Consider the following 57385-nt stretch of genomic DNA (forward strand, 5'->3'; position numbering starts at 1 on the left):
GATCAGCATCATGAACGGCGTCCACTGCCAGACGAGCGAGGCCTCGATCGCGAGGAGCGGGGTGTTCGAGATCCAGTCCGGCTGGGGGCCTCCGACATAGTGCAACAACCCATTGAACAGTCCGTATTCGGGGTTGTAGAGCACATGCTTCCACAGCAGGGCCGCAGCGACGGGGACCAGCAGGAACGGGGCTATCAGCAGGGTGCGGACTACGCCGCGGCCCCGGAACCTCCGGTTGAGCAGCAACGCTATTGCGAGGCCCAGGACCAGGCTGACCATGACCACCGTGACCGTCAGCAGGACCGTCGTCCACACCGAGTGGCGCAGGTCCGGGTCGGTCAGGACCTGGCGGTAGTTGTCGACGCCGGCGAAGTGACGGGCCTTCGGATAGAGGGCGTTCCAGTCGAAGAACGAGATCACCACGGTCGCCACGAAGGGCAGCTGGGTCACCACGACCATGAAGACCAGCGCGGGCAGCAGAGGGGCCCGGACGGCCCACGCACGCATACGGTTCGGCCGCCGGGGCGCAGGCCGCGCAGCGGCGGCGGCGACCGGGGCGGAGGTCGTGACGGTCATGATCCCTCGTACTTCTTGGCGACGGCCTGGGCGAGCTGCTGCGACTTCTGCAGCGCACTGTCCACGGACTCCCGGCCGGCGATGGCGGAGCTGATCTCCTGGGAGACCTTGGTGCCCAGGTCGGTGAACTCGGGGATGCCGACGAACTGGATGCCGGGCGCGGGGCGGGGTTGCACACCCGGGTCGTTCGGCTTGGCACTGGCTATGGAGTTCCGGGTGACGTCCGCGAAGGCGGCCGCCTCCTTGCGGTACTCCGGGATGTCGTACGTCGACGAACGCTTGCCGGCCGGCACGTTGGCCCAGCCTGCCTTCTCGCCCACGAGCTTCTCGTAGTCCTTGCCGGACGCCCACGAGATGAACTTCCAGGCGTCGTCGGGATTCTTGGACGCCTTCTGGATGCCCCACGCCCAGGTGTAGAGCCAGCCTGAGCTGTCGGTCTTCTCGACCGGGGCCGGGACATAGCCGATCTTTCCCTTGACCGGGGAACCGGAGGCCTCCAGTGAACCCGCGCCGGACGTGGCGTCGTACCACATGGCCGTCTTGCCCTGCGTCATGTCGTTCAGGCACTCGGCGAAGCCGGACTGCGCGGCGCCGGACTCGCCGTGCCCCCGGACCAGGTCGACGTAGAACTGCGTGGCCTGCTTGAACTCCGTGGAGTCCACCTGTGCCTTCCAGTCCTTGTCGAACCAGGTGCCGCCGAAGGTGTTGACGACGGTGGTCAGTGGAGCCATCACCTCGCCCCAGCCGGGCAGCCCGCGCAGACAGATGCCCTTCATCCCGGACTCGGCCCCGTCCACCTTGGCGGCGAGGTCGGCGACCTGCTTCCAGGTGGGCTTGGCCGGCATGGCCAGGCCCTTCTTCTGGAAGACGTCCTTGCGGTACATCAGGAAGGAGGACTCGCCGTAGAAGGGCTCGCCGTAGAGCTTGCCGTCCGAAGCGGTGAGAGCCTGCTGCATCGGCTTGAGGATGTCCTGCTGGTCGAAGGCGGCGTCGTTCTTGACGTACGAGTCGATCGGGTGGAGCCAGCCGTTCTTGGCGTAGATCGGGATCTCGTAGTTGCTGAGCGTGGCGACGTCGTACTGGCCCGCCTGGTTGGCGAAGTCCTGGCTGATCTTGTCTCTGACGTCGTTCTCCGGCAGGACGGTGAAGTTCACCTTGATCCCGGTGTCCTTGGTGAAGTGGTCGGCGGTGAGTTTCTGCAACTCCACCATCTGCGGGTTGTTCACCATCAGGACGTTGATGGAGTGCGCGGAGGACCCGCCGCCGGCGCCCCCGGCGCCCGAGCAGCCGACGAGCAGTGGAGTGATCAGCGTTCCTGCGGCGGCCACGGCAAACAGTGCGCGAGGCGTTCGGCGGCTCTGGGTTTGCATGGAGTGCTCCTGGACGTATGGGTAGATAAGGGGCACCTGCGGCACGGGTGTGCCCCTGGGGGACTGTGTTCGGTTCTTCAGACCCGGATGACCTGCGGGCCCAGCAGGGAGTAGCGGTGGGCCTCGGCCGCCGGGAGCAGTGTGCTCGTCACGATCGCCTCCAGGGCGCCGACCTCGGCGAACCGGCAGAAGCTGACCGCTCCGAACTTGGTGTGCACGCCCGCGAAGACCGTCCTGCGCGCGGCGCGGATGGCCTGGGCCTTGACCTCGCTGACGGCGGGGTCGGGGGTGGTCAGACCGTGTTCGCGGGAGATGCCGTTGGCGCCGATGAAGGCGAGGTCGACCACGAAGCCGGACAGCATCCTGGTCGTCCAGTGGTCGACGGTCGCCAGGGTGCCGGAGCGGACCCGTCCGCCGAGGAGCAGGACCGACATGTTCTCGGCCTCGGCGAGGGCGCCCGCGACGGGCAGGGACGCGGTGACCACGGTCAGCGGCCGGTCCGTCGGCAGGGCCTCGGCGATGAGCTGCGGGGTGAAGCCCTCGTCGACGAAGACCGTCTCCGCGTCCCCCAGCAGCTCGGCCGCGGCGGCCGCGATCCGGCGCTTCTCGGGGACGTGGCTGGTGGCGCGGAAGGCGAGTGTCGTCTCGAAGCCGGCGCTCTCGACCGGGTAGGCGCCGCCGTGGGTGCGGCGGACCAGCCCGTGGTCCTCCAGGGCGCGCAGGTCGCGCCGGATGGTCTCCTTGGCCACGCCCAGCCGGGCGGCGAGTGCGGTGACGTCGACCGAGCCCGTGGCGCGCGCGGCCAGCACGATCTCGCGCTGGCGTTCTTCCGCCGTCCTCGTGCTCATGTCGTCACCCTCTTCCCTGTGGAGCTGCCCGTTCGGGCCCATGGGGGAAGTTCTACAGCGGGTGTGCGGCGCTGACCAGGCCTGTTGCGGGCTCGATACTGCCCGTGTGTGCCCGTTTGCGTAGCGGCGTGCCCGCCTCGGACCTGCGCGGCTGCCGGGCGAGAGGTGGGAGCGGGCGGCCCGGATGCCCGAACACGGTGGCGGGCGGGCCCGTTCGGTGCCCGCCCGCCGCGATGAGCGATCGTTTTCCGCCGCCTCGCCGGATTCCCGGTCCCGCCGGAGGCTCAGTACGGCCAGATCGGCGGATCGTTCACGAAGTGCCCGCCCAGGTGGCTGTGGGCCGGGTTCTCCGGGTCCAGCTCGCCCTGTTCGGCGATCAGCTTCTCGGCGTACGGCTCCGAGTCGTCCTGCGGCTCGTAGCCGAGTGACCGCGCGGTCGTGAGGTCCCACCAGAGGCGGGTGTTCGCCGAGGAGCCGTAGACCACGGTGTGGCCGACCTCCTCCGCGGTGAGGGCCGCGTGGAAGAGGCGGGCGCCGTCGGCCGGGCTCATCCAGACCGAGAGCATGCGCACGCCGGTCGGCTCCGGGAAGCAGGAGCCGATGCGCACCGAGACGGTCTCCAGGCCGTGCCGGTCCCAGTAGAGCTGGGCGAGGTCCTCGCCGAAGGCCTTGGACAGGCCGTAGAAGGTGTCGGGGCGGTGTGGGGTGTCGATCGGGATCAGCACTCTTGAATCAAGAGGTGTGCCCGGGCGCGGGGCCGGGGTGAAGCCGACGGCGTGGTTGGAGGAGGCGAAGACGATCCGCGGTACGCCTTCGAGGCGGGCGGCCTCGTACAGGTTGTAGGTGCCCTCGATGTTCGACTTCAGGATCTTCTCGAAGGGCGCTTCCAGGGAGATGCCCGCGAGGTGCAGGATCGCGTCCACGCCCCGCACCGCCTCGCGCAGCGCCTCCGGGTCGGTGAGGTCCGCGGTGATGGCGTCCGGCGCGCCCTCGACGGGGCGCACGTCGAACAGGCGCAGCGTGTAGCCGTACTCCGGCAGCAGGGACCGCATCAGGGTGCCGAGCCCGCCGGCGGCGCCGGTGAGCAGCACGGTGCGGGGAGCGGGCATCCTCGATCTCCTTGACGACAGCGGCCGCATGCGTGGACGTGATTCACATTCGTGGACACGCTAGGGAGCGCCGGCGGACCTAGTCAAGTGTGCCGTGGCGTGGGGAAATCCGTTGCTGTGTTGCGGGTTTGCCCGCTTGACCCGCTCCGAGACGGGCCCGTAGCGTGAAGGTGTTCAGAAATATAGACGCCGATCAGAAACGTGCACCGACTGGGAGCGCCCGTGACGCCAGCCCCTCTCGCCGCCCGGCTCCGCGACCCGAGCGGGCCGCTGTTCTTCCCCGTCACGGCCTACGGCCCGGACGGCTCCGTCGACCTCGATGTCTTCCGCACCCATGTGCGCCGGGGTGTCGCGGCCGGGGCAGCCGCCGTGTTCGCCTGCTGCGGCACCGGGGAGTTCCACGCGCTGCTGCCGGAGGAGTTCGAGGCCTGCGTGCGGGCGGCCGTCGAGGCGGCCGAGGGGCGCGTCCCGGTGATCGCGGGCGCCGGCTACGGCACCGCGCTCGCCGTCCGCTACGCGCGTCTCGCCGAGGACGCCGGCGCCGACGGGCTCCTCGCCATGCCGCCGTACCTCGTGCTGGCCGGCCAGGAGGGTCTGCTGCGGCACTACCGGGAGGTCGCCGCCGCCACCGCCCTGCCGGTGATCGTCTACCAGCGGGACAACGCCGTCTTCACCCCGCACACCGTGGTCGAGCTGGCCCGCACCGACGGCGTCGTCGGTCTCAAGGACGGCCTCGGCGACCTGGACCTGATGCAGCGGATCGTCAGCGCCGTCCGCACCGAGGTCCCCGGCGACTTCCTGTACTTCAACGGCCTGCCCACCGCCGAGCAGACCCAGCTCGCCTACCGGGCCCTCGGCATCACCTTGTACTCCTCGGCCGTCTTCTGCTTCGCCCCCGAGATCGCCCTCGCCTTCCACCGGGCCCTTCGGACGGGCGACCAGGACACCGTGCGCCGCCTCCTGGACGGCTTCTACCGCCCGTTCGTGGAACTGCGCGCCCAGGGCCGCGGCTACGCCGTCTCGCTCGTCAAGGCGGGCGTACGGCTGCGCGGCCTGGACGTCGGCGAGGTCCGGCCCCCGCTGCACGAGCCCGGCGAGGACCACGTCAAGCAGCTCGCTCAGCTGATCGAGCGCGGCCACGCGCTGCTGGAGGAGGACGCGTGAAGGCGTCGGCGTTCGTCTACCCCTGGGACGTCAACGGGGACCCCGAGGCCCCCGCCCGTATCGCCGCACTCGGCGTGGGGCAGGTGACCCTCGCGTCCGCCTACCACTCCACCCGCGCCCTGACCCCCCGCCACCCGCGCCACCGCATCGTCACCGCCGAGTACGCGGCCGTCCTGTACCCGGTCGGCAACCGCTGGGCCGGCCGCGGCCTGCGGCCGTACGCCGCCGGGCGCTGGGCCCCCGCGGACGCCTACGGAGAGGCCGCCGAGGCGCTCGCCGCGGCCGGGCTCGAGGTGCACACCTGGGTCGTCCTCGCGCACAACTCCCGCCTGGGCGCCGAACATCCGGACACCTCGGTCGTCAACGCCTACGGCGACCGCTACCCGTGGGCCCCCTGCATCGCCCAGCACGCCACGCGCGCGTACCTGGTCGACCTGGCCGCCGAGGCCGCCGTACGCCCCGGCGCGCACGGCACCGAACTGGAGTCCCTCGGCTGGTACGGGCTGCAGCATCTGCACGCCCACGACAAGACCTCCGGGGTCGGTCTCGGGGACGCCGGGCAGTACCTGATGTCGCTCTGCTTCTGTCCCGCCTGCCGCGCCGGGTACGCCGAACAGGGCCTGGACGCCGACGGGTTGGCGACCGCCGTACGCGACGCCCTGGAGCCGCTGTGGCGGGGCGCGACCGACGACGGGGGCTGGCCGACGGTCGAGAAGCTCCTCGGCCAGGACACCGCGGCCGCCACGCGCGCGTGGCGCGACGCCACCGCCCGCACCCTCCAGGAGCAGGCCGTCACCGCCGTACGCGCCGCCGCACCCGACGGCTTCCAGGTCCTGCTGCACGCGGACCCGGTGCCGTACCACTGCGGCGCCAACGTCGGCGTCGACCCGGCCCACGTCCTCTCCGTCGCGGACGGCGTGGTGGTGCCGTGCACGGGCGGTACGGACCTGCTGGCGCCCTTCGCCGAGCAGGCGCGCGAGGGGACGGTACTGGCCGCCAACTTCACGGTGGTCTCCGGGATGGGCGGCAGCCCCGGCACACTCGCGGCCGACGCGGCACGCGCGCGTGCCCGGGGCGCGACGGAACTGCGGCTGTATCACGCCGGGTTGGCGTCGGACGGGGACCTCACGGCGGTGCGCGAGGCGCTCGGCGCGCGCTGAGCCGCGAGCGCGGCGGCCGTCAGCAGCAGCGCCAGGCCGTAGAGGGGCAGCAGCAGCCCGGGGCCGGCCAGTTCGACCAGGCCGGCCCCGACGGCCAGCCCGACCACGTTCGGCGTGAACATCAGCGTGTGGGCGGTGGCGGTCGCCCGGCCCAGCAGCGGACCCGGGGTCTCCCGCTGCACGGCGGTGAGCGCGGCGATCAGCACGCAGGGCAGACCGAGGCCGACGGCGGCGCCGGCCAGCAGAGCCACCGGATCCGACGGCACGGCCCGCGCGGCCACTCCGGCCGCCGTCAGGGCGATCCCGGCCGCCGCGAACCGGCGCCCGCCCAGCCGCCGCAGCGCCGGCCCGGAGACCAGCCCGACCGCCACCGAGCCCGCCCCCTGGACGGCGTACAGCACACCCGCATAGGCGGGGGAGTGCCCGAGGCGGTCCACGACGGCGTACAGCGTGGTGCTGCCCAGCGAGGCGAGGAGCATCGTCGTACCGCCCGCCCGGACCAGCGGACGCAGCCCCGGGTGCCCCCACAGACGGCGGACGCCCTCGGTGGTCCGGCCCCACCAGCCGTCACCCGGCCGGGCGGGCCGTTCCTCGGGTACGCGCAGGAGGGCGCACAGCCCGGAGGCGAGCACGAAGGTGACCGCGTCGAGACAGGCGACGGCCGGACCGCCGTAGACCGCGTAGAGGCCCGCGCCGGTCAGCGGGGCGACGAGCTTCATGCCCTCCGTGACGGTCAACCGCAGTCCGTTCAAGTCGCCGAGCAGGCCCGGGGCGACGACGGCGGCGACCAGGGCCGACTCGGCGGCCTCACTGACGACGCCGGCGGCGCCGTACAGGAACAGCACGGCGAACAGCAGCCACAGGCCGCCGGGCGAGTCGACGGTGAGGAGGGTGAGGAGGGGGGCTGCCAGGCCCAGGTTCAGGGTGATGAGCAGGGTCTTTCGGTGGAAGCGGTCGGCGAGGGTGCCGAGTGCCGGGCCGGCCAGGGTGGGTGCCCACATCGCGAGCGTGCACAGGGCGGCCAGACCATTGGAACCGGTGAGGTCCTTGACCCATACGCCGGAGGCCAGCCACAGCGAGGAGGTTCCGAAGGCGGACACCAGCAAGCCCGTGAGATACAGCCCGGCGTTGCGGTCCCGCAGCACCCGCGTCACGGGCCACGAAGTCGTCATGCCTGCTCATCGTGGCCCTAAGGGGGGTGCACACGGATCGGTCACCTGCCTTATCCGCGCGCGTGACCGTCGCGGCGACAATCCGTCGGAACCTGTCACTCACCCCCCTGGGGCGGCCGCGGCCCCGTCCCTACCGTCGACCGCATGCGCTACATCGCCCCGATCCTCATCGGCCTGCTCTACGTCCTGCTCATGTCCCTCGTTCCCGAGCCGCACCGGCGCCGCACCGGCGCGGTGATGATCGCCGGCGCGGGTGCCGCCTACCTCAGCGGCGGGGGCCTCGGCGGCTGGGAGTTCGCGTTCACCGCGGTGGCCACCTACGTCGCCTACCGGGGTCTGGACTCCTGGACCTTCATCGGCGTCGGCTGGCTGCTGCACACCGCGTGGGACGTCGTGCACCATCTCAAGGGTCACCCGATCATCCCGTTCGCCCACGACTCGTCGTTCGGGTGCGCGCTCTGCGATCCGGTGATCGCGCTGTGGTGCTTCGCGGGCGGTCGGTCACCCTGGCAGTGGCTGCGCCGACGCAGGACACCGATGAGTTTCGCCGAGCCGGCCGGTCACCCCTCCGTACGGGCAGCGCAACCCCCAAGGAGCAGGACATGACCGACCCGATTCTCGACCTCGGACCACAGACCCGGATCCTGGCACGGCTCGCGGAATCCGTGACCGACGCCCAGCTGTCGGGCCCCACCCCGTGCCCCGACCTGGCGGTACGCAATCTGCTCGGCCACCTGCTGGGCCTGTCCGTCGCCTTCCGTGACGCCGCCCGCAAGGACCTGGGGACGAACACCGACACCCCTTCGAACACCGTCGTCCCGGACATCGGCCCCGGCTGGCGCGAGGAACTGCCCAAGGTGCTGGACGATCTCGCCGACGCCTGGCGCGACCCGGCCGCCTGGACCGGCATGACCCGCGCGGGCGGGGTGGACCTGCCCGGCGCGGTCGCGGGTGCGGTCGTCGCCGACGAGCTGGTGATCCACGGCTGGGACCTGGCCCGCGCCACCGGCATCCCCTACGCCCCCGACCCCGCGGCCCTCACCTCGGCCCACGGCTTCCTCGTCGCGGCGACCGACGACCCGAACCGCGGCAACGGCCCCTTCGGCCCGGTCGTCCCGGTCCCGGCCGAGGCGCCGCTGCTGGACCGGGCGGTGGGGCTGAGCGGGCGGGATCCGGGGTGGTGCCCGTAGGCGCACCGGCGATCTCCGGGCGGCGGAAGCGGCGCATCGGCCCTACGGTGACCTGAGAGGGGGGTCAGGCCGTACACGTACTACAGAGGACGCCGCCATGCAGGAGCACTACGTGTGGGTGACGACGCGCCGCCTTCAGCCGGGCACGTTGGAGGAGTTCGAGCGGGCATGGCGCCCGGCCCCCGCCCCGCCGGGCCTGCACCGCGCCTACGCGTACTGGTCCGAGGACGGGCAGGAGATCACCGGCGTGTCGTTCTGGGACACCCAGGAGTCGTGCGACGCGTGGCGGACCTCCGACCCGGAGGCGCAGCGGCGGGCGGCCATGGCCCCGTACGTCGTCTCGGAGAGCGAGGGCTTCTACCGCGGCCGTGAACTCACCCTCCCCGGTGGCGGCCATGGGTGAGCGCGGCTGACATGAGCGAGATCGTCGTCGTGTACGAGCTCGACCGTCCGGCGGCCGCCCACACCTCCCCGCCCGGCGCGGAATGCCTTCCGCGCCGGGTGCACGCGGTGCCCACCGCCCCCGGCAGGCCGGACGCCGCCGGCCCGCGGACACTGTGCGGCAAGGACACCTTCGCCATGGAACCGGCACAGTGGAAGCCTGCCGAGCACCCCGGGGCGCCGTGGTACCCCGCCGAGTACGCGTCCGTGGTCTGCCCCGACTGCGACGCCGTGATGGAGATCTGAGCAGGACCCCTGGTCCGGACGGGGAACGGAGGCGCCATGGCGGGAACGGAGGCGCCACGGCGGGTCCCCGCCGACGCCGGGTTCCGCGCCGCCCGGCTCCGCGCCGCCCGGCTCCGCGCCGCCCGGCTCCGCGCCGCCCGGCTCCGCCACCGGGTTCCACTTGGCGAAATGAGCCGGAGCCGGGCGAAAGGCGTCGTACTCTCCTGCCATGCCGCTCACCCTCACCGTCCTCGGTACCGCCTCGCCGCACCCGGGCCCCGACCGGCCCTGCTCCGGCTATCTGGTGTCCGGCGGCGGCGCCGAGGTGTGGGTGGACGCGGGGCCCGGTACGTTCGCCGCATTGCAGCGGCACACGGATCCCGCCCGGCTCACCGCGATCTGGATCTCGCATCTGCACGCCGACCACAGCGCCGACCTGCTCGCCGCCGCCTACGCCTTCGCGTTCGGCGGCATGGCCCCGCACGCGCCGATCCCGGTGTACGCGCCCCAGGACTGCGCGCGCCGGCTGGCCGGCTTCTTCGGCCGTCCCGACACCGAGTTCCTGAAGGGCGTCTTCGACTTCCGGGACCTGTACGACGGCCACGACGTCCGGCACTGGAACCTCCGTCTGACCGCCCGCGCCGTCGCCCACGACACCGAGGCGTACGGACTGCGCGCCGAGTCCCAGGGCAGCGTCCTGGCCTACTCGGGAGACAGCGGACCCTGCCCCGCGCTCACCGAACTCGCCTCCCGCGCCGATCTGTTCCTGTGCGAGGCGGACATCGACGAGCATCGCGAAGGCGAACATCCCCGACAGGTGCATCTGACGCCCGAGGACGCCGGCCGCATCGCCCGGGACGCACATGTACGCGAGCTGCTCGTCACCCACGTCGGCCCCACGCTCACCCGCGAGGCGGCCACCGGGCGAGCCGCCGCGGCCTTCGGCCGGCCCACGTCCACCGCCGTGGAGGGCGGCAGGCACACCGTCTGAGCCGCCCCGTGCCGCCGGGAGCCGGGGCGGCGATTCCGACCGGTTGACCGGGGGCATGCGCACGGGCATCGGCCAGGTGTCGTGCGGGGACAGGTGTGCCTTGCCGCTCTCAGAGCCGTCACAAGCCGCGATCCCGGGCACGGGGGGTGCTGTCGCGGGTACGGGCGAGGTGTTGTCGGGCTGCTCCGGGGGGCGTCGTGTCGAGTGCCGGAATCGCGGCGGGCCGCATGTTCGCGTGGGCGGTGCGCGAACCCGGGCGGGCGGGAGGGCGGGACGGCGGAGAGGTGGGCCGGACCCCGCGGTCCTGGCGGGACCGGGCCGGGCGGGACCTGTTCCACGGCCCGGCCACCGGCGAGGGAGCCCGGACCGTCGCCCACGGCCCCCGGCCGACATGAGTGGGCGACTTCCGCACCCGGGGGCCGAAGCCGGGGGAGACTCGGTCGACTTCGGCGGCTGCACTTTCCACGGTCCGGTCCTCGCCCGGGGCACCCAGGACATCCACTACGCGGCGCCGCGACGGCGGGCCGCGGGCGGGAATGCCGGCTGACCGCCGTGCGTCGGGCGCACCGACGCGTCGACGCCGAGTTCTTTTGTCAGAAGCATTGACGAAACCCGGGTCCCCTCCTACCTTCAACGCGTCGTACTTCGTACGTCATATATGAGACGCGATATGTGAGATCCGAGAGGGCCGCATGACCTCTGTGCCCACCCCGATCCCGTCCCGTACGCAATACGTGCTCGACGCGATCAAACACCGCATTCTGACCGGGCAGTTGACGCCCGGTCAGGCCCTGGTCGAAACGGAGCTGGCCGCGCAGTACGGAGTGTCCAAGACCCCCGTGCGGGAGGCGCTGAAGACGCTCGCCGGGACCGGTCTCGTCGTGATGAGCCAGTACAAGGGCGTCACGGTGCGCATGGTGGACGCGGACATGGCGCGCGAGGTCTACGACGTGCGGCTGCTGCTGGAGCCCGAGGCGCTGCGCCGCGCGGTGCACCGGGGCGCGCCCCTCGACGCGGCCCGGGACGCGCTCACCCGAGCCGACACCGCCGCGGACACCGCCGAACGCTCCCTGGCCAACCGGGAGTTCCACCGCGCCCTCTATCTGCCGTGCGGCAACCCGCTGCTCGGCCGGATGCTGGACGAGGTCCGCGACCAGGCCGCCCTCGTCTCGGCCGTGGCCTGGGCGACCGATCCCTCCTGGGAGCGGGAGGCCGCCGAGCACCGGGAGATCCTGCGGCTCGCGCTGGACGGCGACGCGGACGGCGCCGCGAGCGCCCTGCACGCCCACATCGCGTCGTTCGTGCAGCGGGCTTTCCCCGAGCCGCACCCGGAGGAAGGGCAGGAATGAGCAGCGTGACGTTCGAGACCCAACGGGCGGCCCTGGCCGACGTGGTGGCCATCCCGGTGACCCCCTTCGCCGAGGACGGCTCCGTCGCGCAGGACACCCACCGGGCCCTGCTGCGTCGCCTGCTCGACGGCGGGATCCGCACCCTCACCCCGAACGGCAACACCGGCGAGTTCTACGCCCTCACCCCCGAAGAGCGCCGCCTGGTCACCGAGATGACCGTCGACGAGGCCGGCGACCGCGCCGTGATCCTGGTCGGCGTCGGCCACGACCTGCCCACCGCGACCGCCTCCGCCCGGCACGCCCGCGCACTCGGCGCGCAGATGGTGATGGTCCACCAGCCCGTCCACCCGTACGTCTCGGCGGCCGGCTGGGTCGACTACCACCGCGCCATCGCCGAGTCCGTGCCCGAATTGGGCGTGGTCCCCTACATCCGCAACGCCCAGCTCCCCGGCGCCCGCCTCGCCGAACTCGCCGACCACTGCCCGAACGTCATCGGCGTGAAGTACGCCGTCCCGGACGCCGCACGCTTCGCGGCCTTCGCACGGGACGCGGGCCTGGACCGTTTCGTCTGGGTGGCGGGCCTCGCCGAACCGTACGCACCCTCCTACTTCTCCGCGGGCGCCACCGGCTTCACCTCGGGGCTCGTGAACGTCGCCCCGGCCGTTTCGCTGAACATGATCGAAGCGCTTCGATCCGGCGACTACCCGGCCGCCATGAAGGTCTGGGAGCAGATCCGCCGCTTCGAGGAACTGCGCGCCGCCCACGGCTCCGCCAACAACGTCACCGTCGTCAAGGAGGCGCTCGCCGCGCTCGGCCTGTGCCGCCGGGACGTCCGCCCGCCGAGCAGGCAACTGCCCGAGGACGAGCGCGCCGAGGTCACCGCCATCGCCGCCGGATGGTCGATATGAAGCAGCCGCACGAGCTGAGAAGCCACCAGTGGTACGGCGCCGACGGCCTGCGCTCCTTCAGCCACCGCGCCCGTACCCGCCAGCTCGGCTACCTGCCCGAGGAACACCTGGGCAAGCCGGTCATCGCGATCCTCAACACCTGGTCGGACATCAACCCCTGCCATGTGCACCTGCGGGACCGGGCGCAGGCCGTGAAGCGCGGGGTCTGGCAGGCCGGGGGCTTCCCGCTCGAGTTCCCGGTCTCCACGCTCAGCGAGACCTTCCAGAAGCCGACCCCCATGCTCTACCGCAACCTGCTCGCGATGGAGACCGAGGAACTGCTGCGGTCGTACCCGGTCGACGGCGCCGTCCTGATGGGCGGCTGCGACAAGTCCACGCCCGCCCTGCTGATGGGCGCCGCCTCGGTGGACCTGCCCGCCGTCTTCGTACCGGCCGGGCCCATGCTCCCGGGCCACTGGCGGGGCGAGGTGCTCGGCTCCGGCACCGACATGTGGAAGTACTGGGACGACAAGCGGGCCGGCCTCATCGGGGACTGCGAGATGGCCGAGCTGGAGAGCGGCCTGGCCCGTTCGCCGGGCCACTGCATGACCATGGGGACGGCGTCCACGCTGACCGCGGCCGCCGAGGCGCTCGGCGTCACCGTGCCCGGCGCGTCCAGCATCCCGGCGGTGGACTCCGGACACGACCGGATGGCCGCCAGGGCGGGCCTGACGATCGTCGAACTGGTCCACAAGGACCGCAGGTTGAGCGAGATCCTCACCCGGGAGGCCTTCGCGGACGCGGTCACCACCGTGCTCGGCCTCGGCGGCTCCACCAACGCCGTGATCCATCTGATCGCCATGGCGGGCCGGGCCGGAGTGAGGCTGACGCTGGACGACTTCGACCGCATCGCCTGCACGGTCCCGGTCCTCGCCGACGTCCGCCCCGGCGGACAGCGCTACCTCATGGAGGACTTCCACTTCGCCGGCGGCCTGCCCGGCTTCCTCTCCCGGATCCCGGACCTGCTCCACCTCGACCGGCCGACGGTCGCGCACGACACCCTGCGCCAGCAGCTGGACGGCGCGCAGGTGCACGACGACGACGTCATCCGCCGCCGCGACAACCCGGTCGCGAGCGAGGGCGGGGTCGCGGTGCTGCGCGGCAACCTCTGCCCCGACGGAGCCGTCATCAAGCACATCGCCGCCGAGCCCCACCTGCTCAAGCACACCGGCCCCGCCGTCGTCTTCGACGACTACCGGACCATGCAGCGCACCATCAACGACGCGTCCCTCGGCATCACCGCCGACAGCGTGCTCGTACTGCGCAACGCCGGCCCCAAGGGCGGCCCGGGCATGCCCGAGTACGGCATGCTCCCCATCCCGGACCACCTGCTCAGGCAGGGCGTGCGGGACATGGTGCGGATCTCCGACGCCCGGATGAGCGGAACGAGTTACGGCGCCTGCGTGCTGCACGTGGCACCGGAGTCGTACGTCGGCGGCCCGCTGGCGCTGGTGCGCACCGGGGACCCCATCACCCTGGACGTCGAGGCACGCACACTCCATCTCCACGTGGACGACGAGGAGCTGGAGCGCAGGCGGGCCGAGTGGACAGCGCCGCCCGCCCGTTACGAGCGCGGCTACGGCGCCCTCTACAACGAACAGATCACCCAGGCCGACACCGGCTGCGACTTCGAGTTCCTGGCCCGCCCGGGCAAGGTGCCGGACCCGTACGCCGGCTGAGCCCCCGCACCGCCCCTGGTGAAGCGCTTCACCCATGTGTATGTAGCAAGCGCTTCCTGTACGCGCTGTACCAGTCCCACTGCGAAACGGAGAACAGTCATGGCCCAAGCCGCAGCCGTGGCGAAACCGCCCGCGCCACCCCGGCGGCGCCGTGCCTCCGCGACCCCGCGCAGGCTGCCGTACCTGCTGATCGCCCCGGCGGCCCTGCTCATGCTGGGCTTCATCGCCTACCCGGTGCTCAGCGTCTTCTACTACAGCCTGCAGAACTACAACCCCACCAAGCCGTGGCGGAACGGCTTCGCGGGCTTCGACAACTTCACCCAGGCCTTCGCGCACGACCCGCAGTTCTGGGACACGCTGACCTTCAGCGCCAAGTGGGTCGTGGTCGAAGTCGGGCTGCAGCTGCTGTTCGGACTCGCGCTGGCGCTCATCGTCAACCAGACCTTCGTGGGACGGGCGGTGGGCCGGGCGCTGGTGTTCTCGCCCTGGGCCGTCTCCGGCGTGCTGACCTCCGCGATCTGGGTGCTGCTCTACAACTCCCAGACGGGTATCACGCGTTATCTCGCCGACGCCGGTGTCGGGTCGTACGGCACCAGCTGGCTGTCCGACACCTCGACCGTCTTCCCGGCCGCGGTCGTCGCCGACCTCTGGCGGGGCGTCCCCTTCTTCGCGATCCTCATCCTCGCCGACCTCCAGTCCGTCTCGAAGGACCTGTACGAGGCCGCCGAGGTCGACGGGGCGAGCCGCCTCAAGCAGTTCTGGCACATCACGCTGCCCCATCTGAAGGACGCGATCGTCCTGTCCACGCTGCTGCGCGCGGTGTGGGAGTTCAACAACGTCGACCTGCTCTACACCCTCACCGGCGGCGGACCCGCGGGGGAGACCACCACCCTCCCGCTCTACATCGCCAACACCAGCGTCGACGCCCACAACTTCGGCTACGCCTCCGCGCTGACCACGGTGGCGTTCGTGATCCTGCTCTTCTGCTCGATCGTCTATCTGCGGCTGAGCAAGTTCGGAGGTGAGACCAAGTGATCACCGAGATCGCTCCCGCACCCGAGCGCGTGGCGTCCGAGCCCGCCCGGCCGCGCGGCAGGCGCCGCGCCTGGGACGAGGTCCCGCGCCGGCAGATCTACGTCCCTCTCGCGATCTACCTCCTCTTCACCCTGATCCCCTTCTACTGGATCCTGCTCTTCGCGCTCCGCCCGGCCGGCTCCACCTCCCTGGTCCCCTGGCCGATGACCTTCGAGCACTTCCAGAAGGTGTGGACCGAGCGCAGCTTCGCCACCTACTTCGCCAACAGCGTCTACGTCGGCCTCGCCACGCTCGTGCTGACCACCGTGGTCGCCCTGGCCGGCGGTTACGCCCTCGCCCGCTTCGACTTCCGGATCAAGCGCGGCTTCATGCTCGCCCTGCTCTGCTCCCAGTTCGTGCCGGGCGCCCTGCTGCTGGTCCCGCTGTTCCAGATCTTCGCCAAGCTCCAGATGATCAACTCGCTGGGCAGCGTCGTCATCGCCGAGACGGTCTTCCAGCTGCCGCTGTCGATGATCCTGATCAGCGGGTTCATCCGGAACGTGCCGTACTCCCTGGAGGAGGCCGCGTGGGTGGACGGCTGCGACCGGCTGGCCGCCTTCCGGATCGTCGTCCTGCCGCTGCTGCGGCCCGGGCTGATCGCCGTCGGCTCCTTCGCCTTCGTGCACGCCTGGAACCACTTCCTGTTCGCCCTGATGTTCCTCTCCGATCAGAGCAAGCAGACCATCCCGGTCGGCCTCAGCACCCTGATGAGCGCGGACAGCGTCGACCTGGGCGCTCTGGCTGCGGGCGGCATCATCGCGGCCGTACCGGTCGTGATCGTGTTCGCCTTCATCCAGAAGTGGCTGATCACCGGCTTCAGCGCGGGGGCGGTGAAGGGATGAGACTCCGTCGGATCACGGTGAGCACCGCCCTGTTGGGACTCCTCCGCGTCCCGGACGGCGAGCGAGACCTCACGGCCGACGTCGGCTGGACACCTACCCTGCACGGAAAGATCGACAGCGCCGCGGTGGCCGGCCGAGAGGTGGCGCGCGGTGCGGGCGCAGGGAGGATCCCATGACCGTACCCATCGTCCTGGCGGGCGCGCGCGGCCACGGCCGCTGGCACCTGGACAACATCCGCCGGCTCCAGGCGAACGGCCTCGTCCGGCTGGCCGGGATCTGCGAACTGACCCCGCTGAGCCAGGAGGAGATCCCCGACGGCCTGGGCACGCCGGAGCAGTCCGCCGATTTCGGGGCGCTCCTCGACGCCACCGGAGCGAGGATCGCCGTCGTCTGCACGCCCATCCCCACCCACACCGACCTCGCGTTGCGGGCCGCCGAGCGGGGCGTGCACCTCCTGCTGGAGAAGCCGCCCGCGCCCTCCTACGCCGAGTACCGGCGGATGGCCGACGGGATCGCCGAAGCCGGTGCGGCATGCCAGATCGGGTTCCAGTCGCTGGGCTCGCACGCCCTGCCCGCGATCCGGCGGCTCGTCGCCGAGGGCGCGATCGGCGAGATCCTCGGAGTCGGCGGCGCCGGGGCCTGGGCCCGCGACGAGGCCTACTACCGGCGGGCGCCCTGGGCGGGCCGGCGGCGCCTGAACGGCGTCGACGTGGTGGACGGGGTGCTCACCAACCCCCTCGCCCACGCCGTCGCCACCGGCCTCGCCCTGCTCGGCACCACCCGCGCCGAGGACATCACCGGCATCGAGACCGAGCTGCTGCGCGCCAACGACATCGAGTCCGACGACACCTCCTGCGTCCGCGTACGCACCCCGCGCGGCCCGGTCACGGTCGCCGCGACCCTGTGCGCCGAGGAACCGGGGGAGCCGTACGTCCTGGTGCACGGCGACAGCGGCCGGATCACCTTCTGGTACAAGCAGGACCGAGTGCTGCTCCAGCGGGCCGGCCACGGCCCCGAGGAGTCCGCGTACGGCCGCACGGACCTGCTGGAGAACCTGGTCGAACACCTCACCACCGGCGCGCCGCTGCTGGTGACCCCGGACGAGACCGGCGCCTTCATGCAGGTGGTCGAGGCCATCAGGAGCGCCCCCGACCCCGCCCCGCTGCCCGAGTCCGCCTGGCGTCTGCTGCCCGCCGAGCGGCGCCGGGTCGTGTCCGGCATCGACGGCCTGGTCGCGGCCTCGGCCGACACCCTCGCCCTCTACTCCGAGCTGGGCGCCCCCTGGGCCCTACCGAAAGAGGTGAGCACGTGATGACGCAACACGACACCCCGGTCCTGCGGGTCGCCGGCCGCCCGGTCGGCCGGTACGTCACCCGGCCCGAGCTGCCGGACCGGCTCGCCCCGCGCCCCTATCTGCATCCCGTCACCACCCTGGCCGGCACGGCGGTCACCGAGCTGAGCCCCGCGGACCACGCACACCACCTCGGCGTCGGTGTCGCCGTTCCCGACGTCGAGGGGCACAACTTCTGGGGCGGGCGCACCTTCGTGCGCGACCACGGGCCGACCGAGCTGGACAACCACGGCTCCCAGCGGCACACCGCCTTCCAGCTGCGCGACCCCGACGGCTTCGTGGCCGAGCTGCGCTGGGTCGCCGCCGGAGCCGAGCTGCTGCGCGAGCGCCGTACCGTCGCCGCCACCGAACTCACCGACACCGCCTGGGCGCTGGACTTCACCTTCTCCCTCACCAACGTCACATCGGGCCCGCTGTCCATCGGGAGCCCCGCCACCAACGGGCGGCCCGGCGCGGCCTACGGCGGCTTCTTCTGGCGGGCCCGCAAGGAGGAGTCGGCGCCGGACGTCTTCACCGCCGACCGCGAGGGCGAGGCCGAGGTGCACGGCACCCGCGCCGACTGGCTCGCGCTGGCCGGATGGGGGTCCCCCCGCTCATGGGGGTCCCCCCGCTCGAGCGAAGCCGAGAGTGGGGGAGGAGCCGAGAGTGGGGGAGGCTGGACGCTGGTCTTCGCCGGGGCCACCGAGGACACCCGGCGCGACCCGTGGTTCGTGCGCGCCGCCGAGTACCCGGGCGTGGGCTCCTCGCTGGCGCACACGGAACGGCTGCCGGTACCGCCCGGCGAGACCCTCGTACGCCGGGTCGTCACCGTCGTCGCCGACGGCCGCCTGGAGCGCGGTGAGGCGGCCGCGCTGGTCCGCAAGGCGGTGGGCCGGTGACGAGCCGGACCTACCGGAACCCGGTCCTGAACGCCGACTGGTCCGACCCGGACGTCGTCCGCGTCGGCGACGACTTCTACCTCACCGCCTCCAGTTTCGGCCGCGTACCCGGCCTGCCCCTGCTGCACTCGCGCGACCTCGTCAACTGGACCCTCGTCGGCCACGCCCTCGAACGCCTGCAACCGGAGGCGGAGTTCGCGGCCCCCCGGCACGACCGCGGGGTCTGGGCACCGGCGATCCGGCACCACGACGAACGCTTCTGGATCTTCTGGGGCGACCCCGACCAGGGCATCTACCAGATCAACGCCCCCGAGGTCCGCGGCCCCTGGACCCGCCCGCACCTCCTCAAGCCGGGCAAGGGCCTGATCGACCCGTGTCCGCTGTGGGACGACGAGACCGGCGACGCCTACCTCGTGCACGCCTGGGCCAGGTCCCGCTCCGGCATCAAGAACCGGCTCACCGGCCACCGCATGCACCCCGACGGCACCTCCCTCCTCGACGAGGGCAAGGTGATCGTCGACGGCGACCGCATCCCCGGCTGGTTCACTCTGGAGGGCCCCAAGCTCTACCGGCACGACGGCTGGTTCTGGATCCTCGCGCCCGCCGGGGGAGTGGAGACCGGCTGGCAGGGCGCCTTCCGCTCACGCGGCTTCTTCGGGCCGTACGAGGAGCGGATCGTCCTGGAACAGCGGGACACCGAGGTCAACGGGCCGCACCAGGGCGGCTGGGTGCGCACCGCGGCCGGCGAGGACTGGTTCCTGCACTTCCAGCAGCGGGGCGCCTACGGCAGGGTCGTGCACCTCCAGCCGATGCGCTGGGCCGAGGAAGGCTGGCCCGTGCTCGGCGACGACGGTGCCCCCGTCGTCGTACACCGCCGCCCCGATCTCCCGCCGCAGCCCCCCGCCGCTCCCGCCACCGACGACGACTTCCCCGGCGGACGGTTCGGCCGCCAGTGGCAGTGGCCGGCCAACCCGGGCGACGGCTGGGCCACCCACCACTGCGGGGACGGCCTGCGACTGACCTGCGTCCGCTCTGCCGACGCCCACGACCTGCGGAAGCTGCCGCACGTCCTCACCCAGCGCCTGCCCGGCCCGCCGAGCGCGATCGAGGTCGAGCTACGCCTGGACGGCACCGAGCCGGGCGCCCGGGCGGGGCTCGCGATGCTCGGGGACGCCTTCGGGTGGATCGGGCTCGAGCGAGGGGCCGACGGGACGGTCCGGCTCGTGCACCGATTCGCCGAGGCAGTGGCAGAGCGCGAGCGGGACGCCGGTGTGCCGTGCGTCGCGCCCGAGGGACGGGCCCGCCTGCGGATCGAGGTGGCGGCGGGGGCGCGCTGCCACTTCTCGTACGACGTCGGAGACGGCCCGCGCCCCTCCGGGCCCGTCTTCGCGGCCACCCCCTGGCGCTGGGTCGGCGCCCTGCTCGGCCTGTTCGCCGCCGCACCCGAGGGTCCGGGGCATGCGGGGGCGGCGACCTTCGCGGAGTTCCGGATCAGCCCCTTGTAGTGCCCCGCACGACAGCTCCACAGCTCCACCACTCCATTGGATCCAGAAGAAGAGAGCCGACCGATGAAGAGCAGCATCCACAGAAGCAGGCGCGCCGCCACGGCCGTCGCCCTGGGCTCCGTGCTCGCGCTGACCGCCACCGCCTGCGGCGACGACGGCAGCGGCGGCGCGGGGGACAAGGGGGGCGAGGGCCCCGGCAAGGGCACGATCACCTTCTGGGACAACAACGGCGGTGTGCGCACCGACATCTGGAAGCAGGTCATCGCCGACTTCGAGAAGAAGTACCCGGAAATCGAGGTCAAGTACGTCGGCATCCCGGCGGCGAGCGCACAGTCCAAGTACGACACCGCCATCCAGGGCGGCGGCCTGCCGGACGTCGGCGGGGTGGGCACCGCGATGCTCGCCGAGGTCGCGGTCCAGGGCGCGCTGGAACCGCTGGACGGCCGGCTCTCGAAGAGTCCGCTGAACGGCAGGCTGAGCCAGAACCTCATCGACGTCAGCAAGGCGGCGGGCGGCGGGGACACGCTGTACCAGGTGCCGACCTCCGCCAACAACGGCACGCTGTGGTACCGGACGGACCTGTTCAAGAAGGCCGGTCTGGATGCGCCGACCACCTGGTCGAAGTTCTACGCGGCCGCCGACAAGCTCACGGAAAAGGGCAAGAACGCGTTCGGCTTCACCATCCGCGGCGGCGAGGGCGCCATCGCCCCGGCCCTCGACGCGGTGTACGGCCAGACCGGCATCACCTCGTTCTGGAACGGCGACAAGACCACGGTCAACGACCCCAAGAACGTGGCCGCGCTGGAGAAGTACGTCGCGCTGTACAAGAAGGACACCCCGTCCGCCGACGTCAACAACGACTTCACGAAGATGGTCGCCCAGTGGGACAGCGGCACGATCGGCATGCTGAGCCACAACCTGGGGTCGTACCAGGACCATCTGAAGGCGCTCGGCAAGGACAAGTTCCGGGGCATTCCGAACCCCACGCTGGACGACGGCAGCCGGGTGCAGGTGTCCAACCCGGTGGACGGGCTGAGCCTGTTCAGGTCGAGCAAGAACAAGGCCGCCGCGTGGAAGTTCATCGAGTTCGCCGTGTCCGCCGAGGAGAACTCCAAGTTCAACGAGTCGGCGGGGCAGGTGCCGGCGAACACGGACGCCGCGAAGGACACGTGGATTCAGCGGGCCGAGCCCACGAAGCTGGCGGCGGAGGCGTTGAACGGGAGCGGCACGAAGATCGTGCAGTTGCCGTACTACCTGCCCGACTGGAACACGATCTCCAAGGCTGACAACGAGCCGAACTTCCAGAAGCTGCTGCTCGGGAAGATGAGCGCGAAGGAGTTCCTGGACACGCTCGCCGATCAGCTCAATGCTGCGCAGGCCGATTGGAAGAAGAACCACTGAGAGCTCGGGTGGTTCCGGTTGTGCGGGGGCTGCCGGCCGGTGGGGGCCGGTCGCGCCCGCGCGACGGAGTCGCACATTGATGCAGACCCGCGCCCCTGAATGTCCAACTCCCTGTTGGAAAGGCACCCTTGTGTCTCTTACCCGCAGACAGGTCACCTCTGCCGCCCTCGCCGCCGTACCTCTCGTCGGCCGATGCCCGAAGGGGCGTCGCACGGTCTACATCGCCGGCGACTCCACCGCCGCCCAGAAATACGCCGACGCCGCTCCCGAGACCGGGTGGGGAATGGCGTTCCCCTTCTTTCTCCGGAAGGAGTTGGAGGTCGCCAACCATGCCGTGAACGGGCGGAGTTCGAAGAGCTTCGTGGACGAGGGGCGGCTCGACGCCATCCTGTCCGTGATCCGGCCCGGGGACCTCCTGATCGTCCAGTTCGCGCACAACGACGAGAAGGCCACCGACCCGGCCCGGTACACCGAGCCCTGGACGACGTACCAGGAGTATCTGCGGCTGTACCTCGACGGTGCCCGGTCCCGTGGCGCCCGGCCCGTGCTCGCCACCCCGGTCGAGCGCCGCAGGTTCGACGCCGAGGGCAACGCCGTGCCGACCCACGGCGACTACCCGGCTGCCATGCGCGTGCTCGCCGTAGCGGAGCGTGTCGCGCTGCTCGACATCGAGGCGCTGTCGCTCGCGCTGTGGCAGGAGCTGGGTGTCGAGGAGACGAAGAAGTACTTCAACTGGACGGACACCGAGCAGGACAACACGCACTTCAATCCGCCGGGCGCCATCGCCGTGGCCCGGCTGGTGGCGCAGGAGCTGCTGCGCACCCGGGTGTCGGCCCGGCACGACGTGGTCCGGCTGCACGCGGACATCCCCACGTCCTGGATCACCTGGCCGCCCGCATCACCGTCGTCACCTTCGTGAAAGAGGAGACCCGCACAGTGCGTACACAGAAATGTCATGGACGCGTCATTGCCGCGGTCGTGGGCTGCACGGCTCTCGTGCTCGCCGTCACCGGCACCGGATCCGCGCAGGCCGCCCACCGGGCCGGACTCGACCGGCAGGTGCTGCCCGCCGACGACGGCTGGGCCGCCCACGGCACCGGGACGACCGGCGGTGCCGCCGCCGACGCCGCGCACGTCTACACCGTCACCACCTGGGAGCAGTTCAAGGCCGCCCTCGCGGACGGCGGCAGCGCTCCGAAGATCATCAGAGTGAAGGGCACGATCGACGCGGACGGGCCGAGCTGCGCCTCGTTCGCCGTGCCCGGGTACGACTTCGACGCCTACCTGAAGACCTACGACCCGGCGGTGTGGGGTCGCACCGAGAACCTCGACAACGAGCCCGACGGCAGCCCCGAGGGCCTGCGCCGCGCCTCCGCCGCCCAGCAGGACGCCTACATCAAGGCGAACATCCCCGCCGACACCACCATCGTCGGTGTCGGCAGGGACGCCGGCTTCAAGGGCGCCGGCCTCCAGATCAAGGGCGTCGACAACGTCATCGTCCGCAACCTGAGTTTCGAGAGCCCACTCGACTGCTTCCCGCAGTGGGACCCGACCGACACCGCCGACGGCAACTGGAACTCCGAGTACGACAGCGCGGTGATCTACGGGTCCACGCACGTGTGGATGGATCACGACACCTTCACCGACGGGGACCACCCGGACAGCACGCTGCCCTACTACTTCGGCCGGATCTACGAGCAGCACGACGGCGAGCTCGACATCGTCAAGGGCGCCGACTACGTCACCGCCTCCTGGAACGTCTTCGAGGACCACGACAAGACGATCCTCATCGGCAACAGCGACAGCGCGTCCACGGCCGCGGTCGACCGCGGGCACCTGAAGGTCACCTTCCACCACAACCTGTTCTCGAACCTGGTCGAGCGTGCACCCCGCGTCCGCTTCGGGCAGGTGGACTCCTACAACAACCACTTCGTCGCCGGTGACGGCTACTCCTACAGCTACGGCATCGGCATGGAGTCCCAACTCGTCGCCGAGCACAACGCGTTCACCCTGCCGACGGGCGTGCGCACCGGTTCGATCCTGAAGAAGTGGAAGGAGTCGCCGCTCACGGCCGACGACAACTACGTCAACGGCGTGCCGACGGATCTGATCGCCGTCCACAACACCGAGGTCCCGGGCGAGATCCTGCAGTCCGGGGCCGGCTGGACGCCGACCCTGCGCACCAGGGTCGACCCCGCCGAGGCCGTGCCGGGCCTGGTCGACCACTGCGCGGGCGCGGGACGTCCGGGCTGACGCCACCGGGGCCGGACGTCCGGCCCCGCCCCTTCTCTTTCTCACGAGCCCCACCGCGAAGGAGCGAGCGCTCCCATGCCCTCGCCCCAACTCCCCCTGCCCAGACGGCGACTCCTGGTCGCGAGCGCCGCGGCCGCCGCCGCGCTCGGCCTCACCGTCGTCCCCGCGCGGGCCGACGGGGGATCGCGCCCGTTCGGCCGGTACGGGTCACCGGCCCGCCGCCTCACCCCGCAGACCCTGTACGTCGACCCGCACGGCGGCGGTGACTTCACCTCCGTGCAGGCCGCGGTGACCGCCGCCACCGGCAGCGGCCGCACGCTGGTCCTCGCACCCGGCACCTACCGGGAGACGGTCGCCGTCGACGTCAGCCGTACGGAGATGACCTGGATCGGCGCCTCCGAGGACCCCCGGGACGTCGTCATCGTGTACGACCGCGCGGCCGGCACCCCCAAGCCCGGCGGCGGCACCTACGGCACCACCGGGTCGGCCACCACCACCGTGCAGGCCGACGGCTTCACCGCCCGCTGGATCACCTTCGCCAACGACTGGCTGTGCACCGACCACCCGGACATCAGCGGCACCCAGGCCGTCGCCATCAAGGTGCAGGGCGACCGCAGCGCCTTCCTGCACTGCCGTTTCCTCGGCCACCAGGACACCCTGTACGCCGACTCGACGGCCCTCGGCACCTTCGCCCGCCAGTACTACGCCCACTGCTACGTCGAGGGCGACGTCGACTTCGTCTTCGGGCGGGCCACCGCCGTCTACGAGCACTGCCACTTCCGCACCCTGGACCGCACGGACCTGGCCGGGGCGCCCTACGGCTTCGTCTTCGCGCCCTCCACGGCCGTCGCCAACCCGCGCGGCTACCTCGTCAGCCGCAGCCGCGTCAGCAGCGAGGCCCCGGACGCCTACTACAAGCTGGCCCGCCCCTGGGTGCCCGGCTCCGACCCCACCGCCCGCCCCATGCTCACCGTCCGCGACACCTGGCTCGGCCCCGGCATCGACGCGGCCGCGCCCTACACCGACATGTCGGCCGCCCACCCGTGGCAGAACCAGCGGTTCGCCGAGTACCGCAACTCGGGGCCGGGCGCGGTGATCACCGTCCCCGCCGAACGGCCCCAGCTCACCGACGCCGAGGCCACGCTGCACACCCCGGCGGCCTACCTCGGCGACTGGCGTCCCCGACCGACCCGCTCACTCTGATCGACGAAAGGACCCGCACGTCATGCGTCGCATCAGCACACTCACCGCGTTCTCCGTCGCCGCCGCGTCCCTCGGACTCGGCCTCCTCACAACCCGGCCCACGCCGCGACCGTGGTCGTCAGCAACTCCACCGACCTGACGAACGCCATCAAGAGCGCCACCGCACCGTCATCCAGGTGCGCGGCGGCACCTACTACCCGACCGCGACCCTGCAGTCGACGGCCGACGGCACCTCGTCCTCCCCGATCACCCTCACCGCGTACGGCTCCGGGACCGTGAAGATCGACGGGTCCTCGCTGCCCTCCGGCTCCTGGATCTTCAAGCTGACCGCCGACTACTGGAACGTCTCCGACATCACCTTCCAGAACTCCCCGGACAGCGCGGTCGTCTGCCAGTCGTGCACCGGCACCGACTGGAACAACATCAAGACCATCGACGGCGGCGACTCCGGCTTCACGCTCACCGGGGACGGGACCGTGAACAACACGGTCAAGAACCTGGACTCGTACGGCAACTACGACGCCGCCACCCACGGCCAGAACGCCGACGGCGTCGCCGCCAAGTTCGGCTCGGGCACCGGCAGGAACCGCTGGGGCGACTCCGCCTTCGAGGGCAACGGCAACGGCAACGGCGTGACGGTCGCCCACGTCGTCAACAACTCCGCCGCCTGGGACAACGCCGGCAACGGCTTTCGGACGGCTCCCTGCCGTCGACCACGTTCCTGACGACGGGCAGCACGACGATCGGGGCGACCATGAACTAGAAGGCGTGTGCGAGGTGAACCAGAGGGGGGACCAGTGACCGGAATTCTCGGGTCAGGTTCCACCCGATCGCCCTACCCTGTTGCCTGACGGACCGTTGGGACAGGATGCAGGATCGGGGGAGCCTGTGGACGTACACGTGGATGTCCATCTCGCACAGGGTGCGGAGGGTGCCGACGAGGGCACCGCCGCAGATGAGACGCGGTCACTGCTCGCCTGGCTCACCGAGGCGGACGAACTGCGCGGCAGAGTCACTCCACGGGAGGGACCACCGGTGCCCGGCACACTGGGCCCGGTCCTGGACGGCCTGGTGGTCGCGCTCGGCTCCGGCGGCGCGGCCACCGGACTCACCACCGCCCTGGTGGCCTGGATCCGCAGCCGGCACAGCAACGTCACCGTCAAGGCGACCCGGCCCGACGGCGCCTCGCTGGAGATCTCCACGAAGCTCGTCGGGCCGATGACCCCGCAGGAACTGCGCACCTTCGTGACCGACACCTCCCGGCTCCTGGAGCGCGGCCGGGAAGCGGACGGCGGCGCCTTATGACCACCAGGTCCACCGAGTCACCGACCGCCCCCACGCCCGGCACCGCCCTGGGGTCCTCCGGCGCCCGGGTGCTGCTCATCGGCACCGGCACCCACCACGGCCCCACGCTGACCTCCGTACCGGCGGTGCCGCGCAGCGTGGAAGCCCTGGCGGCCACCCTGACCGAACGCTGCGGGGTGAGCCCCGACCGGCTGCGCACGCTCATCGACCCCGCGGACGCCCGCACGATGGCCCTGGCCGTCGCCGACGCGGCGCAGGAGGCCGAGAGCACCCTGCTCGTGTACTACGTGGGACACGGCCTCATCGGCCCCGGCGACGAGCTGTACCTCGCCGCGAGCGCCACCGACCGGCTGACCCCGGGCCTCGCCGCACACCAGGCGCTCTCGTTCTCGGCCCTGCGCGAGGCACTCACCCTGTGCCGCGCCGCGTCCGTGATCGTCATCCTGGACTGCTGCTTCTCCGGCCGCGCCCGGCTGGGCAACGGCACGCCCCAGCCCGCGGCCTTCAGCCTGCCCGCCGGACACGGGATGTACCTGCTCGGATCCGCCGAGCAGTTGGCGCTGGCCCCCGACGACGCCGAACACACCGCCCTCACCGGCGAGTTGATCACGCTTCTGCGGGACGGCGATCCACGCGCACCGCGCCTGCTCACCCTGGACGACGTCTACGACCACCTGTTCCGCGCGTTACGGGCCCGCGGCGGACCGCTGCCGCGCCGCCAGGCGGGCGACCGCTCGGGCGGACTGGTCGTCGCCGTCAACGCGGCCGCACCGGCCACCGACGAGCCGGACGGCACCGCGACCGAGGAGCCCGCACCGGGCCCCTGCCCGTACCCGGGCCTCGACGCGTTCACCGTGGACGACGCCGAGTTCTTCCACGGCCGGGAGAAGCTGGCCGACGAACTGCTCCGCGGCTGCCTCCAGGCCGTCGAGCAGGGCCGGCCGCTGGCGGTGGTCGGGCCGTCCGGCGCCGGCAAGACCTCCCTGCTGCACGCCGGACTCCTCGCCGCGTTACGGGCCGGAACCCCGCTGCTGCCCGGCTCGGCCGCCTGGCCCGGCCTTGTCCTGACCCCCGGCGAACACCCCCTCCGCAGCCTGACCACCGCTCTGCGGGGTGACACCGTCCTGGCGGCAGAGGACCCGAAAGCCGCCGTCGGCTGGGTCCACGACCTCGTTCCGGACCGGCGGCGCCTGGTGCTGGTGGTGGACCAGCTGGAGGAGCTGTTCACCCTCTGCCGCAGCCGAACCGAACGCACCGCGTTCCTCGCCGCGTTGACGGCCCTGGCCGAGGCCGGGACGCTCGTCGTCGCCGCCCTGCGCGCCGACTTCTACGGCCACGCGCAGGCTCTGCCCGAGCTGGACGCGGTGCTGCGGTCCAACCAAGTACTCGTCAGCCCGATGCAGCAGGAGGAGCTGAGGGCCGCGATCGAGCGCCCGGCCGCTGCCGTCGGCCTGGAACTCGACGAGGGCCTCGCCGACCTGCTCATCCACGAACTGGGCGCCGCCCGGCTGACCCGGTCCCAGACCGGCACCCTGCCCCTGCTCTCCCACGCACTCTGGTCGACCTGGCGACACCGTCAGGGCAGACGGCTGACCGTCGCCGGCTACCGCGAGAGCGGAGGCATCGACGAAGCCATCAAACAGACCGCCGACGACACCTACGACCACCTGGACGTCGCGGGCCGCGCCGCCGCGCGCCGCATGCTGCCGCGTCTCGTGCACATCGACGACGACGCCCCGGACACCAGCCGCCCCGTCGACCGGACCGTACTGCTGGACGGCCTGCCGGACCCGCAGGCCGCCGAGCGGGCCCTGAACCGGCTGGCCGCGGCACGGCTGCTGGTCCTCGACGAGCGGACGGTCCGCATCAGCCACAACGCCCTGCTGCACGCCTGGCCCCGGCTGCGTGAGTGGATCGACGCGGACCGGGAGTGGCTGCGTGCGCGGCAGCAGGTGGCTGTCGATGCTGCTGCCTGGTGGGAGGCGGACCGGCATCCCTCGCTGCTCTATCGGGGGCCGCGGCTTGCTGCCACCCGGGAGCGTCTGGAGGGTGCGGGTCTGACCGCTGCCGCGCGTGGCTCCCGGGAGGAGTACGCCGGTGAACTCGAACCGCGGCTCGCGGAGTTCCTGAACCAGTCGTGGCGTCAGGAGCGCCGCGGGGTGCACATCCGCAGGGCCGTGATCGCCTGTATGTGCGTGCTGACCCTGCTGGCCGGGGCGGGCGGGGGACTGGCCTGGTGGTCGGGGCAGAAGGAGGCGGCTCAGCGTCGGCAGGCTGTCGCGCGGCTGGTGACGGCGGAGGCGGAGAAACTGCTGCAGAGCCGGCCCGGGCTGGCCAAGCAGCTCAGCGTCGTCGCGAACAGGCTGGATCCGGGGGCCGGCACGGCTTCCATGATCGCCGCCATGGAGGAGCCGGGCGTCTTCATGGCCGACGCCCCCGCCGACGACATCTCCCTGGACGCCCGAGGCGACCGGATGGCCATCTCGACCGGCTCTGATGTCGTCCTGTGGGACACGGCGCACGGTAAGAAGTTGGGGAACCTGGGCCAGATGCGGACCGGTGCGGTGGCACTCAGCCGGGACGGCCGGCTCGTGGCCGCCGTGCGTGCGGGCAGCACGGCAAGCGGGTCGCTGGGGCTGTGGGATGTCACCAGGCCGGACCGACCGCGCCGCATTGCCGTCCCCGAGCAACGGACCAACGCTCTGTCGCTGGCGATCAGCCCCGACGGCCGCACGCTCGCCCTCGGCCGCGTCGACGGAACCATCCAACTGTGGGACATCGCCCACCGGTCCGCCCCACACCCGCTGCGCACCCTGCGTGGCCACACCGGGGATGTCGACTCGCTCGCCTTCGCGCCGTCCGGGCGTCTCCTGGCCAGCGCCGGCAGTGACGGCAAGGTAGGACTGTGGGACACGACGGACCAGAAGCGCACCTCTGCTTCGGCGGTCCTCCCCGGTCTCAAGCTGGGCAACGACACCTACACCCTGACCGGAAGGCCGCTGCACCGGGTGGCGTTCAGCCCGGACGGCCGGCTGCTGGCCGGGCCGGGGGATGGGAAGGAGATCTCCGTCCGGCTGTGGCAGTTGCGGGATCGGGGGCAGCCGGCATCGGCGGGTACCGCGGAGGACAAGTGGTCGACCGACTGCGAGTCGACCTTGGCCTCCGCCGCGTTCAGCCCGGACGGAAAGGTCCTGGCGACCGCCTGTAGAGGCACCACCTATCTTTGGGGCGTCACCGCACATCCGCACCTGCGACAAGCCGCTCAGCTGCGAGGCATCGCAGACCGCGACGGGATGGCCGGTCCGGCTCTCTTCACGCCACGTGGCCACCGGTTGCTGCGGGCCACGAGCCGCGGAGTCCTGCTGTGGTACGTGGAGAACACCGACCACCCCACCGCTGCGGCCAGCTTCGGCCAAGCCCCGTCCGGCTTCCAGACGACCGCGAAGTTCAGCGGCGGCTCCAAGCGGCTGCTGGTCATTCACGGTGCCAACGGCGGTGCCCTGTGGGACCTGACCGGTGCGGCCACGCTCCACAAGAGTCTGGCCCTGCTGCCGGGCAGCGGCGACATAGGAGCAGAGGGAGCCGCCTTCAGCCCGGACGGGAAGATCCTCGCCCTCAGCGAGCTGAGTGGAAACAAGCATGTCGTCCGATTGCGGGACACCCGTCGGTCCGGCGCACCGGTCATCGCCACCATCAAGGACATCGCCTATGGCGTCGAGGACATCTCCTTCAGTGCGGACGGACACCTGTTGGCCGTGGTCGACAACAACGACTATCACTCCTCCCGGAGCCTGACCCCCGCGGTCAGGATGTTCGACGTCACCACCGTTTCGCGCCCCCGGCAGACCGCTTCCATGAAGGGTGACGTCTTCCGCGCCACCTTCGCCCCGAAGGGACGGCTCCTGGTCGCCAACACCGCCGACACGCTGCTCTCCTGGACCGTGGACAACCCACGGCATCCGGTGTCCCAGTCGACCCGGTGGCTCACGCGAGGCGCCGGTGTGTCGGAGTCCGCCTTCCGCCCCGACGGCAAACTGCTCGCCGTAACCGACTCCGCGGACACCACGCGCCTGTGGGCGGTCGAGGACGGCCGGATCACGAACGACCACAAGCACTACCCGGTCGTGATGCGCACAGTCGGCTCGACAGGAGGCCTCGCCTTCAGCCCCGACGGCCGGACCCTCGCCTGGGGAAGCGCCGGCAACCTGGACGCCATCAGCGGGGAGGTCAATGCTCACATCGAGCTGTGGGACGTCAGCCACCCACGGACTCCGTTCTACAAGGGTGCGTTCGCCTACCAAGCCGGGGGCCTAGGGGGCTTCGGGAGCCTGTCGTACAGCACTCAGGGGAAGCCCCTGCTGGTCGCCACCGGATCGACCGTCGACGTCTGGTCCACCAACCCCCAGGACCTGAAGTACCTGATCTGCAAGAGCTACGGCGACCGGATCACCGAGCCCGAATGGAAGGCATACGTCCCCGGCGAGCCCTACGACCCGCCCTGCCACTGACTGCCCCTACCTTCAACCAAATTGGTGTGTATCGATCAGGCAACGAATCTCGCATTGGACTGGGTGACGCGCGTAGAAACCTGTCATGCATAAATCACAGCGGATCGCGGCGATCACTGCCGCCTGCGCGCTCGCCGGTGGCGCCCTGTACGGCGCCGGCGCGGCCACGGCCGGTCAGTCGACGGCGAACTCGACCCACGAGCCCTACAACATCGGGCTCCTGGTGAAGGACATCGACACCTACTACGGCACCACCGCCGACAGCAACGGCGTCTACCAGGCGTCCCCGGACAGCCCGTACGCCCAGGACCTGGCGCGCATCGACGCCAGCGCCAAGCGCTACATCGACAAGGCGGCCCGCAAGGCGCACCGCCACGGCGAGAAGCCGGCCGTCGTCTTCGACATCGACGACACGCTGCTGCTCAGCCTCGACTACGAGAAGCGCTACAACTACACGTACAACCCCACCACCTGGGCCGACTACGTGAACAAGGCCGACCGTCCGGCCGTGTTCGGCAGCCCCGAGCTGGTCCAGTACGCCGAGTCCAAGGGCGTCGAGGTCTTCTACAACTCCGGTCTCAGCGAGGCGCAGCGCACCGCCGCCGTGGAGAACCTGAAGAAGATCGGCGCCGATGTGAACCTCGACGCCGACCACATGTTCCTCAAGGACAAGGCCAACCCGCCGGCCTACCTGGGCGACTGCGCCACCCCGGGCACCTGGACCTGCACGACGGTGCAGTACAAGTCCGGTACCCGCAAGCACATCGAGGACGACCTGGGGTACGAGGTCATCGCCAACTTCGGCGACCAGTACTCGGACCTGGACGGCGGCTACGCCGACCGTACCTACAAGCTGCCGAACCCGACGTACTTCGTGTCCTGACCCGTCCGGTCAGCCGTACGTCCTGAGCAGCCGCTCGTACTCGGCCCCCGTCACCGGCAGAACCGTGCCGTGGCGGGGGCTGGCGGGCAGTGCGTAGTCCGTCGACAGGGTCCACCTGCCCGAGGAGAGGTCGGTGGTCTCGAAGGGCACGTAGCCGCGCAGGCCGTACTCGTCGATGAACAGGTACCACTTCTTCTCGGTGTTGGACCTGAACACGGTCGGCCCCTCGCCCCGCTGGACCGAGCCGCTGCCGATGCAGTCGGAGACGAAGTCGTACGACGTGTCGGTCAGGTTCCGTGACTTCTGCGCCGTGATGAACTTCGAGCAGGGTGAGCTGGAGCTCGGGTCCCGCTCGTCCTTGGTGAAGCGGTAGTACGTCCCCTTGTCCTTGATCACCGTCGAGTCGATGACCGAGTAGCCCGGGTCGTCCCAGACCCTGGGTTCGCTGAAGCTGCGGAAGTCCCTGGTCGTCGCGTAGAGCATCCGGTTGTACGTCGAGCCGGTGTGGTCGGGGTCGTCGGCGGCGTACAGCTTCGACGCCCAGAAGACCACGTACTCGTGCAGCCGGTCGTCCCAGTAGGCCTCCGGGGCCCAGGTGTTGCCCGCGTTGTCCGGAGCCACCTTCACCAGCCGCTGGTCGGTCCAGTGCACCAGGTCGGTGGACTCCCAGACCATGATCGACTTGCTGCCGTGCCGCTGGACGTAGTCCCAGCTGCCGCTGCTGTTCTGGTACATCCGCAGGTCGGTGGCGATCAGATAGAACTTGTCGCCCTCGGGGGAGCGGATCACGAACGGGTCGCGCAGGCCCTTCTCGCCGATGGTCGAGGTCAGCACCGGCTTGCCCGCGTTCATCTCCCGCCAGTGCAGCGGGTCGTTGCCCTGACTGAGGGCGTAGCGGATCTGCTCGCCGTCGGCTGTGCCCTCGCCGGTGAAGTAGGCGAAGAGATAGCCCGCGTACTTCGGGTGCCGCGACTGCGCGGAGCCCGGCGGGGCGGTCAGCAGGGTGAGGAAGAGGGCGGCCAGGAGGGGGACCAGCAGGGTTCTGGTTCTGGGGCGCATGACAGTCCTGTGTGAGTTTGGGGATTTCTGTTGATCGGTGCGCGCTCTCGGAGTGTGGCCAGTGGGGAACGGTGCGTCAATCGGTGTGAGGGCTCCCCGGACAGCCGAAAGTTTCGGTTGTTTTCGCGTGGGCGCGGCAACCTGTTCCGGCCACGGCGGCGACTGGATTGCGTCTCAACTCCCTAGGAAAGGAACGGCCAGTGCGGCAGAGCACCGGACGTCACCGCAGGACGCGCACCCTCTCGATCGCCGCCGCGGTGGCCGTGGCCGCGGGGGCCGGCGGCGTCTACCTCGGCCTGTCGAACGGCGGCGCCCAGGCCGCCACGACCGCGGTCACCGTCTCCACCACCGCCCAGCTGGAGTCGGCCGTCAGGAACGCCACCGCCGGTACCGTCATCCAGGTGCGGGGCGGCACCTACTACCCGACCGCCACCCTCAAGTCCACGGCCGGCGGCACCGGTTCGAACCGCATCACGCTCCAGGCGTACGGCACCGAGACGGTGAAGATCGACGGCTCCAAGCTGCCCGCCGGCTCCTGGCTCGCCGGGATCTACGGCAGCTACTGGACCGTGCAGAACCTCACCTTCCAGAAGTCCCCGGCCCAGGGCTTCGTCGTCACCTCCTCGACCGGAGGCGTCTTCAAGAACCTCGTCACCGCGAACAACGGCGACTCCGGGTTCACCCTGCGCGGCGACAACACCGTGAACAACCTCGTCCAGAACCTGGACAGTTACGGCAACTACGACGCCTCGGGGCACGGCCAGAACGCCGACGGCATCGCCATCAAGTTCGGCTCCGGCACCGGCAACAAGGTCACCGGCGCCCGCCTGTACAACAACTCCGACGACGGCCTCGACCTGTGGCAGTTCTCCTCGCCGGTCACCATCGAGCACTCCTGGGCCTTCGGCAACGGCAAGAACCGCTGGAACGACTCCGCCTTCGAGGGCAACGGCAACGGCTTCAAGCTGGGCGGCGGGGGAGCCTCGGTCGCACACGTCGTCAACAACAACGCGGCCTGGGACAACAGCCTCAACGGCTTCACCGAGAACTCCAACACCGGGGCGATCGCGCTGAACCGCAACACCGCGTACGTGAACGCGCAGGCGGGCTTCTTCTTCGAGACGGGCAAGGCCCGGCTGGCCCGCAATCTCGCCGTGAGCAACAAGGGCGGCCTGTCCAAGCTGAGTTCGCACACCGTCTCCGCCGCCAACAACTGGGACAGCGGGGTGAGTACGCCTGTCTTCAAGTCCACGGATGCCACGACGGCGTACGGCGCCCGCAAGTCGGACGGCTCCCTGCCGGCGACGACTTTCCTCACCACAGGCTCTGCCGCGATCGGATCGACGATGAACTAGCTGCTCCAAGCGATGGAAGGCGGTCCGGCATACGGCGCACGTGTGTGGGCACCACAAGGGCCAGCACGCCGAGTTCTGAGCGAGCCGCACGTCGCGGCACGAACGCCCCCGCCGGTCGTCACCGGCGGGGGCGTTCCGCTGCCGGCCGAGGGGGGCTCAGGCCGGCAGGCACTAGAGGGGACGTCGAATACGAACGTGTGGTTGTTTCCCCGGTACGAACCCGTGGTGAGGGAGCGGGTGTCGGAGCGTGTGCGCGGCGGACGCGGACGAGGGGAGGAACTTCTACGAGTCGCCCGCGCCGTCCGTGTGCGCCGCGAAGTCGCCGCCCACCGCGCGCTGCGTGCCGTCCGCCGTGGCCTTGACCGTGTAGCTGTCGTCCTTCGCGTCCCGGCCGCCGCGCTGGTGGTCGTACTGCCCGGCGAACACCCACTCGCCCTTGGGGACCGTACGGTCCTCCTTGAGCACCCAGGTGTAGACCAGGAAGCCGTCCTGCTCGCCGACGGTCAGGGTGAAGTCCTGCTCCGGCAGCGAGCGCCAGACGCCGGCCGAGCCGACCCCGCCGGTCTGTGCGACCTTCAGCTGCACGGTGAGGGAGGTGAGCTGCTCGCTCGTCTTGAGCGTGACGTTGCTCTGCGCCCAGAAGTCGTTGCTGTGCGGGTCCACCGAGCCGTCCGACCACAGCGGGCCGTCCGTCTCGCCATCGGCCGACGGCACCACGGGGGCCGGGGCGGAGGGCTTCGAGGAGGGGGAGCTGCTCGGCTCGTGTGTCTCCGGCGCCCTGCTCGGCACCGGCTTCACCGGCGGAACCGGGGCCCGGCTCGTCGCGTCCGGCGAGGGCGTGGGCGTCGGTGAGACCGCGACCGTCTGCTGCGGGGGAGTGGTGTTGTCCTTGACCGCGGACGCCACCGCGTACCCGCCGACCGCGAGGACTCCGGCGACCGCCGCGGTGGCGCTGACCACGCGCACCCAGCCGAACACCGGTGGGAGCGTGGCCCGGTGGTCGGGGCTGATCCTCGCGGCCATGCCCCGCTCGACCCGGGCCAGGATGCGCGCGCGGTCGGGTTCGTGGGCCTCGGCCGCCTCGTGCAGCCGGGCGCGCAGCTCGTCGTGCACGTCCTGCTGCCTCATCGGTTCCTTCCTCCGCTCCCGCCGCCGCGCGCCATCGCCGCGTGCACCCTCTGCGGAATGCCCTGGGCGCCGAGCAGGCGTTGCAGTTCGGCCATGCCCTTGGATGTCTGGCTCTTAACCGTACCCACCGACACCCCGAGGGCGAGCGCGGTGTCCTTTTCCGACAGGTCGAACGCGTGCCGAAGTACCACACATGCGCGTTTGCGAAAGGGCAGGCGACGCAGCGCCGACTGCACGTCCACCACGCCCGCGACGTCCGGGTTCTCGGTCTTCTCCGCGCGGTGCGACCAGAACAGCGCGATCCGGCGCCGCTCGCGCACCGCGCTGCGGATCCGGGTGCGGGCCAGGTTGGCGACCACGCCCCGCGCGTACGCCACCGGATGGTCGGCCGCGCGCACCCGGTCCCAGCGGTGCCACAGCGCCAGCAGCGCGTCCGCGGCCAGGTCGTCGGCGGCGTCGGCCTCGCCGGTCAACAGGTGGGCGAGGCGGGAGAGTTCGGCGTAGTGCTGTTCGAAGAAGGCATGGAACTCCACGGAGGCGGCGTCGTCGACGACTGAGCCCACGGGTGACCTCTTCCCAGTGCAACTCTGTGAGTGTCATGTGAATGACATGCGAACGCCCGGTGGAGCCCCGGACGGGGATCCGGAAGCGTAGCAGTGATCGCTTTCTGTCAGCCGTGCGGGGGGTCGGACAACGTATGGCACACCGAACCGGATTCCGTAACACGTTGAAAACCTGAAACGGGTTCGACGCGGGAACAATCCAGCCAGCATCCGCACACGCTCATCAGGCAACGAGGAGTAGGACCATGTCCGAGACGCAGAAGGTGGACCAGCGGCCGGATGCCGCGCCACCTGCCGGGAACAGCGTCGACCGGTACTTCAGAATCTCCGAGCGGGGATCGACCTTCGGCCGGGAGATACGCGGCGGCTTCGCCACGTTCTTCACCATGGCCTACATTCTTGTCCTGAATCCGATCATCCTGGGCAGCGCCAAGGACAAGTTCGGCCACTCCCTCGACACCGGTCAACTCGTCACCGCCACCGCGCTGGTGGCCTGTGTGATGACGATCATCATGGGTGTCGGCGGCAACCTCCCGCTCGCCATCGCCGCCGGTCTCGGCCTCAACGCCGTCGTCGCCTTCCAACTCGCCCCGCTGATGAGCTGGTCCGACGCGATGGGCCTGGTCGTCCTCGAAGGCCTCGTGATCTGCCTGCTGGTCCTCACCGGGCTCCGGGAGGCGATCATGAACGCGATCCCGCAGCAGCTGAAGCAGGCCATCGGCGTCGGCATCGGCCTGTTCATCGCCTTCATCGGCTTCGTCGACGCCGGGTTCGTCAGCCGCATCCCGGACGTCGCGCACACCACCGTCCCGGTGCAGCTCGGCGCCGTCGGCCGCCTCACCGGCTGGCCCGTCCTGGTCTTCTGTCTCGGCGTCCTGCTGACCATCGCGCTGCTCGCCCGCAAGGTGAAGGGCGCGATCCTCATCAGCATCGTGACGATGACCGTCGTCGCGATCGTCATCGACGCCGTCGCCGACATCAAGAGCTGGGGCCTGACCACCCCGAAGGTCCCGGACAAGATCGTCGCCGCCCCGGACTTCGGCCTGGTCGGTCACTTCAGCCTGTTCGGCGGCTTCGCCAAGGCCGGCGTCCTCACCGCCGTCCTGCTGGTCTTCACCCTCATCCTGTCCGACTTCTTCGACGCCATGGGCACCATCGTCGGCATCAGCGCGGAGGCCGGACTGCTGGACGAGAAGGGCCAGGTGCCCGGCATCGGCCGCGTGCTGTTCATCGACGGCGCCGCCGCCGTCGCCGGCGGTGTCGGCTCCGCCTCCTCCAACACCGCCTACATCGAGTCCGCGGCCGGTGTCGGCGAGGGTGCCCGCACCGGCTTCGCCAACCTGGTCACCGGCGGCCTCTTCGGTCTCGCGCTCTTCCTCACCCCGCTGCTGACGATCGTCCCGCTGCAGGCCGCGGCGCCCGCGCTGATCGCGGTGGGCTTCCTGATGATGACCCACGTCAAGCACATCGACTGGGACAAGTACGAGATCGCCATCCCGGCGTTCCTCACCATCGCCGCGATGCCGTTCACCTACTCGATAACCGACGGCATCGGCGCGGGCTTCCTGTCCTACGTGGTCATCAAGACGGTCCTCGGCAAGGCGAAGGAGGTCAACTGGCTGCTGTGGGGCGTGTCCGTCCTCTTCCTGGTCTACTTCGCGATCGATCCGGTGGAGCAGATCCTGGGCGTGAAGTAGGGCCGACGGGGCGGTTCTGCCGAACCGCCCCCTTCCCCTCGGCTACTTGAGTGCTGCCTGCATCATCGCCTTCGCCACCGGCGCCGCGAGCCCGTTGCCGCTCACCTCGGACCGGGCCGCATCCGACTGCTCCACCATCACCGCGACAGCGACCTCCTTGCCGCTGCTGTCCGACTTGCCGTACGACGTGAACCAGGCGTACGGCGTCTTGCTGTTGTTCTCGCCGTGCTGGGCGGTACCGGTCTTGCCGCCGACGGTCACCCCGTCGATCAACGCGTTCGTACCGGTGCCGTCCTTCACCACCGTCTCCATCGCCGACTGCAACTGCTCGGCGGTGGAGGAGCTCACGATCTCCTTGGTGTCCGCGCTGTCGGCATAGTCCTTCAACACATCGCCGCTGCTGTCGGTGATCTGCGAGACCATGTGCGGCGAGACCAGCTTGCCGCCGTTGGCTATGGTCGCCGACACCATGGCCATCTGGAGCGGGGTGGCGGTGACGTCGAACTGGCCGATGCCCGACAGGGCCGTCTGCGCCTTGTCCATGTTCGAGGGGTAGACGCTGGCGTAGGCCCGCACCGGCACGTCCAGCTCGTCGTCGTTGAAGCCGAACTTCTCGGCCATCGCCTTCACCTTGTCCTGGCCGAGGTCGACGGCCATCTTGCCGAAGACGTTGTTGCAGGAGTAGCGCAGGGCGACCCGGATCGACGCGTCCTCGCACGGGGCCGACTTGTTCTCGTTCGGCAGTTCCCGTGTGGTGCCCGGCAGGGTGTACGGGTCGGGGCTGTCGGTGCGGTCGTCCACGTTCTTGTACAGCCCGTTCTCCAGCGCGGCGGCCGCCACGACCAGCTTGAACGTCGAGCCCGGCGGCAGCGGCTGGCGCAGCGCCCGGTTGGTGAGCGGCTTGTCCTTGTCCGCGTTGAGCTTCTTCCAGGCCACCCCCGCCGTGTTCGCGTCGGTGAGCTGCGCGGGGTCGTAGGAGGGGGTCGACACCACGGCGAGGATCTTGCCGGTCTTCGGGTCGACGGCGACGGCCGCGCCCTTGTTGTCGCCGAGCGCGTCGTACGCCGCCTTCTGCACGGCCGGGTCGATCGTGGTGAGCACGTCACCCGGGTCGGCACGCTTACCGGTGACCGTGTCCATCACGGTCTTGAGCCGGTTGTCCGTGCCGTTGAGGAGGTCCTGGTAGATGCCCTCCAGCTGGGTCGGTGCGTAGGCCTGCGAGGCGTAGCCCGTCACCGCCGCGTACAGCTTGCCGTTCTTGTACGTCCGTTTGTACGCGAGGTCGCTGCCCTTCGTCCGCGCCGAGCCGGTGATCGCGTCCCCGGCCACGATGATGTTCCCGAGCGGGTGTGAGTACGTCTCGATGACGTTCCGCCGGTTGTCGTTGTCGTCCGCGAGGGCCTTGCCGTCGTAGAACTGCACCCAGGTCGCCCTGACCAGCAGGGCGAGCACGAGCAGCAGCGCGAAGACGGACGCCCGCCTGATCGTCTTGTTCATCCCGCTCGTGAAGACGATCGAGACGGGGGCGATCGTTCCCGTACGTCCTGTTTTCTCATCGCACGTTCAGGAAACCCGCCTCGTACGCGGCGATCACCGCCTGCGTCCGGTCCCGGGCACCCGTCTTGGCGAGCACCGCCGCGACGTGCGACTTGACGGTGGCCGGTCCGACGTCCATCCGCCGGGCGATCTCCGCGTTGGTCAGCCCGGCGGCCATGTGCCGCAGCACCTCGCTCTCCCGTCCGGTGAGCCTGCTCACCCACGCCGGGGGTGCGGGCGCCGTGCGCGCGTGCTCGGCCGCGAGGGCGCGTACGGCCGACGGGAACAGCAGGCTGTCGGTGCGCGCGACCAGTCGTACCGCCTGGACGAGCGCGTCGGCGTCCGCCCGCTTCAGCAGGAACCCGACGGCTCCGGCGCGCAGCGCGTCGTACACATAGGAGTCGTTCTCGAAGGTGGTCACGACCACGACCCGGGGCGGCTCGTCGAGGGTGGCGAGGATCTGCTCGGTGGCCCGTATGCCGTCCACCTCCGGCATACGGACGTCCATGAGGACGACGTCGGGGCGCAGCTCCCGGACCACGGACACCGCCTCGGCGCCGGTCGCCGCCTCGCCGACCACCTCGAGGCCGGGCTCGGCGGAGAGGATGGCGCGCAGGGCGGTGCGGACCATGCGCTCGTCGTCGGCGAGGACGATCCGGATGGCGGGCCGGGTGATGGCCGCCCTTTCGTCGGTCACGTGGATCCCTTCAGTGGCAGTCGGACGTGCAGGCGCCAGGTGCCCTTCTCGGCCCCCGCCCGGGAAGTGCCGCCGAGCAGCCGTACCCGGTCGGCGACGCCGCGCAGGCCGTGGCCGCCGCCGGGACGGGGAGCGGTGCAGGCGCCGAGGGGGTTCTCGACGGTGATGTCGAGGTGGCCGTCGACGGTGGCGATGCGGAGGACGACCGGCTCACCGGCGTGCTTGAGGGCGTTGTTCAGGCCCTCCTGGACGATCCGGTACGCCTCCCGGGAAACCAGCGGGGGCAGGGCGGCGGGGCCGGTGTCGACGGTGGCCGTCACCCGCTGCCCGGCCGCCCGGGTCCGGCGCAGCAGCCCGTCCAGGTCGGCCGCCAGGGTCGGGGCGGGGGTGGTGCCCGGTGCGTCGCCGTCCCGCAACACGCCCAGTACGGCGTCGAGTTCGCCGACCGTGCGCCGGGTGGTGTCCTCGATGGCGGCCAGGGCCTCGCGGACGAAGTCCGGGTCGGTGTCGAGGACGCGGCGGGCGGCGCTCGCCTGCAGGGTGACGGCGCTCAGCGCGTGTCCGACGGAGTCGTGCAGCTCGCGGGCGAGCCGGTTGCGTACGGCGAGGTCGGCGGCCCGGGCCTCGGCCGCGGCGAGCCGGTCCGCGGGGCTGGGCCCGAGCAGGGCGGGCGCCCAGTGGGCGAGCAGCGCCCCGCACGCGGCGACGCAGGCGGCCAGGGCGATCAGCATGGCGAGGCCGGCGACCGGACAGAGCGCCAACCCCCAGCCGTGCCATAGGACTTCGGGCGTGCCGATCCGGGTGTCGCGCAGTCCCTGGAACAGGGGCAGCAGCATGAGGAACACCGCGAACGGCGGTACGGCCAGCGACATCCCGGAGATGATCCCGCCGAGGCCCAGGTGCAGGGTGAACCAGGCGGCCGTACGCCCCCGTTCGGACCGCGTCCGGGCCGGGGCGTGGGCGAGGGCGTCCCCCTCGATCCCGCACAGGGCGCGGGCGGCGCCGGCCTCCAGCGGGCGGGTCAGCGGAAACAGCGAGGTCACGGTGGCGAGCGGCAACCCGAACGCGAACGAGCCGAGTTGCAGGGGCAGGGACCCGAACACGTCGTCCACACCGGCGAGCGGGCCGACGATCACCGAGCCGACGAGGACGTACGGCATGGCGAGCGCGCCGCCGAGGATCAGATGGATCCAGCGGCGCCGGGCTCGCCCGCCGAAGAGGAGTCCCAACGCCCGGGTCACCGTGGGGTCCTGGCCGACCGGTCCGCGAAGTGGTGGGCGGCGACGGTTGCCACGAGCAGGCCGACGATCATGTGCACAGCGTAGGTGAGGCTCATCGCCGGTGTCGGGCGGTGGGCGAGATCGTGGGAGGTCACCAGGGCGCCGAGCGCCATCCAGCCGCCCCAGCAGGCGACCGCCCCGGAGCCGACCCAGGCCAGGGCGAGCGGCACGGTGACCGGCAGGGTGCGGGCGCGGCGGAAGGCGAGCTGCCAGGCCCCGGTGACGGCGGCGGCGAGGAATCCGGCGTAGACGACCTCCATGAGCCGGCCGCCGCTGAGGTTCCGCCCGGCCGTGAACCCGCAGGCCCACAGCAGCCGCAGCGTGCCCGGGAAGAGCGCGAGCAGCGCCGCCGTCACGGCGGTCGTCCGCTGCGCGGCCGCCGTGCCGTGCGCGGGCAGCTCCCGCACCCGCCCCCGCCACAGGTGGCCCCACCGCTCGCGGGCGTACCCGACGAACAGCACCCCCAGAGCGAGCCCCTGCACGATGAACCCCCCGTACACGACCCCGAACACCCACCCGTCGAGGAACGGCCGGTCGTCACCGCTGTCCGAACCCGCGTGCACGACCATCTGCAGCGGAAAGCCCACCATGATCGGCGCGAGCAGGCCCGTGGCGACCCACATCGGCACCGCGAGCACCGAGGCGGGCACCCGCCGCCCCCATGCCTGGGTCAGCAACAGCGCCAGCACGATGACAGCGGCGTCCATGAGTACGGTGAGCCCGTTGGCCAGTGCCATGACCATCCGGTGCTCCAGCAACGGACTCCCGTCCGGGATGCCGAGATGACTCCCGGAGATCCAGGCGAGCTTGAGGGACAGGTAGGGCAGACAGGAGACGATGGCCACGAGCCGCAGCACGGGGCGGAGCCGCGGGCTGGTGGCGTCGGCGGCGGTTGAGGAAGTCATGCCTCAACGCTCCCGTGCCCACGGGGCTGCCCACTTCCTGCGTGACGACGATCCGTCTCCGCCGCTCGGCGGAGACGCCGTCCTCCTCACAGCCTCCGCGTGGCCAGCGTCAGGCGGTCCCGCGCGTCGAACAGGGCGTCCTTGATCATCTGTTCGTGGGCGGGGGTCAGGCGGGCCACCGGGACCGAGCAGCTGATGGCGTCGCGGGCGGGGGTCCGGTACGGGATGGCCACGCCGAAGCAGCGCAGGCCCAGCGTGTTCTCCTCGCGGTCCACGGCGAAGCCCTGCTCACGGACCTGGTGGAGTTCCTCGATCAGCTTCTCGCGGTCGGTGATGGTGTGCTCGGTCAGGGCGGGGAGGGTCTCCGGCAGGAGCTTGCGGACCTGTTCGTCGGTGTGGGTGGCGAGCAGCGCCTTGCCGAGGGACGTGGAGTGGGCGGGCAGGCGGCGGCCGACGCGGGTGAAGGGGCGCAGGTAGTGCTGGGACTGGCGGGTCGCCAGGTAGACGACGTTCGTGCCGTCCAGGCGGGCCAGGTGGATGGTCTCCGTGGTGTCGTCGGAGAGGCGGTCCAGGGTCGGGCGGGCCGCCGCCACCACCTCGTCGCCGTCGATGTAGGAGGTGCCCACGAGCAGTGCCCGCACCCCGATGCCGTACCGCGTCCCCGTCGCGTCCGTCTCCACCCAGCCCAGCTCCACGAGCGTGCGCAGCAGCATGTACAGGCTGGACTTGGGGTAGCCCACGGCCTCCTGGACGGCCGCGAGGGAGTGCATACCGGGCTTGCCGGCGAAGTACTCGAGCAATTCAACGGTCCGCACCGCGGACTTGACCTGCGCCCCGCCTGTCTCGCCTGCCGACATCGCCGTTGACCCCTTCGTTCGACGAGGACCTGGATATATAGTCTCCGAGCAGCGTATTCATCATCAGAGACAGCGTTCAGTATATCGAACGCGGCTGATGGTTGACCCAGGAAGTGCGGCCTTACTTGGAGGGACCCGCGGTGGCAGCAGCACCAGTCTGGAGTGTCGACCCGCGCACCGGGAAGCAGCGTGAACAGGTTGCGGTGGAGGCCACAGCCCAGGAGGTGGACGCGGCCGTCAGGGCGGCACACGCCCTGCGTGGTGCCCTCGCCGACCGCACCGTCCGCTCCGCCTTCCTGCGCTCGGCCGCGGCAGGCCTGAACGCGGCCAAGGACGGTCTGATCGAGACCGCCGACGCCGAGACCGCCCTCGGCCCGGTCCGGCTGACCGGCGAACTCGCTCGCACGGCGTACCAGTTGCGGGCCTTCGCCGACATCGTCGACGAGGGCGCCTTCCTGGACGTCATCATCAACCACCCCGACGACACCGCCACTCCGCCCATACCGGACCTGCGCCGTTACAAGGTCCCGCTGGGCGTCGTGGCCGTCTACTCCGCCTCCAACTTCCCCTTCGCCTTCTCCGTGGCGGGCGGCGACACCGCGAGCGCGCTGGCCGCGGGCTGCCCGGTGGTCGTCAAGGCCCACCCGGACCACCCGGCCCTGTCCGAGCTGGTCGCCAAGGTGCTGCGCCGGGCCGCCGCCGAGCACGGCATCCCGGAGGGTGTCGTCGGCCTCGTGCACGGCTTCGAGGCGGGCGTCGAGCTGATCGAGCACCCGCTGGTCGCGGCGGCGGGCTTCACCGGATCCGTACGCGGTGGGCGTGCCCTGTTCGACGCGGCCGCCGCGCGCCCGGTGCCGATCCCGTTCCACGGTGAGCTGGGCTCGCTGAACCCGGTCCTGGTGACCGAGGCGGCGGCGGCCGAGCGGGCGGAGGCGATCGGGTCCGGCCTCGCCGGGTCCATGACGCTGGGCGTCGGCCAGTTCTGCGTCAAGCCGGGCCTGGTGCTGGTGCCGTCCGGCGCGGCGGGCGACGGCCTGGTCAAGGCGCTCACCGACGCCGTCAGCGACACCGACGCGGGTGTCCTCCTCGACCACCGCATGCGGGACAACTTCGTCGCGGGCGTCGCCGAGCGGGCGCAGCTGCCCGAGGTGGACACGCCGGTCACGCCGGGCGCGGGTGGCGAGCACACGGTCAGCGCGGGGTTCCTCACGGTGCCGGCGAGCAGGCTGGCCGAGCAGGGCGCGTACGACCTGCTGCTGGAGGAGTGCTTCGGGCCGGTGACCGTGGTGGTCCGGTACGAGGACGAGGGCGAGGCGACGGCGGTGCTGTCGCGGCTGCCGGGCAACCTCACGGCGACCGTCCAGCTGTCGGCCGAGGAGGCCGCCGGCGAGGGCCGGGGCGCCGAGCTGCTCGCCGAGCTGACTCCGCTGGCCGGTCGCGTGCTGGTGAACGGATGGCCGACGGGCGTGGCCGTGGCTCCGGCCCAGCACCACGGCGGTCCGTACCCGGCGACCACCTCCACGTCCACGTCCGTGGGCGGCACGGCCATCGAGCGGTGGCTGCGGCCCGTCACCTACCAGGGCGCACCGGAGGCCCTGCTGCCGCCGGAGCTGCGGGACGACAACCCGCTGGGCCTCCCTCGGCGGTTCAACGGCGGCCTCGAACGCTGAACCGGTTCACGAGACGGAGGCAAGGCAACCTGCGAGACTCGCGCCATGGACGTGGAACTTCCCGAACTCCCTTTCCCTCTTCGGACCTACGGGCCCGACGGCAACTGGTCCTACGAGGGGGGCGTGCTCACCGGGTGGGCCGGGCCCCGGCAGGACCGGTTCGTCACGCCCACCGGTGAGGCCCTGGAGCCCGCCTCCGACGCGCCCCGGCTGCTCGGGGCGCCCGAGGGCGACTTCCAGCTGATAGCGCGGGTCACCGTCGGGTTCGGCGCCGCCTTCGACGCCGGAGTGCTCTACGTCCACGTCGGCGAGCGCGCCTGGGCCAAGCTCTGTCTGGAGTACTCCCCGGACGTGCCCACCGTCTGCACGGTGGTCACCCGGGGACACTCCGACGACGCGAACTCCTTCACCGTGGAGGGGAGTTCGGTGTGGCTGCGGGTCAGCCGGACCGGACGGGCCTTCGCCTTCCACGCCTCCCGGGACGGCGAGCGCTGGACCTTCGTCCGGCTCTTCACCCTCGGCGAGGAGAAGGAGACCGGCGCGGCGCTGATCGGCTTCATGACCCAGTCGCCGATGGGCGAGGGCTGTGTGGTGACCTACGACCACATCGAGTTCCGGCCCGGCTGGCCGGACGATCTGCGGGACGGCAGCTGAGGGTGAAGGGCGCGGCGGGCGTGGAACCGGGGCCGGTGCCCGCACGTCCTCCGTTGCATGATCAGTGAACGCGTGAGCGGCGCCCTGGTGATCCGCACCGCCCTGCCCGTGGAGGCCGAGACCATCGCCGATCTGCACTTCCGGGCCAGGTCCACGTACTACCCGGACGGCGTCCCCCAGGCCGACGTCGACTGGGCCGAGGCCTGGCGCGGCTCCATCCGGCGGCTCGACGGCCATGTGCTGTGTGCCGTCGAACAGGGCCGGATCGTCGGTGTCGCCTCCTTCCGCACCCCGGACGGCGCACCCGCGGAAACGGTCAAGCTGTTCCAGTTCCACGTCGACCCCGGCCACTGGCGCGCCGGTATCGGCACGGCCCTGCACGCGGCCTGCGTGGAGGAGTGGCGGGCCGACGGCCGGCTGACGGCCGTGCTCGACGTCCATGTGGACAACGCCCGGGCCCAGGGCTTCTACGCCCGCCAGGGCTGGGTCCCCGACCCGGAGAATCCGCCCGCCGAGGACGATCACCACCTCTTCCTGCGCTTCTCGGTGCCCGGGGAATGAACGTCGCTGTTTGAACGTTCACGTACCGGGTGGAGAGAGCCTCCGCGCCCGTACGACCTGGAGAGAGCCGAAGACATGCGCGTCGAGATCTGGAGCGACATCGCCTGCCCCTGGTGCTACGTGGGCAAGGCCCGCTTCGAGAAGGCGCTGGCTGCCTTCCCGCACCGTGACGACGTCGAGGTGGTGCACCGCTCCTTCGAGCTGGACCCGGGCCGCGCCAAGGGCGACGTCCAGCCGGTGATCACCATGCTCACCAGGAAGTACGGCATGAGCGAGGCGCAGGCCCAGGCCGGCGAGGACAACCTGGGTGCCCAGGCCGCCGCCGAGGGTCTGGACTACCGCACCCGGGACCGCGACCACGGCAACACCTTCGACATGCACCGTCTGCTGCACTTCGCCAAGGAGCAGGGCAGGCAGGACGAGCTGATCCAGATCCTGTACCGGGCGAACTTCGCCGAGGAGCGGTCCGTGTTCACCGAGGGCGACGAGCGCCTGGTGGAGCTGGCCGCCGAGGCCGGACTGGACGCCGCGGCCGTCCGCGCGGTGCTCGCCGACCCGGACGCGTACGCCGACGAGGTCCGCGCCGACGAGCGCGAAGCCGCCCAGCTCGGTGCGAACGGCGTGCCCTTCTTCGTCCTGGACCGTACGTACGGCGTCTCCGGTGCCCAGCCCGCCGAGGTCTTCACCCAGGCGCTCACCCAGGCCTGGGGTGAGCGGTCCCCGTTGAAGCTGGTCGATCAGGGCGACCAAGGGGACGGGGCGGCCTGCGGCCCGGACGGGTGCGCGGTGCCGCAGCACTGAGAAACCGCAGGTCGGCGCGGACGTATAAGCGTCTCTAAGCGGATCCACGTAAAAATCGGCAATGGACTACGACTTCATCCGGCCGCAGAGTGGACCCATGGAGACCACGGAGACGTTCGAGAGCCTCGTCCGCGCCGAGTTCACCCCGAAGACCACGTACCTCAACACCGCGAGCAACAGCCTGCTGCCGGCCCGTACCGTCGCCGCCCTGCACGAGGCGGCGCTGCTGCGGGCCGAGGGCCGTCCGCTGACCCCGCTGTTCGAGGACGTCGAGGCCTGCCGGGCCGCATACGCCCGGCTCGCCGGAGTCCCTGCCACCCGGGTCGCGGCGGGCGCCTCGGTCGCCGCGCACTCCGGCGTGATCGCCGCCTCGCTGCCCGCCGGAGCCGAAGTCCTCACTGCCGAGGACGACTTCACCTCCGTGCTGAACCCCTTCCACGTCCGCGGCGACCTCAAGGTCCGCGCGGTGCCGCTGGAGCGGATCGCCGAGTCCGTCCGCCCGGACACCGCGCTGGTCGCGGTCAGCGCCGCCCAGTCCGCCGACGGCCGCGTCGCCGACCTGGCCGCCCTGCGGGAGGCCGCCCGCGCGCACGGCGCGCGCACCTACGTCGACTTCTCCCAGGCCGCCGGCTGGCTGCCGATGGACGCGGACGCCTACGACTTCACCGCCACGGTCTCCTTCAAGTGGCTGCTCGGCCCGCACGGCGCGGCCTTCCTCACGGTCCCCGAGGACCTCGGCGGGCTCACCCCGCTGCTCGCGGGCTGGGTCGCGGCCGAGCAGCCGTGGGACAGCTGCTACGGCCCGGTCGACGAACTCGCCCACTCCGCACGGCGGTTCGACCTCACCCACGCCCTGTTCACCTACGCCGGACTGCGCCGCTCCCTCGAACTGATCGAGGAACTCGGCATGGCCGCCGTCCACGCCCACGACGTGGCCCTCGCCGACCGGTTCCGGGACGGGCTCGCGACCCTCGGCCACACGCCCGTGCCCGCCCCCGGCTCGGCGATCGTCTCGGTCCCCGGGCTCGGCGGCCGCCAGCCCGAGCTGAGCCGCGCCGGCATCGAGGTCTCCGACCGCGCGGGCAACCTGCGTGCGTCCTTCCACCTGTTCAACACGCCCGCGGACGTGGATCGCCTGCTGGACGCGCTGTCCGGCTGACACGACCGGACCGGGACCTCCCGTCCCACACGAGGAGGCCCCGGCCCGGTGCTCTCGGGGGTTACTTCACCGGGGTGAAATCCCTTGCTCCGACGAACGCGGGCCGGCGCACCGGCGCGGCGAACGGCTCGACGGCCGCGTTCTCCACGCTGTTGAACACGATGAAGACGTTGCTGCGCGGGAACGGCGTGATGTTGTCGCCGGACCCGTGCATGCAGTTGCAGTCGAACCAGGTCGCCGAGCCGGCCCTGCCGGTGAACAGCCGGATGCCGTACTCGCTCGCCATCTTGGTGAGCGCCTCGTCGGACGGGGTGCCCGCGTCCTGCATCTGCAGCGACTTCTTGTAGTTGTCCTCGGGCGTGGCCCCGGCGCAGCCCAGGAACGTCCGGTGCGAGCCCGGCATGATCATCAGGCCGCCGTTGGTGTCGTAGTTCTCGGTCAGCGCGATCGAGACGGACACCGTGCGCATGTTCGGCAGGCCGTCCTCGGCGTGCCAGGTCTCGAAGTCCGAGTGCCAGTAGAAGCCGCTCGCCCCGAAGCCCGGCTTGACGTTGATCCGGGACTGGTGGACGTAGACGTCGGAGCCGAGGATCTGCCGGGCCCGGCCGACCACCCGCTCGTCCCGCACCAGGTTCGCGAACACCTGGCTGATCCGGTGCACCTCGAAGACGGAGCGGATCTCCTGCGACTTCGGTTCGACGATCGAGCGCTCGTCGGCCCGGACCGCCGGGTCCGCGATCAACCGGTCCAGCTCGGCCTTGTAGACCTCGACCTCGCTGGGGGAGATCAACTGGTCGATGGCGAGGAACCCGTCACGCTCGTACGACTGGAGGTCGGCGGTCGCGATCGGGCCGGGCGTCTGCGGGGAGCCCCAGACCACCGGGTCCTGGCGGGGGAGGATCACCTCGGCGGGGCCGCGGCTGGGATACAGGTCGGTGACGGTGGTCATCGGTGTCACACCTCCTCGGGCTCGGTGAGCAGGGGATAGACGCCGTTCTCGTCGTGGTCCTCCCGTCCGGTGACGGGCGGGTTGAACACGCAGATGCAGCGGAAGTCCTCCTTGACGCGCAGCGTGTGCCGCTCGTGCCCGTCGAGGAGGTACATGGTGCCGGGAGTGATCGTGTAGGTCTTCCCGGTCTCGTGGTCGGTGAGTTCGGCCTCGCCCTCGACGCAGACGACGGCCTCGATGTGGTTGGCGTACCACATCGACGTCTCGGTCCCGGCGTACAGGACGGTCTCGTGCAGGGAGAAGCCGACGCGCTCCTTGGCGAGGACGATCCGCTTGCTCTCCCAGGTGCCGGACTTCGCCCGCACGTGCCGGTCGGTGCCTTCGATGTCCTTGAAAGATCGGACGATCACGGTGGTGCACAGCCTCCTTGCTAGATGGTTTCCCGGACGGCACGGGCGAGGGTGCTCAGCCCCTCGTCCAGTTCGTCGGCGGTGACGGTGAGGGCGGGCAGCAGCTTGACGACCTCACTCTCCGGGCCGGACGTCTCGATGAGCAGCCCGAGTTCGAAGGCCCGCCGGGCGACCCGCTCGGCCCGGTTCTTCTCGTGGAACTCCAGGCCCCAGACGAGACCGCGCCCGCGGTACTCCTTCACGTCGGCGAGGTTCTCCTCGGTGATGGAGATCAGCGCCTGTTCGATCTGCTCGCCGCGGGTGCGGGTCTGCTTCTCCATGGCGGAGCCGTCGGTCCAGTACGTCTCCAGGGCCGCGGTGGCGGTGACGAACGCGGGGTTGTTGCCGCGGAAGGTGCCGTTGTGCTCGCCCGGCTCCCAGATGTCGAGTTCGGGCTTGAACAGGCACAGCGACATGGGCAGGCCGTACCCGCTGATCGACTTGGACACCGTGACGATGTCGGGCGTGATGCCCGCCTCCTCGAAGGAGAAGAACGCGCCCGTACGGCCGCAGCCCATCTGGATGTCGTCGACGATGAGCAGCATGTCCTGCCGCTCGCACAGGTCGGCGAGCGCCCGCAGCCACTCCGGGCGGGCGACGTTGATGCCGCCCTCGCCCTGCACGGTCTCCACGATCACGGCGGCGGGCTTGTTGAGACCGGACCCCTGGTCCTCGAGGAGCCGCTCGAACCAGAGAAAGTCCGGGACCGTGCCGTCGAAGTAGTTGTCGAACGGCATGGGCGTGCCGTGCACCAGCGGGATGCCGGCGCCGGCCCGCTTGAAGGCGTTGCCGGTGACGGCGAGGGAGCCCAGCGACATGCCGTGGAAGGCGTTCGTGAACGACACGATCGCCTCCCGTCCCTTCACCTTCCGGGCGAGCTTCAGCGCGGACTCGACGGCGTTGGTGCCGGTCGGGCCCGGGAACATGACCTTGTACGGCAGGTCGCGCGGGCGCAGCACCAGGTCCTGGAAGGTCTGCAGGAAGGTCCGCTTGGCGGTGGTCGACATGTCCAGGCCGTGGGTGACGCCGTCCCGGGACAGATAGTCGATCAACGCCCGTTTCAGGACCGGGTTGTTGTGGCCGTAGTTGAGTGAACCGGCCCCGGCGAAGAAGTCGAGGTACGCGTGGCCGTCCTCGTCGTACATCCGGCTGCCCTGCGCACGGTCGAACACGGTGGGCCAGCCGCGGCAGTAGCTGCGCACCTCGGACTCGACTGTCTCGAAGACGCTGAGGTCGGGCTGGGTGATGGTCACGGTGAATCGCTCCTCAGTGCGCGGTGGGGGTCAACGGGCCGATGCGGTACAGCACTTCGGGGTCGTGCGGGCCGTCCGGGAACACGTCGGCGGGGAACAGCACCTCGCGGGCCAGGTCCGCGCCGTGACGGGTGGCGAACGAGGTGAACAGGCGCTCGGAGGCGGTGTTCCCGGGGGTGATGGTGGTCTCGACGCGGGTGACGCCGCGCTCGGCGGTGAGCCGGGCGGTCAGCCCGTCCAGCAGGGCGGCGGCGATGCCCAGACCCCGGTGGGCGGAGTCGACAGCGACCTGCCAGACGAGCAGGGTGCCGGGGCGGTCGGGCCGCACGTACCCGGTGACGAAACCGACGGGCTCGCCGTCCGCGCCGCGCGCCACCGCCGAGGTGCCGGCGAAGTCCCGGCACCACAGCAGATAGCTGTACGAGGAGTTCAGGTCGAGGGTTTCCGAGTCCTTGGCGAGACGCCAGAGCGCGGCTCCGTCGGACATGGTCGGTCGGTCGATGAGTAGGTCTGCTGGTCGGGCAGTCATGCGGCAGGAATTTAGCGAGGCAAATTCAGAAATGCACGGGAGGGCCGACCGAGGTGAGCGCCAGGGGTGGCGAAATGTCTGAGTTGACCCATGTCAAATGATGACAAAACACCCTCGATGTGGAGTGTGTCACAGCCTGGAAATCCCTACGAAATCTTGTTGTTTAGCCTCGCGAAAAGCGGGCAGAAGAAGACGGGAAGCTGCTCTCGAATGAATTCTGGAAATAGCGGCCGGAATTCATGTGGGTCGTGTGAATTGAGGGGGAATCGCATGACCGATGACCGGATCGAACCGGCCGGCGCGGACGGCGGCGGGGGCGCGACGGGCGCACCCCTGCCGCACGCCGAGGGTTCACGCAGCGGGCTCGGTCCGCTCGGCCGCCCGCAGGGCACCCGGCACGTCCACGTCCAGCCCTCGCTCGGCCAGCGCGGCGCCCAGTGCCGTGAGGCAGCTGCGCACCGCGCCCGGCGTGGCATCCGCCCCGTAGTGGTTGACTCGGATCATCTCCTTGGCCAGAGCCTCACCACCCGCGGCCAGCGGAAGCGCGGGGTCGGCCGCCAGCGCCCGTGCCACCAGCTCCGACGCCACCACACCCGCGGGCGTCCGCAGCGTCGTCGCCACCGGCGCCGCGTCCTTCGACTCGTACACGTACGGCTCCAGGCCTCCGCCGAGGGCGGTCGCGCCGGCGCGCACGGCCAGCGCGGCGTCGCGGTGCCGGGCCATCACCGTCCGCAGGCCCGCCGACTCGATCCGCTCCAGGCACGCCTCCAGCGCCAGCATCTCCAGCTGGGCGGGCGCGTGCAGCAGCGCCTTGCGGCCACCGTCGATCCAGCGCTCCTTCCAGTCGAGGAGGGAGAGGTAGGAGCGGCGTGGCGCGTTCGGGTTGGCCGCCATGCGGGCCCACGCCCGCTCGCTCACCGAGATCGCCGACACACCCGCCGGGCCGCCCATCGCCTTCTGTGCGCCGATCACGCACAGGTCCACGCCCCACGCGTCCGGCAGCACCGGCTCCGCCCCGACGGAGGCGACCGCGTCCAGGTAGAACAGCGCGCCGTGCTCCCGTACCACCTCGCCGATCTCCGCGACCGGGTTGGTGTTGCCGGTCGCCGCCTCCGCGTGGACGAGGGACACGAAGTCGATCTCCGGGTGGGCGGCGAAGGCCTCCCGGACCAACTCGGCCGTCACCGCGGTGTGGAAGGGCACCGAGAGGTCGTACACCGTCGCACCGGCGTCCCGGAGCCAGTTGCCGAACGTCTGGCCGTACGGGCCCGTGATCACGTTCAGCGCCGTCGTGCCGGGACCGGCGGTCGCGCGGATCGCGCCCTCCAGCGGCAGCAGTGCCTCACCCTGGGTGATCACGACGTCCTGTCGGGTGTCCAGCAGCCGGGCCACCCGGTCCTCGATGGCGGCGAACCGCTCGGCGCTCAGCGGGGGCAGATCGAGGAAGGGGTGGCTCACGGCGCTGCTCTCTTCGTTCAGGGGGGTGTCAAAGGGTGCGACTCCATCGATCTTAAGTCGAAAGGCTCCGTAACCATCGGTTTGATTTGAGAGACTCAAACTCTTCCTTATAATCGGAACCCACAGTTCCCCCACAGGGAGATCCCCTCATGAAAACGCTCCTCGGACGCCGGACCCGCATCCTGGCCGCCACCACCGCGACGGCCGGGCTCGTGCTCGTGGCCGGCTGCTCCTCCGGCGGCTCGGAGAGCGGCAAGACCACCGTCAAGGGCGTCCACCTCGTCAAGGCCGGTCAGCTGACCACCTGCACCCACCTGCCGTACCCGCCGTTCCAGTCGGAGATCAACGGCAAGGTGCAGGGCTTCGACGTCTCCCTGATCGACCTCGTCGCCAAGGACCTGGGCGTCAAGCAGCAGATCCTCGACACGCCGTTCGAGAACTTCAAGACCGGCGCCTTCCTCAACTCCGGGCAGTGCGACCTCGCCGCCGCCGGCATGACCATCACCGCCGAGCGCAAGAAGAACGTCGACTTCTCCGACCCGTACTTCGAGGCCACCCAGGCCGTCCTCGTCGACAAGAAGGCCGGCGTGAACTCGCTCGCCGACGTCAAGGCCAAGGGCAAGAAGCTCGGCGCCCAGGCGCAGACCACCGGCGAGGACTACGCCAAGAGCAAGGGCTTCGACCCGGTCTCCTTCCACTCCTCCGACGCGGTCCTCAACGGTCTGCGCACCGGCCAGGTCCAGGCCGTCATCATCGACTACCCGGTCGTCCAGGGCTGGCTGAAGGACAAGGCCAACGCCGACGCCTTCAAGGTCGTCGACAACCTCAACACCGGTGAGCAGTACGGCTTCACGGTGAAGAAGGGCAACACCGCGCTGCTCGCCGCCGTCAACAAGGTCCTCAAGGACGCCAAGGCCGACGGCACCTACAAGAAGATCTACGAGCAGTGGATCGGTCCGTACGACACCTCCGCCGCCTCGCCGTCCGCCTCCTGACCCCATGACCGAGACGGACACACACATCCAGCCGAGGAAGACGGGCCTGACGCGCCGCCAGAAGCGCAGGCTGTCGCGCGCGGCGCAGTACGCGGTCTTCGTCGCCGCCGTGGTCGCGTTCGCGGCCGCGGCGGACTGGGGACGGCTGAAGAACCAGTTCGCGCAGGCCCACATCGCCGAGCAGATGTTCCCGGACGTCATCACGGTGGCGCTCAAGAACACCGTGCTGTACACCCTGTCCGGCTTCGTCGTGGGCCTCGCCCTCGGCATGGTCGTCGCCCTGATGCGGCTGTCCTCCGTGGGGCCGTACCGCTGGGTCGCCGGTGTCTACATCGAGATCTTCCGCGGCCTGCCGGCCCTGCTGATCTTCATCTTCGTCGGCGTCGGAGTGCCGCTGGCCTTCCCGGACATCCAGTACCCCGGCGGCACCTACGGCAAGGTCGCGGTCGCCCTCGGCCTGGTCTCCGCCGCGTACATGGCGGAGACCATCCGCGCCGGTATCCAGGCGGTGCCCAAGGGGCAGATGGAGGCGGCCCGTTCCCTGGGCTTCTCGCCCGCCCGGGCCATGATCTCCATCATCATCCCGCAGGCCTTCCGGATCATTCTGCCGCCGCTGACCAACGAGCTGGTCCTGCTCTTCAAGGACTCCTCGCTGGTGCTGTTCCTCGGCGTCACCCTGGAGGAGCGCGAGCTGTCCAAGTTCGGCAACGACCTGGCCAGTACGACCGCCAACTCCACCCCGATCCTGGTCGCGGGCCTCTGCTACCTGCTCATCACCATCCCGCTCGGCTTCGTCGTCCGCCGCATGGAGTCCGGTTCCAAGGAGGCGATCCGATGAGCCGCCCGGAGATCCGCGTCCAGGACCTGCACAAGTCCTTCGGCGACAACCACGTGCTGCGCGGCATCGACCTGGAGATCGACCAGGGCGAGGTCGTCTGTGTCATCGGCCCCTCCGGGTCCGGCAAGTCGACCCTGCTGCGGTGCGTGAACCTCCTGGAGGAGCCCACCCGGGGCCAGGTCTTCGTCGGCGGCACCGAGATCACCGACCCGGACGTCGACATCGACGCCGCACGCCGCCGTATCGGCATGGTCTTCCAGCAGTTCAACCTCTTCCCGCACCTGACCGTGACCGAGAACCTCACGCTCCCGCAGCGCCGGGTCCTCAAGCGGGACAAGGCCACGGCCGCGAAGACCGCCGCCGAGAACCTCGCCCGGGTCGGCCTGTCCGAGAAGGCGGACGCCTACCCGTCCTCCCTCTCCGGCGGCCAGCAGCAGCGCGTGGCCATCGCCCGCGCGCTGGCGATGGGCCCCGAGGTGATGCTCTTCGACGAGCCGACCTCGGCGCTCGACCCGGAGCTGGTCGGCGACGTCCTCGCCGTCATGCGCATGCTCGCCACCGAGGGCATGACCATGATGGTCGTCACCCACGAGATGACCTTCGCCCGCGAGGTCGCCGACCGGGTCGTCTTCATGGACGGCGGCGTGATCGTCGAGGACGGCAGTCCTGACCAGGTCATCGCAAGCCCCCGTCACGAGCGCACCCGCCACTTCCTCTCCCGCCTGCTCGACCCGGCGATGGCCGAGGTGGAGGAGGTGGAGGAGGTGGAGGATGCGGTCTCGGACCAGGCGGGCAAGACCGAGTCGTAGGTCACTGACAGGACCGGGTCCCGGCTCACTAAGGTGCGATGCATGAGCGATCACGCGGTGCTGCACGTGAAGGGCCGGGTCCTGGTGGGCCCCGAGGACGTCCGCGACGAACTGTGGGTCGTCGACGGCCGGATCACCTACGACCGCCCCGCCGGGGCCCGGGACGTCCGGACCGTCGAGGGCTGGGCGCTGCCCGGCCTGGTCGACGCGCACTGCCACGTCGGGCTCGGCGCGGACGGTCCGGTGGACGCGGACACCGCCGAGAAGCAGGCGCTGACCGACCGGGAGACCGGCACCCTGCTGATCCGCGACGCGGGTTCGCCCTCCGACACCCGGTGGGTCGACGACCGCGACGACCTCCCGAAGATCATCCGGGCCGGCCGGCACATCGCCCGCACCCGCCGCTACATGAGGAACTACGCCCACGAGATCGAGCCGGACGAACTCGTCGCGTACGTCGCGCAGGAGGCCCGGCGCGGCGACGGCTGGGTCAAGCTGGTCGGCGACTGGATCGACCGAGACCTCGGCGACCTGTCCGCCTGCTGGCCGCGCGAGGCGGTGGAGGCGGCCATCGCCGAGGCCCACCGGCTCGGCGCCCGCGTCACCGCGCACTGCTTCGCCGAGAGCTCGCTGCGCGACCTGGTCGAGGCGGGCATCGACTGCATCGAGCACGCCACGGGCCTCACCGAGGACCTGATCCCGCTCTTCGCCGAGCGCGGGGTGGCGATCGTCCCGACCCTCGTCAACATCGCCACCTTCCCGCAGCTCGCGGCGGGCGGCGAGAGCAAGTACCCGCGCTGGTCGGCCCATATGCGCCGGCTGCACGAGCGCCGCTACGACACCGTGCGCGGCGCCTACGACGCCGGCATCCCGGTGTACGTCGGTACGGACGCGGGCGGCTCACTGGCCCACGGCCTGGTGGCGGGCGAGGTCGCCGAACTCGTCACCGCGGGCATCCCGCCGGTCGCGGCGCTGTCGGCCACCAGCTGGGGGGCCCGGGCCTGGCTCGGCCGCCCCGGTCTGGAGGAGGGCGCACCGGCCGACCTGGTGGTGTACGAGTCCGACCCGCGGGCGGACGTGCGGGTGCTGGCGGCGCCGCGCCGGGTGGTGCTCAACGGGGCCGTGGTCGAGTAAGGGAACGCGTGTGCCCGGTGATTCGAAGAGGCATGCGGAATATCCACGTTGGAGTGAAGTAACCCAGGATAGCTGACCGTTCACCCACAGTGCGTACAAGGTTGACGGGTCCCAAGCAAGTTCCGTCTGGGGGTCCCACCGCCTTGAACAGCAACAACTTCCGTATGCCCGCACGCCGTCTCGCCACGGTCGCGACGGTCACCGCCCTGGCCGCAGGTCCCGCGGTCCTGGGCGCGGGCGCCGCGCACGCGACCACCGACCACGGTCGCGCCTCCGCCGTCGTGCTCCGCACCGGACTCGACGTGTCCCTGCTCAACAAGACCGTGAACGTCCCGCTCGCGGTCACCCTCAACGAGGTCCAGGCGCCCCGGAGCGCCGACAGAACCGCGCTCTCCGCCCGGCTCGACGGCGTGAACGGCGGCAAGCCGTTCACGGTCCTCGGCGCGGACGTCGCCACGGCCAGGGCCACGGCGGACAAGAAGCTCGCCGAGGGCTCGGTCCGCCTCGTCCACGCCAAGGTGCACGTCCCGGGCCTGCCCCTGCTCTCCCTCGTGGAGGTCGACACGGTCACCGCGAAGGCGACCTGCGCGGTCGGCAAGCGGCCCGTCGCCTCCGCGAACGTCCTCGGCGCCGTCACGGTCCTCGGCAAGCGCGTCACGCTGACCGCGGGCGGCCCCACCGAGGTGAAGGTGCCCGGCGTCGGCGAGGTCCGCCTCGACCTCTCCCAGCACGCGACCACGACCCGCACGGCGGCCGCGACGGCCCTCGAACTCAAGGTCTCCGTCAACCCGCTGAAGCTCAACGTGGCCGACGTGGCAGGAACGATCACCCTGGCCAAGGCCACCTGCGAGTCCCCGATGCACCCGCCCACCGGACACTCGGCCCCGAACCACGACCCGGCGGCCGACGTGCAGCCCCAGGGCGCCCGCGCCGACCTGGCCGAGACGGGCGGCAACTCGACGACGCCGTACCTCGCGGGCGGCGCGCTGGCGCTGCTGCTGGTGGGCGGGGGAGCGGTGACGGTGGCCCGACGCCGGAAGAGCTGACGGACCCCTGGCGGGGTCAGCCCAGTGCTCGCTCCAGCCCCGCCAGGAATCCGTTCACCGTGGCCCTGTCCCGTACGGCCATGCGTATCCAGTCGGCGTCCAGCCCGGGAAACGTGTCCCCACGCCGCACCGCGTAGCCCAGTTCACGCAGTCGCCGTCGTACCGCGGCGGCGTCCGGCATGCGCACCAGCACGAACGGTCCTTCGGCGGGACCGGCCACCCGCACACCCCGGTCGGCGAAGGCGGACAGCCCCGCCACCAGATGAGCCCGGTCCGCCGAGATCCGGTGGGCCGCGTGTGCCGCCTCCGCCAGGGCCCGCGGCGCCACGCACGCCTGAGCCGCGGCCAGTGCCGGCGTCGACACCGGCCACAGCGGCTGGGCCCGCTCCAGCTCGGTGATCGTCTCCGGTGCGGCCAGCACGTAGCCGATGCGCAGCCCGGCCAGGCCCCATGTCTTGGTCAGGCTGCGCAGGACGACCAGGCCGGGGACGTCGGTTCGCCCCGCCAGGGCCTCGCGCTCGCCGGGCACCGCGTCCATGAACGCCTCGTCGACGACCAGTGTCCGCCCCGGGCGGGCGA

53 protein-coding genes and 2 pseudogenes (2 of these 55 only partly in view) are annotated in these 57385 nt (G+C 71.0%); 36 read left to right on the plus strand and 19 right to left on the minus strand.

What is annotated here, in order from left to right; translation table 11 throughout:
* The 4 genes from ACIF83_RS22360 to ACIF83_RS22375 all read right to left on the minus strand — a co-directional run.
* Positions 1–576 carry the 5' portion of a carbohydrate ABC transporter permease gene (locus ACIF83_RS22360; protein WP_393481896.1) on the minus strand. Its footprint begins 363 nt before the window's first position, so only the first 576 of its 939 coding nucleotides appear in the window; the start codon lies at positions 574–576; its stop codon lies off the left edge, out of view.
* Entirely contained in the window at positions 573–1946 is a 1374-nt protein-coding gene (locus ACIF83_RS22365; protein WP_399729226.1) for an ABC transporter substrate-binding protein, read from the minus strand. Before ACIF83_RS22365 ends, ACIF83_RS22360 begins: the two co-directional genes overlap by 4 nt.
* A gap of 77 nt (positions 1947–2023) precedes the next feature.
* Positions 2024–2794: a DeoR/GlpR family DNA-binding transcription regulator gene (locus ACIF83_RS22370; protein ID WP_393481902.1), complete on the minus strand. Its 771-nt coding sequence runs from the start codon at positions 2792–2794 to the stop codon at positions 2024–2026.
* A gap of 284 nt (positions 2795–3078) precedes the next feature.
* Positions 3079–3903 carry an NAD-dependent epimerase/dehydratase family protein gene (locus tag ACIF83_RS22375; protein ID WP_398138619.1) on the minus strand — a complete coding sequence of 275 codons (825 nt, stop codon included), beginning with the start codon at positions 3901–3903 and terminating at the stop codon, positions 3079–3081.
* A gap of 222 nt (positions 3904–4125) precedes the next feature.
* On the opposite strand from ACIF83_RS22375, the gene ACIF83_RS22380 reads away from it, so the two are divergent.
* Positions 4126–5067, plus strand: coding sequence for a 5-dehydro-4-deoxyglucarate dehydratase (locus ACIF83_RS22380; protein WP_393481908.1), 942 nt, complete (start codon positions 4126–4128; stop codon positions 5065–5067).
* The gene (locus ACIF83_RS22385) at positions 5064–6227 is read left to right on the plus strand and encodes a hypothetical protein (protein ID WP_399729230.1); all 1164 of its coding nucleotides are present in this window, start codon (positions 5064–5066) and stop codon (positions 6225–6227) included. The genes ACIF83_RS22380 and ACIF83_RS22385 overlap by 4 nt, the downstream gene beginning before the upstream one ends.
* Here the strand turns inward: ACIF83_RS22385 and ACIF83_RS22390 are convergent.
* Positions 6164–7399, minus strand: a complete 1236-nt coding sequence (locus ACIF83_RS22390) for an MFS transporter (RefSeq protein WP_399729233.1) — start codon at positions 7397–7399, stop codon at positions 6164–6166. The genes ACIF83_RS22385 and ACIF83_RS22390 overlap by 64 nt on opposite strands.
* A gap of 144 nt (positions 7400–7543) precedes the next feature.
* On the opposite strand from ACIF83_RS22390, the gene ACIF83_RS22395 reads away from it, so the two are divergent.
* The 22 genes and pseudogenes from ACIF83_RS22395 (at position 7544) to ACIF83_RS22500 (ending at position 31424) form a co-directional block, all read left to right on the plus strand.
* A complete protein-coding gene (locus ACIF83_RS22395; RefSeq protein ID WP_393481916.1) occupies positions 7544–8005 on the plus strand; it encodes a DUF6010 family protein in 462 nt (153 codons plus the stop codon).
* Positions 8002–8589, plus strand: a complete 588-nt coding sequence (locus ACIF83_RS22400) for a TIGR03086 family metal-binding protein (RefSeq protein WP_399729236.1) — start codon at positions 8002–8004, stop codon at positions 8587–8589. The genes ACIF83_RS22395 and ACIF83_RS22400 overlap by 4 nt, the downstream gene beginning before the upstream one ends.
* Positions 8590–8686: 97 nt before the next feature.
* Positions 8687–8992, plus strand: a complete 306-nt coding sequence (locus ACIF83_RS22405) for an antibiotic biosynthesis monooxygenase (RefSeq protein ID WP_399729239.1) — start codon at positions 8687–8689, stop codon at positions 8990–8992.
* Between the two features lie 11 nt (positions 8993–9003).
* Positions 9004–9276 carry a hypothetical protein gene (locus ACIF83_RS22410; protein ID WP_393481925.1) on the plus strand — a complete coding sequence of 91 codons (273 nt, stop codon included), beginning with the start codon at positions 9004–9006 and terminating at the stop codon, positions 9274–9276.
* A gap of 208 nt (positions 9277–9484) precedes the next feature.
* On the plus strand, positions 9485–10246 hold the full coding sequence (locus ACIF83_RS22415; protein ID WP_393481928.1) for an MBL fold metallo-hydrolase: 762 nt from the start codon (positions 9485–9487) through the stop codon (positions 10244–10246).
* A 197-nt stretch (positions 10247–10443) separates the two neighbouring features.
* Complete coding sequence (locus ACIF83_RS22420; RefSeq protein WP_393481930.1) at positions 10444–10641, plus strand: hypothetical protein; 198 nt, start codon at positions 10444–10446, stop codon at positions 10639–10641.
* Positions 10642–10938: 297 nt separating this feature from the next.
* Entirely contained in the window at positions 10939–11595 is a 657-nt protein-coding gene (locus tag ACIF83_RS22425) for a GntR family transcriptional regulator (RefSeq protein WP_393481933.1), read from the plus strand.
* The gene (locus ACIF83_RS22430; RefSeq protein ID WP_393481936.1) at positions 11592–12503 is read left to right on the plus strand and encodes a dihydrodipicolinate synthase family protein; all 912 of its coding nucleotides are present in this window, start codon (positions 11592–11594) and stop codon (positions 12501–12503) included. The genes ACIF83_RS22425 and ACIF83_RS22430 overlap by 4 nt, the downstream gene beginning before the upstream one ends.
* Complete coding sequence (gene araD / locus ACIF83_RS22435; RefSeq protein ID WP_399729244.1) at positions 12491–14221, plus strand: L-arabinonate dehydratase; 1731 nt, start codon at positions 12491–12493, stop codon at positions 14219–14221. The genes ACIF83_RS22430 and araD overlap by 13 nt, the downstream gene beginning before the upstream one ends.
* Before the next feature lie 99 nt (positions 14222–14320).
* Complete coding sequence (locus tag ACIF83_RS22440; RefSeq protein WP_393481942.1) at positions 14321–15256, plus strand: carbohydrate ABC transporter permease; 936 nt, start codon at positions 14321–14323, stop codon at positions 15254–15256.
* Positions 15253–16137 (plus strand): carbohydrate ABC transporter permease, encoded by an 885-nt coding sequence (locus ACIF83_RS22445; protein WP_399729247.1) that lies wholly within the window; start codon positions 15253–15255, stop codon positions 16135–16137. The genes ACIF83_RS22440 and ACIF83_RS22445 overlap by 4 nt, the downstream gene beginning before the upstream one ends.
* A 172-nt stretch (positions 16138–16309) precedes the next feature.
* The gene (locus tag ACIF83_RS22450) at positions 16310–17449 is read left to right on the plus strand and encodes a Gfo/Idh/MocA family protein (protein ID WP_399729250.1); all 1140 of its coding nucleotides are present in this window, start codon (positions 16310–16312) and stop codon (positions 17447–17449) included.
* Complete coding sequence (locus tag ACIF83_RS22455; RefSeq protein ID WP_399729253.1) at positions 17449–18366, plus strand: PmoA family protein; 918 nt, start codon at positions 17449–17451, stop codon at positions 18364–18366. The genes ACIF83_RS22450 and ACIF83_RS22455 overlap by 1 nt, the downstream gene beginning before the upstream one ends.
* Positions 18363–19871: a family 43 glycosylhydrolase gene (locus tag ACIF83_RS22460; protein ID WP_399729256.1), complete on the plus strand. Its 1509-nt coding sequence runs from the start codon at positions 18363–18365 to the stop codon at positions 19869–19871. The genes ACIF83_RS22455 and ACIF83_RS22460 overlap by 4 nt, the downstream gene beginning before the upstream one ends.
* A gap of 63 nt (positions 19872–19934) precedes the next feature.
* Positions 19935–21272 (plus strand): ABC transporter substrate-binding protein, encoded by a 1338-nt coding sequence (locus ACIF83_RS22465; protein WP_399729258.1) that lies wholly within the window; start codon positions 19935–19937, stop codon positions 21270–21272.
* 130 nt (positions 21273–21402) lie between these two features.
* Positions 21403–22191 (plus strand): rhamnogalacturonan acetylesterase, encoded by a 789-nt coding sequence (locus tag ACIF83_RS22470; RefSeq protein WP_399729261.1) that lies wholly within the window; start codon positions 21403–21405, stop codon positions 22189–22191.
* 17 nt (positions 22192–22208) lie between these two features.
* The gene (locus tag ACIF83_RS22475) at positions 22209–23525 is read left to right on the plus strand and encodes a polysaccharide lyase family 1 protein (RefSeq protein ID WP_393481959.1); all 1317 of its coding nucleotides are present in this window, start codon (positions 22209–22211) and stop codon (positions 23523–23525) included.
* A gap of 75 nt (positions 23526–23600) precedes the next feature.
* Positions 23601–24728, plus strand: a complete 1128-nt coding sequence (locus ACIF83_RS22480; protein ID WP_399729265.1) for a pectinesterase family protein — start codon at positions 23601–23603, stop codon at positions 24726–24728.
* 22 nt (positions 24729–24750) lie between these two features.
* Positions 24751–25420, plus strand: a pseudogene (locus ACIF83_RS22485) (chondroitinase-B domain-containing protein); the annotation flags it as partial.
* Between the two features lie 208 nt (positions 25421–25628).
* The gene (locus tag ACIF83_RS22490) at positions 25629–26033 is read left to right on the plus strand and encodes a hypothetical protein (RefSeq protein ID WP_393481965.1); all 405 of its coding nucleotides are present in this window, start codon (positions 25629–25631) and stop codon (positions 26031–26033) included.
* Complete coding sequence (locus ACIF83_RS22495) at positions 26030–30541, plus strand: hypothetical protein (RefSeq protein ID WP_399729268.1); 4512 nt, start codon at positions 26030–26032, stop codon at positions 30539–30541. The genes ACIF83_RS22490 and ACIF83_RS22495 overlap by 4 nt, the downstream gene beginning before the upstream one ends.
* A gap of 85 nt (positions 30542–30626) precedes the next feature.
* Positions 30627–31424 carry an HAD family acid phosphatase gene (locus ACIF83_RS22500; RefSeq protein WP_393481970.1) on the plus strand — a complete coding sequence of 266 codons (798 nt, stop codon included), beginning with the start codon at positions 30627–30629 and terminating at the stop codon, positions 31422–31424.
* A 15-nt stretch (positions 31425–31439) separates the two neighbouring features.
* On the opposite strand, the pseudogene ACIF83_RS22505 reads toward ACIF83_RS22500, so the two are convergent.
* A pseudogene (locus tag ACIF83_RS22505) lies at positions 31440–32483 on the minus strand (glycoside hydrolase family 43 protein); the annotation flags it as partial.
* 200 nt (positions 32484–32683) lie between these two features.
* On the opposite strand from ACIF83_RS22505, the gene ACIF83_RS22510 reads away from it, so the two are divergent.
* On the plus strand, positions 32684–33838 hold the full coding sequence (locus ACIF83_RS22510) for a right-handed parallel beta-helix repeat-containing protein (protein ID WP_399729272.1): 1155 nt from the start codon (positions 32684–32686) through the stop codon (positions 33836–33838).
* A gap of 282 nt (positions 33839–34120) precedes the next feature.
* On the opposite strand, the gene ACIF83_RS22515 is transcribed toward ACIF83_RS22510, so the two are convergent.
* On the minus strand, positions 34121–34966 hold the full coding sequence (locus tag ACIF83_RS22515) for a hypothetical protein (RefSeq protein ID WP_399729275.1): 846 nt from the start codon (positions 34964–34966) through the stop codon (positions 34121–34123).
* Complete coding sequence (locus ACIF83_RS22520) at positions 34963–35529, minus strand: SigE family RNA polymerase sigma factor (protein WP_393481978.1); 567 nt, start codon at positions 35527–35529, stop codon at positions 34963–34965. The genes ACIF83_RS22515 and ACIF83_RS22520 overlap by 4 nt, the downstream gene beginning before the upstream one ends.
* A 245-nt stretch (positions 35530–35774) precedes the next feature.
* Between ACIF83_RS22520 and ACIF83_RS22525 the strand changes: the two genes are divergently transcribed.
* Positions 35775–37226, plus strand: a complete 1452-nt coding sequence (locus ACIF83_RS22525) for an NCS2 family permease (protein ID WP_398138640.1) — start codon at positions 35775–35777, stop codon at positions 37224–37226.
* 42 nt (positions 37227–37268) lie between these two features.
* On the opposite strand, the gene ACIF83_RS22530 is transcribed toward ACIF83_RS22525, so the two are convergent.
* The 5 genes from ACIF83_RS22530 to ACIF83_RS22550 form a co-directional block, all read right to left on the minus strand.
* Positions 37269–38723: a peptidoglycan D,D-transpeptidase FtsI family protein gene (locus ACIF83_RS22530; protein WP_399729278.1), complete on the minus strand. Its 1455-nt coding sequence runs from the start codon at positions 38721–38723 to the stop codon at positions 37269–37271.
* A gap of 55 nt (positions 38724–38778) precedes the next feature.
* On the minus strand, positions 38779–39438 hold the full coding sequence (locus tag ACIF83_RS22535; RefSeq protein ID WP_399729445.1) for a response regulator: 660 nt from the start codon (positions 39436–39438) through the stop codon (positions 38779–38781).
* Positions 39439–39455: 17 nt separating this feature from the next.
* Positions 39456–40700, minus strand: coding sequence for a sensor histidine kinase (locus tag ACIF83_RS22540; RefSeq protein ID WP_399729281.1), 1245 nt, complete (start codon positions 40698–40700; stop codon positions 39456–39458).
* The gene (locus tag ACIF83_RS22545; RefSeq protein WP_399729284.1) at positions 40697–41644 is read right to left on the minus strand and encodes a hypothetical protein; all 948 of its coding nucleotides are present in this window, start codon (positions 41642–41644) and stop codon (positions 40697–40699) included. The genes ACIF83_RS22540 and ACIF83_RS22545 overlap by 4 nt, the downstream gene beginning before the upstream one ends.
* An 86-nt stretch (positions 41645–41730) precedes the next feature.
* A complete protein-coding gene (locus ACIF83_RS22550; RefSeq protein ID WP_145874802.1) occupies positions 41731–42501 on the minus strand; it encodes an IclR family transcriptional regulator in 771 nt (256 codons plus the stop codon).
* A gap of 140 nt (positions 42502–42641) precedes the next feature.
* Between ACIF83_RS22550 and ACIF83_RS22555 the strand changes: the two genes are divergently transcribed.
* The 5 genes from ACIF83_RS22555 (at position 42642) to ACIF83_RS22575 (ending at position 47346) form a co-directional block, all read left to right on the plus strand.
* Positions 42642–44171: an aldehyde dehydrogenase (NADP(+)) gene (locus ACIF83_RS22555; protein ID WP_393481993.1), complete on the plus strand. Its 1530-nt coding sequence runs from the start codon at positions 42642–42644 to the stop codon at positions 44169–44171.
* Positions 44172–44216: 45 nt separating this feature from the next.
* On the plus strand, positions 44217–44825 hold the full coding sequence (locus ACIF83_RS22560; RefSeq protein WP_399729289.1) for a DUF1349 domain-containing protein: 609 nt from the start codon (positions 44217–44219) through the stop codon (positions 44823–44825).
* 57 nt (positions 44826–44882) lie between these two features.
* Positions 44883–45386 (plus strand): GNAT family N-acetyltransferase, encoded by a 504-nt coding sequence (locus tag ACIF83_RS22565; RefSeq protein ID WP_399729292.1) that lies wholly within the window; start codon positions 44883–44885, stop codon positions 45384–45386.
* A 75-nt stretch (positions 45387–45461) separates the two neighbouring features.
* On the plus strand, positions 45462–46187 hold the full coding sequence (locus ACIF83_RS22570) for a DsbA family oxidoreductase (RefSeq protein ID WP_399729295.1): 726 nt from the start codon (positions 45462–45464) through the stop codon (positions 46185–46187).
* A gap of 97 nt (positions 46188–46284) precedes the next feature.
* Complete coding sequence (locus tag ACIF83_RS22575; RefSeq protein ID WP_399729298.1) at positions 46285–47346, plus strand: aminotransferase class V-fold PLP-dependent enzyme; 1062 nt, start codon at positions 46285–46287, stop codon at positions 47344–47346.
* Between the two features lie 61 nt (positions 47347–47407).
* Here ACIF83_RS22575 and thpD read toward each other — a convergent pair whose 3' ends face one another.
* The 5 genes from thpD to ACIF83_RS22600 all read right to left on the minus strand — a co-directional run bounded on the left by thpD (position 47408) and on the right by ACIF83_RS22600 (position 51984).
* Positions 47408–48295, minus strand: a complete 888-nt coding sequence (thpD, locus tag ACIF83_RS22580) for an ectoine hydroxylase (protein WP_393482007.1) — start codon at positions 48293–48295, stop codon at positions 47408–47410.
* A gap of 5 nt (positions 48296–48300) precedes the next feature.
* Positions 48301–48705 carry an ectoine synthase gene (locus tag ACIF83_RS22585; protein ID WP_389185270.1) on the minus strand — a complete coding sequence of 135 codons (405 nt, stop codon included), beginning with the start codon at positions 48703–48705 and terminating at the stop codon, positions 48301–48303.
* A gap of 20 nt (positions 48706–48725) precedes the next feature.
* A complete protein-coding gene (gene ectB / locus ACIF83_RS22590) occupies positions 48726–49997 on the minus strand; it encodes a diaminobutyrate--2-oxoglutarate transaminase (protein ID WP_398138646.1) in 1272 nt (423 codons plus the stop codon).
* A 13-nt stretch (positions 49998–50010) separates the two neighbouring features.
* The gene (gene ectA / locus ACIF83_RS22595) at positions 50011–50526 is read right to left on the minus strand and encodes a diaminobutyrate acetyltransferase (RefSeq protein ID WP_399729302.1); all 516 of its coding nucleotides are present in this window, start codon (positions 50524–50526) and stop codon (positions 50011–50013) included.
* Positions 50527–50877: 351 nt separating this feature from the next.
* Positions 50878–51984: a pyridoxal-phosphate-dependent aminotransferase family protein gene (locus tag ACIF83_RS22600; protein ID WP_399729305.1), complete on the minus strand. Its 1107-nt coding sequence runs from the start codon at positions 51982–51984 to the stop codon at positions 50878–50880.
* A 149-nt stretch (positions 51985–52133) separates the two neighbouring features.
* On the opposite strand from ACIF83_RS22600, the gene ACIF83_RS22605 reads away from it, so the two are divergent.
* The 5 genes from ACIF83_RS22605 to ACIF83_RS22625 all read left to right on the plus strand — a co-directional run bounded on the left by ACIF83_RS22605 (position 52134) and on the right by ACIF83_RS22625 (position 56806).
* The gene (locus tag ACIF83_RS22605) at positions 52134–52979 is read left to right on the plus strand and encodes a transporter substrate-binding domain-containing protein (RefSeq protein ID WP_398138649.1); all 846 of its coding nucleotides are present in this window, start codon (positions 52134–52136) and stop codon (positions 52977–52979) included.
* 4 nt (positions 52980–52983) lie between these two features.
* The gene (locus ACIF83_RS22610; RefSeq protein WP_393482022.1) at positions 52984–53817 is read left to right on the plus strand and encodes an amino acid ABC transporter permease; all 834 of its coding nucleotides are present in this window, start codon (positions 52984–52986) and stop codon (positions 53815–53817) included.
* The gene (locus ACIF83_RS22615) at positions 53814–54626 is read left to right on the plus strand and encodes an amino acid ABC transporter ATP-binding protein (protein WP_393482024.1); all 813 of its coding nucleotides are present in this window, start codon (positions 53814–53816) and stop codon (positions 54624–54626) included. The genes ACIF83_RS22610 and ACIF83_RS22615 overlap by 4 nt, the downstream gene beginning before the upstream one ends.
* A gap of 42 nt (positions 54627–54668) precedes the next feature.
* Positions 54669–55760, plus strand: a complete 1092-nt coding sequence (locus ACIF83_RS22620; protein ID WP_393482027.1) for an amidohydrolase family protein — start codon at positions 54669–54671, stop codon at positions 55758–55760.
* Positions 55761–55903: 143 nt separating this feature from the next.
* Complete coding sequence (locus tag ACIF83_RS22625) at positions 55904–56806, plus strand: SCO1860 family LAETG-anchored protein (RefSeq protein WP_393482030.1); 903 nt, start codon at positions 55904–55906, stop codon at positions 56804–56806.
* Positions 56807–56822: 16 nt separating this feature from the next.
* Here the strand turns inward: ACIF83_RS22625 and cobC are convergent, their stop codons facing one another.
* Positions 56823–57385 carry the 3' portion of an Rv2231c family pyridoxal phosphate-dependent protein CobC gene (cobC, locus tag ACIF83_RS22630; protein ID WP_398138652.1) on the minus strand. The gene runs 493 nt beyond the window's last position, so the window shows 563 of its 1056 coding nt (coding positions 494–1056); its start codon lies off the right edge, out of view — the gene reads right to left on this strand; the stop codon is at positions 56823–56825.

This window comes from Streptomyces sp. NPDC085866 (assembly GCF_044541035.1).
Classification (GTDB): Bacteria; Actinomycetota; Actinomycetes; order Streptomycetales; family Streptomycetaceae; genus Streptomyces.

Coding starts and splice junctions, on each gene's coding strand:
- ACIF83_RS22430 (WP_393481936.1), top strand. CDS start 11,592: ATGAGCAGCGTGACGTTCGAGACCCAACGGGCGGCCCTGGCCGACGTG.
- ACIF83_RS22405 (WP_399729239.1), top strand. CDS start 8,687: ATGCAGGAGCACTACGTGTGGGTGACGACGCGCCGCCTTCAGCCGGGC.
- ACIF83_RS22400 (WP_399729236.1), top strand. CDS start 8,002: ATGACCGACCCGATTCTCGACCTCGGACCACAGACCCGGATCCTGGCA.
- ACIF83_RS22450 (WP_399729250.1), top strand. CDS start 16,310: ATGACCGTACCCATCGTCCTGGCGGGCGCGCGCGGCCACGGCCGCTGG.
- ACIF83_RS22370 (WP_393481902.1), bottom strand. CDS start 2,794: ATGAGCACGAGGACGGCGGAAGAACGCCAGCGCGAGATCGTGCTGGCC.
- thpD (WP_393482007.1), bottom strand. CDS start 48,295: ATGACCACCGTCACCGACCTGTATCCCAGCCGCGGCCCCGCCGAGGTG.
- ACIF83_RS22565 (WP_399729292.1), top strand. CDS start 44,883: ATGATCAGTGAACGCGTGAGCGGCGCCCTGGTGATCCGCACCGCCCTG.
- ACIF83_RS22610 (WP_393482022.1), top strand. CDS start 52,984: ATGACCGAGACGGACACACACATCCAGCCGAGGAAGACGGGCCTGACG.
- ACIF83_RS22410 (WP_393481925.1), top strand. CDS start 9,004: ATGAGCGAGATCGTCGTCGTGTACGAGCTCGACCGTCCGGCGGCCGCC.
- ACIF83_RS22575 (WP_399729298.1), top strand. CDS start 46,285: ATGGAGACCACGGAGACGTTCGAGAGCCTCGTCCGCGCCGAGTTCACC.
- ACIF83_RS22530 (WP_399729278.1), bottom strand. CDS start 38,723: ATGAACAAGACGATCAGGCGGGCGTCCGTCTTCGCGCTGCTGCTCGTG.
- ACIF83_RS22415 (WP_393481928.1), top strand. CDS start 9,485: ATGCCGCTCACCCTCACCGTCCTCGGTACCGCCTCGCCGCACCCGGGC.
- ACIF83_RS22455 (WP_399729253.1), top strand. CDS start 17,449: ATGACGCAACACGACACCCCGGTCCTGCGGGTCGCCGGCCGCCCGGTC.
- ACIF83_RS22500 (WP_393481970.1), top strand. CDS start 30,627: ATGCATAAATCACAGCGGATCGCGGCGATCACTGCCGCCTGCGCGCTC.
- ACIF83_RS22390 (WP_399729233.1), bottom strand. CDS start 7,399: ATGACGACTTCGTGGCCCGTGACGCGGGTGCTGCGGGACCGCAACGCC.
- ACIF83_RS22515 (WP_399729275.1), bottom strand. CDS start 34,966: ATGAGGCAGCAGGACGTGCACGACGAGCTGCGCGCCCGGCTGCACGAG.
- ACIF83_RS22615 (WP_393482024.1), top strand. CDS start 53,814: ATGAGCCGCCCGGAGATCCGCGTCCAGGACCTGCACAAGTCCTTCGGC.
- ACIF83_RS22440 (WP_393481942.1), top strand. CDS start 14,321: ATGGCCCAAGCCGCAGCCGTGGCGAAACCGCCCGCGCCACCCCGGCGG.
- ACIF83_RS22395 (WP_393481916.1), top strand. CDS start 7,544: ATGCGCTACATCGCCCCGATCCTCATCGGCCTGCTCTACGTCCTGCTC.
- ACIF83_RS22605 (WP_398138649.1), top strand. CDS start 52,134: ATGAAAACGCTCCTCGGACGCCGGACCCGCATCCTGGCCGCCACCACC.
- ectA (WP_399729302.1), bottom strand. CDS start 50,526: ATGACTGCCCGACCAGCAGACCTACTCATCGACCGACCGACCATGTCC.
- ACIF83_RS22570 (WP_399729295.1), top strand. CDS start 45,462: ATGCGCGTCGAGATCTGGAGCGACATCGCCTGCCCCTGGTGCTACGTG.
- ACIF83_RS22550 (WP_145874802.1), bottom strand. CDS start 42,501: ATGTCGGCAGGCGAGACAGGCGGGGCGCAGGTCAAGTCCGCGGTGCGG.
- ACIF83_RS22365 (WP_399729226.1), bottom strand. CDS start 1,946: ATGCAAACCCAGAGCCGCCGAACGCCTCGCGCACTGTTTGCCGTGGCC.
- ACIF83_RS22620 (WP_393482027.1), top strand. CDS start 54,669: ATGAGCGATCACGCGGTGCTGCACGTGAAGGGCCGGGTCCTGGTGGGC.
- ACIF83_RS22465 (WP_399729258.1), top strand. CDS start 19,935: ATGAAGAGCAGCATCCACAGAAGCAGGCGCGCCGCCACGGCCGTCGCC.
- ACIF83_RS22560 (WP_399729289.1), top strand. CDS start 44,217: ATGGACGTGGAACTTCCCGAACTCCCTTTCCCTCTTCGGACCTACGGG.
- ACIF83_RS22525 (WP_398138640.1), top strand. CDS start 35,775: ATGTCCGAGACGCAGAAGGTGGACCAGCGGCCGGATGCCGCGCCACCT.
- ACIF83_RS22425 (WP_393481933.1), top strand. CDS start 10,939: ATGACCTCTGTGCCCACCCCGATCCCGTCCCGTACGCAATACGTGCTC.
- ACIF83_RS22545 (WP_399729284.1), bottom strand. CDS start 41,644: ATGACTTCCTCAACCGCCGCCGACGCCACCAGCCCGCGGCTCCGCCCC.
- ACIF83_RS22375 (WP_398138619.1), bottom strand. CDS start 3,903: ATGCCCGCTCCCCGCACCGTGCTGCTCACCGGCGCCGCCGGCGGGCTC.
- araD (WP_399729244.1), top strand. CDS start 12,491: ATGGTCGATATGAAGCAGCCGCACGAGCTGAGAAGCCACCAGTGGTAC.
- ACIF83_RS22495 (WP_399729268.1), top strand. CDS start 26,030: ATGACCACCAGGTCCACCGAGTCACCGACCGCCCCCACGCCCGGCACC.
- ACIF83_RS22480 (WP_399729265.1), top strand. CDS start 23,601: ATGCCCTCGCCCCAACTCCCCCTGCCCAGACGGCGACTCCTGGTCGCG.